This window comes from Pseudovibrio denitrificans JCM 12308 (assembly GCF_001310815.1).
Lineage (GTDB): Bacteria > Pseudomonadota > Alphaproteobacteria > Rhizobiales > Stappiaceae > Pseudovibrio > Pseudovibrio denitrificans.
This window is the reverse complement of record NZ_BAZK01000004.1, coordinates 286,648-342,982: the sequence shown is the minus strand read 5'-3', so window position 1 is coordinate 342,982 and position 56,335 is coordinate 286,648. Positions and strand designations below refer to the sequence as shown.

The 56,335-nt window shown below is 52.6% G+C and carries 51 protein-coding genes and 6 pseudogenes (2 of these 57 running past the window's edge); 29 read left to right on the top strand and 28 right to left on the bottom strand.

Annotation, left to right across the window (positions count from 1 at the left end; translation table 11 throughout):
- Window positions 1-776 carry the 5' portion of a peptidoglycan-binding domain-containing protein gene (locus JCM12308_RS06990; protein ID WP_054783259.1) on the bottom strand. It extends 103 nt beyond the left edge of the window, so only the first 776 of its 879 coding nucleotides appear in the window; its start codon is at window positions 774-776; the stop codon falls past the left edge of the window.
- A gap of 527 nt (window positions 777-1,303) precedes the next feature.
- Between JCM12308_RS06990 and JCM12308_RS06985 the strand changes: the two genes are divergently transcribed.
- Both JCM12308_RS06985 and JCM12308_RS06980 read left to right on the top strand, forming a co-directional pair.
- The gene (locus tag JCM12308_RS06985) at window positions 1,304-1,888 is read left to right on the top strand and encodes a DUF5330 domain-containing protein (RefSeq protein ID WP_054783258.1); all 585 of its coding nucleotides are present in this window, start codon (window positions 1,304-1,306) and stop codon (window positions 1,886-1,888) included.
- Window positions 1,889-2,034: 146 nt separating this feature from the next.
- Window positions 2,035-2,466 carry a SufE family protein gene (locus JCM12308_RS06980; RefSeq protein ID WP_014285099.1) on the top strand — a complete coding sequence of 144 codons (432 nt, stop codon included), beginning with the start codon at window positions 2,035-2,037 and terminating at the stop codon, window positions 2,464-2,466.
- Here the strand turns inward: JCM12308_RS06980 and JCM12308_RS06975 are convergent.
- The 10 genes and pseudogenes from JCM12308_RS06975 to JCM12308_RS06930 all read right to left on the bottom strand — a co-directional run bounded on the left by JCM12308_RS06975 (window position 2,429) and on the right by JCM12308_RS06930 (window position 10,847).
- The gene (locus JCM12308_RS06975) at window positions 2,429-3,163 is read right to left on the bottom strand and encodes a DUF6456 domain-containing protein (RefSeq protein ID WP_054783257.1); all 735 of its coding nucleotides are present in this window, start codon (window positions 3,161-3,163) and stop codon (window positions 2,429-2,431) included. The genes JCM12308_RS06980 and JCM12308_RS06975 overlap by 38 nt on opposite strands.
- Window positions 3,147-3,590 carry a helix-turn-helix domain-containing protein gene (locus JCM12308_RS06970; protein ID WP_083416538.1) on the bottom strand — a complete coding sequence of 148 codons (444 nt, stop codon included), beginning with the start codon at window positions 3,588-3,590 and terminating at the stop codon, window positions 3,147-3,149. The genes JCM12308_RS06975 and JCM12308_RS06970 overlap by 17 nt, the downstream gene beginning before the upstream one ends.
- Before the next feature lie 456 nt (window positions 3,591-4,046).
- Window positions 4,047-4,469, bottom strand: a complete 423-nt coding sequence (locus JCM12308_RS06965) for a Ros/MucR family transcriptional regulator (RefSeq protein WP_054783255.1) — start codon at window positions 4,467-4,469, stop codon at window positions 4,047-4,049.
- A gap of 463 nt (window positions 4,470-4,932) precedes the next feature.
- Window positions 4,933-5,295 (bottom strand): monovalent cation/H(+) antiporter subunit G, encoded by a 363-nt coding sequence (mnhG, locus tag JCM12308_RS06960; protein WP_014285097.1) that lies wholly within the window; start codon window positions 5,293-5,295, stop codon window positions 4,933-4,935.
- Window positions 5,292-5,645 carry a cation:proton antiporter gene (locus JCM12308_RS06955; protein ID WP_008549505.1) on the bottom strand — a complete coding sequence of 118 codons (354 nt, stop codon included), beginning with the start codon at window positions 5,643-5,645 and terminating at the stop codon, window positions 5,292-5,294. The genes mnhG and JCM12308_RS06955 overlap by 4 nt, the downstream gene beginning before the upstream one ends.
- Window positions 5,642-6,100: a Na+/H+ antiporter subunit E gene (locus JCM12308_RS06950; protein WP_008549539.1), complete on the bottom strand. Its 459-nt coding sequence runs from the start codon at window positions 6,098-6,100 to the stop codon at window positions 5,642-5,644. The genes JCM12308_RS06955 and JCM12308_RS06950 overlap by 4 nt, the downstream gene beginning before the upstream one ends.
- Window positions 6,101-6,117: 17 nt before the next feature.
- A pseudogene (locus JCM12308_RS32985) lies at window positions 6,118-7,702 on the bottom strand (Na+/H+ antiporter subunit D).
- 4 nt (window positions 7,703-7,706) lie between these two features.
- Window positions 7,707-8,084: a Na+/H+ antiporter subunit C gene (locus tag JCM12308_RS06940; protein ID WP_008549842.1), complete on the bottom strand. Its 378-nt coding sequence runs from the start codon at window positions 8,082-8,084 to the stop codon at window positions 7,707-7,709.
- Complete coding sequence (locus JCM12308_RS06935; protein WP_008549641.1) at window positions 8,084-8,500, bottom strand: Na+/H+ antiporter subunit B; 417 nt, start codon at window positions 8,498-8,500, stop codon at window positions 8,084-8,086. The genes JCM12308_RS06940 and JCM12308_RS06935 overlap by 1 nt, the downstream gene beginning before the upstream one ends.
- Window positions 8,500-10,847, bottom strand: a pseudogene (locus JCM12308_RS06930) (putative monovalent cation/H+ antiporter subunit A). Before JCM12308_RS06930 ends, JCM12308_RS06935 begins: the two are co-directional and overlap by 1 nt.
- A 258-nt stretch (window positions 10,848-11,105) precedes the next feature.
- Here JCM12308_RS06930 and msrB point away from each other — a divergent pair.
- From msrB to JCM12308_RS06910, 4 genes are all read left to right on the top strand, one after another.
- On the top strand, window positions 11,106-11,513 hold the full coding sequence (msrB, locus tag JCM12308_RS06925) for a peptide-methionine (R)-S-oxide reductase MsrB (RefSeq protein ID WP_014285092.1): 408 nt from the start codon (window positions 11,106-11,108) through the stop codon (window positions 11,511-11,513).
- Window positions 11,514-11,810: 297 nt separating this feature from the next.
- The gene (locus JCM12308_RS06920; RefSeq protein ID WP_054783254.1) at window positions 11,811-13,904 is read left to right on the top strand and encodes a S9 family peptidase; all 2,094 of its coding nucleotides are present in this window, start codon (window positions 11,811-11,813) and stop codon (window positions 13,902-13,904) included.
- 171 nt (window positions 13,905-14,075) lie between these two features.
- Entirely contained in the window at window positions 14,076-14,492 is a 417-nt protein-coding gene (locus JCM12308_RS29240) for a hypothetical protein (RefSeq protein ID WP_208978326.1), read from the top strand.
- Between the two features lie 47 nt (window positions 14,493-14,539).
- Window positions 14,540-14,923, top strand: a complete 384-nt coding sequence (locus JCM12308_RS06910) for a hypothetical protein (protein WP_054783253.1) — start codon at window positions 14,540-14,542, stop codon at window positions 14,921-14,923.
- 1 nt (window position 14,924) lies between these two features.
- On the opposite strand, the gene JCM12308_RS06905 is transcribed toward JCM12308_RS06910, so the two are convergent.
- From JCM12308_RS06905 to JCM12308_RS06885, 5 genes are all read right to left on the bottom strand, one after another.
- Window positions 14,925-15,983 (bottom strand): ferredoxin--NADP reductase, encoded by a 1,059-nt coding sequence (locus JCM12308_RS06905; RefSeq protein ID WP_054783252.1) that lies wholly within the window; start codon window positions 15,981-15,983, stop codon window positions 14,925-14,927.
- Window positions 15,980-17,140 (bottom strand): aromatic ring-hydroxylating oxygenase subunit alpha, encoded by a 1,161-nt coding sequence (locus JCM12308_RS06900; protein ID WP_083416540.1) that lies wholly within the window; start codon window positions 17,138-17,140, stop codon window positions 15,980-15,982. Before JCM12308_RS06900 ends, JCM12308_RS06905 begins: the two co-directional genes overlap by 4 nt.
- Complete coding sequence (locus tag JCM12308_RS06895; protein WP_054783250.1) at window positions 17,127-17,432, bottom strand: hypothetical protein; 306 nt, start codon at window positions 17,430-17,432, stop codon at window positions 17,127-17,129. The genes JCM12308_RS06900 and JCM12308_RS06895 overlap by 14 nt, the downstream gene beginning before the upstream one ends.
- Entirely contained in the window at window positions 17,407-18,015 is a 609-nt protein-coding gene (locus JCM12308_RS06890; RefSeq protein ID WP_054783249.1) for a TetR/AcrR family transcriptional regulator, read from the bottom strand. The genes JCM12308_RS06895 and JCM12308_RS06890 overlap by 26 nt, the downstream gene beginning before the upstream one ends.
- Before the next feature lie 141 nt (window positions 18,016-18,156).
- Window positions 18,157-18,756: a superoxide dismutase gene (locus JCM12308_RS06885; protein ID WP_008549597.1), complete on the bottom strand. Its 600-nt coding sequence runs from the start codon at window positions 18,754-18,756 to the stop codon at window positions 18,157-18,159.
- A 236-nt stretch (window positions 18,757-18,992) separates the two neighbouring features.
- Between JCM12308_RS06885 and JCM12308_RS32150 the strand changes: the two genes are divergently transcribed.
- Window positions 18,993-19,280: a YbfB/YjiJ family MFS transporter gene (locus JCM12308_RS32150; protein WP_208978325.1), complete on the top strand. Its 288-nt coding sequence runs from the start codon at window positions 18,993-18,995 to the stop codon at window positions 19,278-19,280.
- Window positions 19,268-20,206, top strand: coding sequence for a YbfB/YjiJ family MFS transporter (locus tag JCM12308_RS06880; protein WP_208978324.1), 939 nt, complete (start codon window positions 19,268-19,270; stop codon window positions 20,204-20,206). The genes JCM12308_RS32150 and JCM12308_RS06880 overlap by 13 nt, the downstream gene beginning before the upstream one ends.
- Window positions 20,207-20,254: 48 nt before the next feature.
- Here JCM12308_RS06880 and JCM12308_RS06875 read toward each other — a convergent pair.
- Window positions 20,255-21,123: pseudogene (locus JCM12308_RS06875) on the bottom strand (branched-chain amino acid aminotransferase).
- 565 nt (window positions 21,124-21,688) lie between these two features.
- On the opposite strand from JCM12308_RS06875, the pseudogene JCM12308_RS06865 reads away from it, so the two are divergent.
- Both JCM12308_RS06865 and JCM12308_RS06860 read left to right on the top strand, forming a co-directional pair.
- A pseudogene (locus tag JCM12308_RS06865) lies at window positions 21,689-22,350 on the top strand (haloacid dehalogenase type II).
- Between the two features lie 189 nt (window positions 22,351-22,539).
- The gene (locus tag JCM12308_RS06860) at window positions 22,540-23,445 is read left to right on the top strand and encodes a DMT family transporter (protein WP_054783247.1); all 906 of its coding nucleotides are present in this window, start codon (window positions 22,540-22,542) and stop codon (window positions 23,443-23,445) included.
- 32 nt (window positions 23,446-23,477) lie between these two features.
- Here the strand turns inward: JCM12308_RS06860 and JCM12308_RS06855 are convergent, their stop codons facing one another.
- Together JCM12308_RS06855 and JCM12308_RS06850 are read right to left on the bottom strand one after the other, a co-directional pair.
- Window positions 23,478-24,059 carry an LOG family protein gene (locus JCM12308_RS06855; protein WP_054783246.1) on the bottom strand — a complete coding sequence of 194 codons (582 nt, stop codon included), beginning with the start codon at window positions 24,057-24,059 and terminating at the stop codon, window positions 23,478-23,480.
- Window positions 24,060-24,156: 97 nt separating this feature from the next.
- Window positions 24,157-25,545 carry a dipeptidase gene (locus JCM12308_RS06850; RefSeq protein ID WP_054783245.1) on the bottom strand — a complete coding sequence of 463 codons (1,389 nt, stop codon included), beginning with the start codon at window positions 25,543-25,545 and terminating at the stop codon, window positions 24,157-24,159.
- A 454-nt stretch (window positions 25,546-25,999) separates the two neighbouring features.
- Here JCM12308_RS06850 and JCM12308_RS29230 point away from each other — a divergent pair, with 454 nt between their 5' ends.
- Together JCM12308_RS29230 and JCM12308_RS29225 are read left to right on the top strand one after the other, a co-directional pair.
- Complete coding sequence (locus JCM12308_RS29230; protein WP_208978323.1) at window positions 26,000-26,170, top strand: hypothetical protein; 171 nt, start codon at window positions 26,000-26,002, stop codon at window positions 26,168-26,170.
- A complete protein-coding gene (locus JCM12308_RS29225; RefSeq protein WP_208978322.1) occupies window positions 26,167-26,313 on the top strand; it encodes a hypothetical protein in 147 nt (48 codons plus the stop codon). Before JCM12308_RS29230 ends, JCM12308_RS29225 begins: the two co-directional genes overlap by 4 nt.
- 122 nt (window positions 26,314-26,435) lie before the next feature.
- Here the strand turns inward: JCM12308_RS29225 and JCM12308_RS31350 are convergent, their stop codons facing one another.
- Window positions 26,436-27,137 (bottom strand): LuxR C-terminal-related transcriptional regulator, encoded by a 702-nt coding sequence (locus JCM12308_RS31350; RefSeq protein WP_008549561.1) that lies wholly within the window; start codon window positions 27,135-27,137, stop codon window positions 26,436-26,438.
- A gap of 749 nt (window positions 27,138-27,886) precedes the next feature.
- Between JCM12308_RS31350 and JCM12308_RS29215 the strand changes: the two genes are divergently transcribed.
- From JCM12308_RS29215 to JCM12308_RS06810, 7 genes are all read left to right on the top strand, one after another.
- Window positions 27,887-28,216, top strand: a complete 330-nt coding sequence (locus JCM12308_RS29215; protein WP_208978321.1) for a hypothetical protein — start codon at window positions 27,887-27,889, stop codon at window positions 28,214-28,216.
- Window positions 28,135-29,880, top strand: coding sequence for a methylmalonyl-CoA mutase family protein (locus JCM12308_RS06835; RefSeq protein ID WP_208978320.1), 1,746 nt, complete (start codon window positions 28,135-28,137; stop codon window positions 29,878-29,880). The genes JCM12308_RS29215 and JCM12308_RS06835 overlap by 82 nt, the downstream gene beginning before the upstream one ends.
- Entirely contained in the window at window positions 29,880-32,045 is a 2,166-nt protein-coding gene (gene scpA / locus JCM12308_RS06830; protein ID WP_054783244.1) for a methylmalonyl-CoA mutase, read from the top strand. Before JCM12308_RS06835 ends, scpA begins: the two co-directional genes overlap by 1 nt.
- 272 nt (window positions 32,046-32,317) lie before the next feature.
- Window positions 32,318-33,169 (top strand): SDR family NAD(P)-dependent oxidoreductase, encoded by an 852-nt coding sequence (locus tag JCM12308_RS06825; RefSeq protein ID WP_054783243.1) that lies wholly within the window; start codon window positions 32,318-32,320, stop codon window positions 33,167-33,169.
- 184 nt (window positions 33,170-33,353) lie between these two features.
- Complete coding sequence (locus JCM12308_RS06820; protein WP_008549564.1) at window positions 33,354-33,674, top strand: heavy metal-binding domain-containing protein; 321 nt, start codon at window positions 33,354-33,356, stop codon at window positions 33,672-33,674.
- Between the two features lie 176 nt (window positions 33,675-33,850).
- Window positions 33,851-34,849 carry a methylmalonyl Co-A mutase-associated GTPase MeaB gene (gene meaB / locus JCM12308_RS06815; RefSeq protein ID WP_054783242.1) on the top strand — a complete coding sequence of 333 codons (999 nt, stop codon included), beginning with the start codon at window positions 33,851-33,853 and terminating at the stop codon, window positions 34,847-34,849.
- Between the two features lie 19 nt (window positions 34,850-34,868).
- Window positions 34,869-36,239: a TIGR03808 family TAT-translocated repetitive protein gene (locus tag JCM12308_RS06810; protein ID WP_054783241.1), complete on the top strand. Its 1,371-nt coding sequence runs from the start codon at window positions 34,869-34,871 to the stop codon at window positions 36,237-36,239.
- Between the two features lie 38 nt (window positions 36,240-36,277).
- Here JCM12308_RS06810 and JCM12308_RS06805 read toward each other — a convergent pair whose 3' ends face one another.
- The 3 genes from JCM12308_RS06805 to JCM12308_RS06795 form a co-directional block, all read right to left on the bottom strand.
- The gene (locus tag JCM12308_RS06805; RefSeq protein WP_054783240.1) at window positions 36,278-37,300 is read right to left on the bottom strand and encodes an asparaginase; all 1,023 of its coding nucleotides are present in this window, start codon (window positions 37,298-37,300) and stop codon (window positions 36,278-36,280) included.
- 198 nt (window positions 37,301-37,498) lie between these two features.
- Window positions 37,499-38,671, bottom strand: coding sequence for an aminotransferase (locus JCM12308_RS06800; RefSeq protein WP_054783239.1), 1,173 nt, complete (start codon window positions 38,669-38,671; stop codon window positions 37,499-37,501).
- 856 nt (window positions 38,672-39,527) lie between these two features.
- On the bottom strand, window positions 39,528-40,364 hold the full coding sequence (locus JCM12308_RS06795; RefSeq protein WP_083416546.1) for a nucleotidyltransferase domain-containing protein: 837 nt from the start codon (window positions 40,362-40,364) through the stop codon (window positions 39,528-39,530).
- Window positions 40,365-40,734: 370 nt separating this feature from the next.
- Here JCM12308_RS06795 and JCM12308_RS06785 point away from each other — a divergent pair, with 370 nt between their 5' ends.
- The gene (locus tag JCM12308_RS06785) at window positions 40,735-42,321 is read left to right on the top strand and encodes a SulP family inorganic anion transporter (protein ID WP_054783236.1); all 1,587 of its coding nucleotides are present in this window, start codon (window positions 40,735-40,737) and stop codon (window positions 42,319-42,321) included.
- A 76-nt stretch (window positions 42,322-42,397) separates the two neighbouring features.
- Here the strand turns inward: JCM12308_RS06785 and JCM12308_RS06780 are convergent, their stop codons facing one another.
- Window positions 42,398-43,396, bottom strand: a complete 999-nt coding sequence (locus JCM12308_RS06780; RefSeq protein WP_054783235.1) for an EF-hand domain-containing protein — start codon at window positions 43,394-43,396, stop codon at window positions 42,398-42,400.
- Between the two features lie 274 nt (window positions 43,397-43,670).
- Here JCM12308_RS06780 and JCM12308_RS06775 point away from each other — a divergent pair, with 274 nt between their 5' ends.
- From JCM12308_RS06775 to JCM12308_RS06760, 4 genes are all read left to right on the top strand, one after another.
- Window positions 43,671-44,399 (top strand): response regulator, encoded by a 729-nt coding sequence (locus JCM12308_RS06775; protein WP_054783234.1) that lies wholly within the window; start codon window positions 43,671-43,673, stop codon window positions 44,397-44,399.
- Window positions 44,396-45,856, top strand: coding sequence for an ATP-binding protein (locus JCM12308_RS06770; RefSeq protein ID WP_054783233.1), 1,461 nt, complete (start codon window positions 44,396-44,398; stop codon window positions 45,854-45,856). Before JCM12308_RS06775 ends, JCM12308_RS06770 begins: the two co-directional genes overlap by 4 nt.
- 123 nt (window positions 45,857-45,979) lie before the next feature.
- Entirely contained in the window at window positions 45,980-46,648 is a 669-nt protein-coding gene (locus JCM12308_RS06765) for a DUF1906 domain-containing protein (protein ID WP_054783232.1), read from the top strand.
- Between the two features lie 132 nt (window positions 46,649-46,780).
- Window positions 46,781-47,389, top strand: coding sequence for a DUF1906 domain-containing protein (locus JCM12308_RS06760; RefSeq protein WP_208978319.1), 609 nt, complete (start codon window positions 46,781-46,783; stop codon window positions 47,387-47,389).
- A gap of 114 nt (window positions 47,390-47,503) precedes the next feature.
- Here JCM12308_RS06760 and JCM12308_RS06755 read toward each other — a convergent pair.
- A pseudogene (locus JCM12308_RS06755) lies at window positions 47,504-49,685 on the bottom strand (malate synthase G).
- A 74-nt stretch (window positions 49,686-49,759) separates the two neighbouring features.
- Between JCM12308_RS06755 and JCM12308_RS28245 the strand changes: the two are divergent.
- From JCM12308_RS28245 to JCM12308_RS06745, 3 genes are all read left to right on the top strand, one after another.
- On the top strand, window positions 49,760-49,909 hold the full coding sequence (locus tag JCM12308_RS28245) for a hypothetical protein (protein ID WP_164845276.1): 150 nt from the start codon (window positions 49,760-49,762) through the stop codon (window positions 49,907-49,909).
- 157 nt (window positions 49,910-50,066) lie between these two features.
- Complete coding sequence (locus JCM12308_RS06750) at window positions 50,067-50,957, top strand: DMT family transporter (protein WP_054783231.1); 891 nt, start codon at window positions 50,067-50,069, stop codon at window positions 50,955-50,957.
- 241 nt (window positions 50,958-51,198) lie between these two features.
- Complete coding sequence (locus tag JCM12308_RS06745) at window positions 51,199-52,062, top strand: hypothetical protein (protein ID WP_208978318.1); 864 nt, start codon at window positions 51,199-51,201, stop codon at window positions 52,060-52,062.
- A gap of 7 nt (window positions 52,063-52,069) precedes the next feature.
- On the opposite strand, the pseudogene JCM12308_RS06740 reads toward JCM12308_RS06745, so the two are convergent.
- Window positions 52,070-53,535 (bottom strand): annotated as a pseudogene (locus JCM12308_RS06740) (helicase HerA domain-containing protein).
- Between the two features lie 377 nt (window positions 53,536-53,912).
- On the opposite strand from JCM12308_RS06740, the gene trhA reads away from it, so the two are divergent.
- Window positions 53,913-54,557: a PAQR family membrane homeostasis protein TrhA gene (trhA, locus tag JCM12308_RS06735; protein ID WP_014285057.1), complete on the top strand. Its 645-nt coding sequence runs from the start codon at window positions 53,913-53,915 to the stop codon at window positions 54,555-54,557.
- Between the two features lie 51 nt (window positions 54,558-54,608).
- Here the strand turns inward: trhA and JCM12308_RS06730 are convergent, their stop codons facing one another.
- Window positions 54,609-54,923, bottom strand: a complete 315-nt coding sequence (locus JCM12308_RS06730; RefSeq protein WP_054783230.1) for a cupin domain-containing protein — start codon at window positions 54,921-54,923, stop codon at window positions 54,609-54,611.
- A 198-nt stretch (window positions 54,924-55,121) separates the two neighbouring features.
- Between JCM12308_RS06730 and JCM12308_RS06725 the strand changes: the two genes are divergently transcribed.
- Entirely contained in the window at window positions 55,122-56,189 is a 1,068-nt protein-coding gene (locus JCM12308_RS06725; protein WP_054783229.1) for a dipeptidase, read from the top strand.
- A 40-nt stretch (window positions 56,190-56,229) separates the two neighbouring features.
- On the opposite strand, the gene JCM12308_RS06720 is transcribed toward JCM12308_RS06725, so the two are convergent.
- Window positions 56,230-56,335 carry the end of an Lrp/AsnC family transcriptional regulator gene (locus JCM12308_RS06720; RefSeq protein ID WP_083416549.1) on the bottom strand. Its footprint extends 389 nt past the window's final position, so the window shows 106 of its 495 coding nt (coding positions 390-495); its start codon lies beyond the right edge, outside the window — the gene reads right to left on this strand; the stop codon is at window positions 56,230-56,232.

Here is a 56,335-nt window from a genome sequence, read left to right as displayed (position 1 = left end):
GAAGACGTTTGTCCACCAGGAATACCGTCAATCGTGAGCGGACCGTATCCCAGATCAGCCAGAGTTTGCTGAAGCTTTTTGATGCGCTCTGTCATCACATCGGTCTGGCCAGACACCTGAGTCAGATTAGAGCCACCTTGCGTTAGGGCCTGAATCTGCTCAGGACTTGCGCGCGGAATAGGGATTTCGGCACCTTCAGCAGCGGACGCATTGGGGGACGGAGTGAAGGCATCAAAGTCCATGGTCAAGCGCGCAAGCAGAGCTTCGGTCACCTGACCGGTTTCGCTCATGGCGCGTTGTCTTTGGTAGGCACGCACAGCGCGTTCTGTCGCCGGACCGAACTGACCATCCAGACTGCCGGGATATACGCCGAGACGGCGGAGTTCTTTTTGAACTTCAGCCACAAGCTCCTGTTGCTTCAACCTCTGCGTCGCTCTGACGAGCTCTGAACTGTCCAACTGACTTTCGGAGACGCGCGTTGCAACGATTGGAGATGGGTGCTTGGTGTCTTGCAGGAATGCAGCATTGACCGCAATGAGTGATGCCATACCAACAAACGCCATCAGGACGAGTGTCGATAGCTTGCTCATGCCCGCCGACTTTTTGGAGGCAGCATTTGCGACAGCAGCATGGTCAACTTCGCCATTCTCGTAAAAAATGCCGTCTTCATCGTAGTGCACGTGCATCTGGTACTCACCATCTGGCTGAGCTTGTGCAGCACCCGCAGGAACCGCAGCTTTTCTCGCTTTTTTGCCGTTTGGCTTTCGCCCCACCATTAAGCACTACCTCTTTCAACGCTTTTTTGTGTTACCCGAGTTGTCAGCAACTACCAATTCTAGCTGGTGTATTCCTGAGGAGTTAGAGATATCGCCCTCCTCTTTACAAGTCCACTTTGAATAGGTCGCTGCCCACCGAGAACCATCATAAAACCTTGAGTTAAATTAGGCTGAGTTTCGGTTTTCCAGTCCTTCTGTTCCTATCAAGTTTTGCTTAAAGAAACGCTTATTAGCCGCGCAAGTTGAACTTCAAATGACACATCCCGCTGTCTTTGCGTGAACTGAGCTGCCCCAGCGGGAAATTTTATTTACTGCCTGTTAATTATATCTCAGCTTCCCCGAAGTCTGTGTAGACGAGAAATACGCATAAAACTCAGCAAGTTCTCAATTTAAATAAAATTTGATTCAATTTTATCGAGAACAATATATGTTATATTTGAGAGTAAACCCTATGGTTTCAATAAGTTAAGCGACTATGTAAAAGTTGCCGGCCTTTTCGGCGTGATTGAAACCTTTGGGCGAAGCCAATGTTCTTTTTGCTTAGAACTACATTTTGGATTGGACTTGTTCTCCTCCTGCTCCCTATCGGGACCGGAAGTTACGAGGATGCGCCTTCCATCGGGATCGTTCAGGTCTACCTAGCTGCGCAGTCTACTGTGCAGGATCTGGGTGGCTTTTGTGACCGCAACCCAAACGCCTGTGAGATGGGAAGTTCAGTCATCACCCTTGTTGGATTGAAAGCCAAGGAGGCAGCACGGCTGACCTATAACTATCTCAGCGACAGTGACGCTGAAGGCCTTCAGCCAACCCAGTATGCAGCCCTGCCTTCCGCTCAGGACGCCATTGAAGCGCTTCCGTTTGATGAAGTTGCTGCAGGTCAGCTTCTACCAAGCCTGAACAGTGCTGCAGATGAACCTGTCCACTCTGGTGCACTCACCTCTGAGGATCTTGATATCCCCTGGCAGCTGAGCCATGGACAGGCAGGCAATGCAACGCCTCAGTTAAGTGCTGAAGAGCAGAGTTTGTTTGCAGGTAGTCAGCCAACTTATGCGACACCTGCACATGCGGTGCCGCTACCGAGGCCTAATCCGCTTTATTATGGTCGGAATTAGAGGTTTCTGCCATTTTCTTGAGAAAATTGAGGCCCATACTCTGGTTTGGAGTGTGGGCTGTTTTATATTTTGAATCTAATCGTATTGCCCAAGAGAGACTGGCGCGGTAGAAACGCCTGCAAAACCCTGAGCGAAAGAATAGTACTATGACCACTGCGATTGCTGAGATTCTAGAAGGCTTTGAATTCCTCGAAGACTGGGAAGACCGCTATCGCTATGTCATCGAGCTTGGCCGTGAACTTGAGCCATTGAGCGATGATGAACGCAGTGAGGAAAACCGCGTTCATGGTTGTGTCTCTCAGGTGTGGCTTTCCAAGCGCATTCAGGAAGACGGAGATAACGGCCCGATCCTGTTTTACAAAGGCGATAGCGATGCGCATATCGTTCGTGGTTTGGTTGCCATCGTTCTTGCGCAATACTCCGGTGTACCTGCAAAAGAGATCCTTGAGACCGACATTGAGAATGTCTTCAGCAAGATCGGCCTCAAAGAGCATCTTACACCACAGCGCTCGAATGGACTGAGCTCCATGGTTCAGCGTATCAAGGATGATGCGTCTGCTGCACTTGCTCTGAACTAAGAGCTGTCCAACTTACAATTTGTGAGGTTTCAGGACCGACCGCGCGTTGGCGTGAGGAGCCATAGTGCTTAGATAGTCGATCCAGTGCTAATCCCAGTACCACCTTTGCTGTGCGCTGTGGCCATTGCCGTTCGCTTTCGACGTGCTTGAGGGCTTTGAGAAAACAACAAACATCCATGAGAATGCCTGACAGCTCTGGCCCTACCGCAGCCAGTGCTTTCTGGACACGTTCTCTGGCGTCATAAACACTGTCGCTGACGTCATCGACTTTGCAGGCTGATTTGGGCGCTCGTTCGCTTCGCCAATTGGACTTAACTGTTCCCCAGTACTGAGCATAAGTGAAATCTTCTCTCAGCCGCTCACCAGCCTCATATTGCAGTTCTGTGATGTAGGCCCTCCCCGCTTTGTCCCTTCGGCTTTTAAGCCAGGCGAGAGGGCTATCAGCACATACTGCTTGCACAGGAGCAGGTTGCGTCTCGAGCCCACCATTGCTGAGAGTCTTTTTGAGCCATTGCTTCCCGTGTTTGGTTAGCCTTGGCCCGTCTTCGTGATTGATTACAAGTTTCAGGGCGATTGCATGATTTAGCGTTTTTCTGGCAACGGCCGCCTTTAGTGAGCTTCTATTTGGCCCAGAGAGTCGTCTGCATAGGTTGATCAGCTCTTTCTCAGGGATTTCAGTTTCAGGCTGTGAAGACATCAGACGGGCCTCCAGCGTTTATGGCCGGGTGCATGCGAGCACTGGCAACAGATGCAGAGAGCTGCCCTTCAATTTCAGAGAGAACCGCGTCGAATCTGGGATCTTCGCGCAAAACCTCAACAACCTTGCAGGCGTGGGCTGCTGTTGTTCTGTCCCGGCCAAAGGCTGCTGCCGCCTGAGACAACGTCATGCCCATACAGACATGGAGGATATACATGGAGACTTGCCGAGCTCTTGCTGCTTTTGCATAACCACGAGATGCGGAATGGAGTTCTTCGGGCTTTAATCCAAATGCGAGCGCGACGCGTCCTGTTGCCATCCAGTCCACCGCTGACAAAGGTTTGTTCAGCAGGGCGGAATGAACCGGAGATCCCAAACGCGGACTTCTGGACATTTCGTCTTTCTCCCCCTCAGAAATTCTTGGCATTTAATTACTCCAATGAACTGATTGGTTATCGTCAAAGAACAATTGATTGTTGCCCTAGCGATACTCGGGGGGGATAAGATTGAGATTGAGCGCCCTCAAAACATAAATTTTTCTAAACAACTGGTAAAATCAGGTGGGTTCAGCGCACTGCCTGGACACAGCAACCGTGCTGCCTAAAACCTTATCAAATTATATTTTTGAATTAACTCTTGAGACTTGCAGGTATTTTGAAATCACAACTGTGGCAAGCGCAGTAAAATTAGAACTTAAACTCTAGTGTTCGATGAGCCAAATTTACCTTTACGGAAAGCAGCGTTCACCAACCTAGGGCGATATACACAATGCGCCCACCCTTAGGGGAATTCATCGATAACGGGGGGATAAAAAATGAAGGAAGGGGAATAAAAAAAACCAGCCCCGAATGAGGCTGGTTTTCGTTCAGGATATATCCCGAAATTACTTAGCGCGTTTACGCTGCTGGCCGAGACCCATTTTCTTAGCAAGCTCAGAACGAGCTGCTGCGTAATGAGGAGCAACCATTGGGTAGTCGGAAGGAAGACCCCATTTCTCACGATATTCCTCAGGAGTCATATCGTAGTGAGTGCGCAAGTGGCGCTTCAGGGACTTAAACTTCTTACCATCTTCAAGGCAGATGATGTAGTCGTTCGTGACAGACTTCTTAACCGGCACAGCTGGCTTCAGTGGCTCTGGCTCAGGCTCAGGCTCAGAAAGATCACCGCTGGTTTTCTGCAGAGCGACGTAAACGTCGTTGATCAGCACAGGCAAATCAGCGGAGGCCACAGTGTTATTACCAACATAGGCTGACACGATATCAGCAGTCAGTTCCATCAAATTGTTATCTGCAGGGATCTCGCTCATCTCAAACCTGTCATCTTGTGGATCTAAATTTCATACGTGTGCTTGTTTACTACTGAACCAATACTTCGACCCGAAGATCAAAGATAAGATCCATACTTACCACAGCCGAAACTCGACTCTAAACAAGCAAAAACCATAGGGGGCTATTATAGAGACAGGAAATAAGGATAACAAGTTAAATCCGGTCAAAAAAATCAGATTTACTATGGTTTTTTGTGCATTGTGATTTAGAAGGACCTTACAGACTTCTAACAAACTTGAGAAATTATAGAAGTGAGCTAGATAAACTGCGGGCTCTAATGTACAGACAAAAGAATGTGACTGTACTGTGTAATCGGCTCTTAGAAAGGCGAAGCAGTTGAAACTTCAACTCCTAGTTTTTCGCCTTCCTATCGGTCATTGTCGATTATATTGTATCTTTGCTCAGCACTAAAACGCAAAAAGCTTGGCTGAGGCTGACACATTATTGCGGAGCATCTGGCTCTGCTGTCTTCTTCGTCACACTCAGCTCATCAATTGTGGTCTCTTTACACGGCTTATAGCCAACCACATAAGCTGCCCGCGCGATGAGGTGTGCAGACACTGGCGCTGTGAGCAGGAAGAAACAGACGGTTGCCACGGCACGCATGAAGTCATCCCATTGCTGAGAGTATAACCCCAGCGCCAGAACCATCAGACCTGAGCCAAGCGTACCTGCCTTAGACGCTGCGTGCATGCGTGTATAGACATCCGGCAAGCGGTTTATGCCAAGGGCCGCACCTGCTGCAAAGATTGCACCAATGATCAACATGATCCCTGTCAGGATGGAGATAACTGCTGACATCATTCCTGCTCCTCCAGCCTTTCAGAATCTTTGATCTCTTGCATGATGATGAAGTCCTTGGCTTGTCCGCGGTTCAGAATGAAGCGCGCGAAAGCGACAGTTGCCAGGAAGCCAACAAGGCCAAGAGCCAGTGAAATGTCGATGTAAAGCGTGTAAGTGGATCCTACGCCCACGGTCGCAATCAGGCCGATTGCAACGACAACCAGCAGATCCAGTCCCACGATACGATCAGGCAGCGTCGGCCCTTTGATAATGCGATACACGATCAGCAGAAACGTCAGGCCCAATATAAAGAGCGCGATGCTCACACAGGCGTACAGAAAGTCTGCTGCAAAAGCTTCAAATCCGCTCATCGAAACGCCTCCAGAATCTGACGTTCAAAACCATTCTTAATGCCATCAATCGTTTCTTCCGGGTCCGGCACATTCAGGCAATGTACAAACAGGACTTTACGATCCTCTGAGACATCAACCGAGAGTGTACCCGGGGTCAGTGTGACCATGTTTGCCAGCAGAGTAATCTCAAAATCCTCTGTAACTGACAGCGGTACAGCGATGATGCCCGGATGTAGTTTTATCTTCGGGCGGATGACGATCATCAGGACACGCCAGGAAGACAGCACCAGTTCCTTAAAGAAACTGCCAGCAAGAATGACAACCTTACCACCGCGCTGGAAATAATCCCGAAATGCGATCTGCTCCCGGATTAGGAACAGGGCGATGCTAGAGAGCACAAAACCGAAGATCAGGTTGAGTGGTGTAAATGAGCCTGTGACGGCACCCCATGCTGCAGCGAGCAGCAGGTTCATCAGAAAGACCCTGTTGTTCATCGGGAACCTCCAAATACGGAACCGATATAGCTGTCGGATCAATCAGCGTTTTTGCTCCATAGTCTGCTACAGACATCATGCTTTCCGGAAGTATTCCAATCAAAACAATAAGTGTCGTTAGGAGGATCAGCGGTAGCCAGATACTCCATGAGATCTCAGAGGCTTCTGCACTGCCTGCGATTGGAAGAGCCTGAATACCGTCTACGGTATGCTCGTTCCCTCCCCGCCAGAAAGCGAAGATCCAGAGGCGACCAACTGCGATTGTTGTGAGCAGGCCGGACACCAGAATACCGGCAGCGACCCAACCACGATCAGCTTCCAGAGCACCTGCTACGAGCAGCAGTTTCGCCCAGAAGCCTGAGAACGGCGGCAGGCCAGCAACAGCCAGCAGTAGGATCAAGCCAATGACGGCTCCTAGCGGCGTGCGGACGTATAGACCTCCGATTTCGCGCAGGGAGAACGTACCACTCATCTGGAACATAAATGCGACCAGAAGATATAGCGCCGTCATGATCAGTACGGAGTGCATGGAATAGAAGATCGCACCAGATACAGCGACTTCGTTGCCAACTGCGATACCAGCCAGCATAGCGCCGATACCCGCAATCACGAGGTATGCCATCAAGCGGCGGATATCTGTTTGAGCCAGTGCACCAAGAGAGCCTGTCAGCATGGTAGCGATTGCGACCAGACCAATCAGGGTAGCAAGCCAATCACGGCCTTCCGGCATCAGGAGCACCATCACTCTGAGCAATGCGTAAACACCAACTTTTGTGAGAAGGCCAGCGAAGATCGCTGCCACGACCAGACGCGGTGTGTGGTACGACGCAGGAAGCCAGAAGTTGACCGGGAACGCCGCTGCCTTCATTGCGAATGCAAGGAAGTAGAGAGCGGCAAGGCCCAAAACAGGTCCTGAGCCATCAAAGGCCTTCAGCTTGCCAGCTATGTCTGCCATGTTCAACGTGCCGACCAGGCGTATAGCAAGCCAGTTGAGGCAAGGAACAATGTGGTGGCGATCAGGTTCAGGACGGCATACTTAACAGCACCATCGATCTGGACCTTTTCATTGCCAAGGATCTGCATACCGAAGGATGAGATCAGCAACACCTCGAACCAGACGTAGAGATTGAAGATATCACCTGTCAGGAATGAGCCGGTCACACCACACAGAAGCATCATCAAAAATGGATAGAAACCGTATCGGCGTTCACTCTCAGCAATGGAGTTCATCGCAAAGACGGCAACACACAGCGTTGCGATAGACGCTGTCAGAGCAAGCAGAGCTCCGAGAGGATCAGCCGTAAACGCGATACCGAATGGCGGCAACCAGCTGCCCATGACCATGGTGACAACACCATTGTTGAGGACGTGAGTTAGCAAGCCAATATTCGAGAGAATAACCAGCGAAATGATCGAAATCGCGATCCATGGCTGGGTCTGAGGTTTCTTGCGGAAGATGATAGAAATCGCACCGCCAGCCATGGTCAGCAGGACTGGCGCCACCAGAAGCCAATCTGCAAGCGGCACTGCCTCGGTCACCATCGCCGCTGTAATATCAACTGTAGTTTTCGTTGCAGCCATCTACTTAATACCCCAGCGGCGGTTCATTGTGTTCTTTTGGTTCCGCGACGCGCATTTCCAGCAGATCATCTGTTCCCAGTTCCTGATAGGCCCGATACCCGAGGACCAGAAAGAACGCGAGGAAAGAGAAGGAAATCACGATCGCAGTGAGCACCAATGCCTGAGGCAATGGGTTCGCCGTTGCTTCTACGGGGAGATAGCTATGGACCGGGATGATTGGAGGCACATCTCGTGTCAGTCGACCTGCCGTGAAAATCAGCAGGTTCACTGCGTTACCGAGAATAGCGATGCCCAACAGGATTCTGACCAACTTGCGAGAGAGCAGCAGATAGATTGAGCCTGCGAAGAGTACGCCTACAAGTACAGCAAAAAGCGTTTCCATTAGTCTGCCCTTTCTTCCAGAGAAAGAGCGATAGAGGAGATCGCTCCTACAACAACCAGATACACACCAATATCAAAGAACAGCGGTGTCGACAGATCGATCACCGTACCCAGGAATGGCAGTGCCAACCACTGGCTGGTCATGGCTGGCTGACCGAAGAAAATGCTCGGCAGCACAGACAGGACTGCCAGAAACAGGCCGGATGCCGCAATGGACATTGGATGGAACTTCATGGCGCGGCGCACGGCCGATACACCGCAAGCGATGCCGTAAATGGCGAAAGCGGAGACTGCAATGAGGCCACCGATGAAACCACCGCCAGGCTCGTTATGGCCCCGCAACAGCACAAAGACGGAGAACAACAGCATCAGTGCTGAAAGGTACGGAGCGACCGTTCTGAATATAAGCGTATTCATTAGCGATTTTTCTCCGTATTCGAGTTTCCATTTGATTTAGGACGAACTCTGATAAGTGCAAGCACCGCGAGGCCAGTTACCATCACAACGGAGATTTCACCGATGGTATCAAAACCACGGAAATCAACGAGGATGACGTTCACGATGTTGCGACCATGCGCGATCGTGCGGCTATACTGGGTGAAGAACTCAGAGAGTGTCGGATCAAACGGCAGCTGAACAATGGACATGAGAAGCATGCTGATGCCAGCACCGCACAACACAGCAATGCTGATGTCAAAGGCCTTGCCACGGGACGAGCGAGCATCCGTAGGCTTGAGGTTCAGTCGTGTCATGACCAGTGCGAGGATGACTACCGACAGTGTTTCAACCATGAACTGGGTGAAGGACAGGTCCGGCGCGCCAAACAGCAGATAGATCAACGCAACCGCAAATCCCTGAATACCAAGCAAGACGATTGCGGTTACCCGATAGCGTGCGGTCAGCACAGCATAGACACCGATGACGGCTATGGCTGCGATGAACCACTCATAAACGTGCAGACTTCCCAAGCCTTCCAGCTTTGGCCAGTTACCTGTGAGGATCATTGGCACAAACAGCATCAACGCGATCACGGTGAACGTGGCCCGCATGTAGGTGACCATGCTGCCGGTCTGAACCATTTGTGTCAGCGTCGTCGCAAAGCGGATGATCGCTTCCAGAACCTGATCAAAGCCTTTATCTGGTCCCCAACCGATGGTGCGCAGAACATCAGCAACGATGACACGGAGACGATCCATGTACATGAAGATGATGATGCCCAGACCGATGGTTGCTACAGACAGGTACAGCGCTGGAGACAGGTAGGTTGGGAACAAGTGCAGTTCTTTATCAAACGGCTGGCCAAGGATTGCTGAGGTCATCGGAGACAAGAGCTGATGGCCCACAGAAGCCACGAAGGCACCGGCTACCAAGCCCAAGACAGCAAGTGTGATTGAACCGGCAATCAGCAGAACTGTCCCTTCATGAGCGACTTTTGGCGTTTTCAGTTTGGCACCGAAGAACGGTTTGATGGCAACAGTTGCGGCCAATGCAAACATCATGCGTTGCCCAGCACAGCGAAGGCTGTCCATAGTCCGCCATTGGTGGTGTACCAGGTGCCGTCGTAAAGGACTTCCTTAGCAACAAAGCCGATAAGTGGAGGCAGACCAGCCATAGAAAGAGCCGAAAGGACTGCCGCTGTTCCTGTGATCGGCATCGCAGAGAACAGTCCCCCTACTCTGTGCAGATCTCGTGTGCCCGCTTCATGGTCCACTGTACCAACGACCATGAAGAGCGAACCTTTGAAAAGAGAATGCGCAAACAGATAGAGAACCGCACCCTGAATAGCGATCTGATCAGACGTGCCAGTCAGCATTACTAGAAGACCAAGAGACGCAACGGTGGTGTAAGCCAGAACAAGTTTTAGGTCTGTCTGGCGAATACCGAGGATGGTACCCACCAGCAATGTAATGCCGCCAAAGATTGGCAGAACCGTCATCCAAAGCTCGGTTCCTCCCAGAACCGGATGCATGCGCATAAGCAGGTAAACGCCAGCTTTCACCATGGTCGCGGAGTGCAAGTACGCGGAAACAGGTGTTGGCGCTTCCATTGCGTTTGGAAGCCAGAAATGGAACGGGAACTGCGCGGACTTCGTAAATGCACCAAGTACGACCAGAATAAAGATCGCGGTGTAATATGGGCTCTCACGCAGCACATCACCTGAGTTGAGCAGCTCACTCATCTCGAAGCTGCCGCCTTGATAGCCTGCAAGAATAAGACCTGCCATCAGGGCGAGTCCACCGCCGCCAGTCACAACAAGCGCCTGCACAGCAGAGCGGCGCGAAGCACGGCGCAGATGGTCAAAGCCAATCAGCAGGAACGACGTGATGGATGTCAGCTCCCAATAGACGAACAGCGTGATAACGTTATCAGCCACGACAACGCCAAGCATAGCGCCCATAAACAGGAACAAGTAGGACAGGAACTGCCCAAGATTTTCATGCCCTTTCAGGTAGCCACCCGCATATAACGTAATGAATGTGCCGATACCTGAAATCAGAAGCGCGAAAACGACAGACAGGCCATCCAGATAAATCGAAAAGTTTACGTTAAAGGTGGGAACCCATTCCAAGCTTGCCTTGTAGGTTTGCCCTTCAGCAAGACCCGGCACGAATGAGAGAAACTGTAAGAAAGCCAATGCAGGGATAATAGCCAGAAGCCATGATGCATTGTGTTTCAGAGTCTTTGCCAGAATGGGACTAAGCGCAGCGGCAACAAACGGGCCTAATAACGCCCAGAACGTTGCCTCGACACCGAATAAAGGCATGTAGCACTCCGTGAATTATTTTCGTGGTTGAACCTATAAGACCGAGTCGAATTTGCCAAACACGCTCCCCCGACCACTCCAAAGACATAATCTGCCCACCCATGCGGGGCAAGTTCATCACATTCTAGTTTTGTCAGGTTTCAATAAACTCTAACCTCACCTATTTGTAACTTGCCTTTTAGACATCTGCTGTTTGTTTATGTCTTGGTAAACTTAACATGGCCCTACCATTGAGCCCGTTGAATAAGGATTTCTATCATGTTTAACAAAAAATCACCTAAGGACATGACCGAGGCGGAATGGCGGGAAAAACTGACCCCGGAACAGTTTCGAATCCTACGTGAAAAAGGTACAGAACGCGCATTTACCGGTCCTTATTGGAATACCTTTGAGACCGGCACCTACAGCTGCTCTGCATGTGGATCTAAGTTATTCAAATCAGACACGAAATTTGATGCGGGCTGCGGCTGGCCAAGCTTCTTCGAAGCGGTCGCTCCAGACGTTGTAACCGAGCATAAAGACACGACCCTGGGCATGGTGCGTACGGAGATCTGCTGCGCAAGTTGTGGAGGACATCTCGGACACGTTTTCCCAGATGGCCCGCCACCAACAGGACTTCGCTACTGTATGAATGGTACTTCGATGACCTTCACACCTGACGAGTAGTTTTGATAAAATCTAAGATAGGTGTTGTCGCGGAGCGAAAGAGCGACGTTTTGAAGCTGTGGAAGAACAACTGAATTTACACTGAAACAATATTATCAGCTCCACATCGATAGACATATGAGCATGAAAATAATCGGTGTAAAAAGCTTTACCTTCAAATTTATACCTTCGATACGGCACATATCTTCTGATGGATAAGTTTTAATCGGGAACTGGCTTTATGTCAGTTCTCACTTAAAATGCAGAGCCAACAGAGCTTAGATCTCAAAATCATTTGCGAAAACTCAGTCAGGTATAATGAATAAACCAGTTCCACCACGCGCCCAGATGCGCACTCACGAAACCAGCCATCACGGTTTTACCCGCAACGAGCCTTATGCCTGGCTGCGCGCAGACAACTGGCAAGAGGTTATGCGCGATCCTGAGGTACTTGATCCAGAGATCCGCGAGTATCTGGAAGCCGAGAACGCTTACACCACAAGCGAAATGGCAGATACTGAAGAGCTTCAAAAAGCTCTGTTTGCAGAAATGAAGGGGCGCATCAAGGAAGACGACAGCTCGGTTCCTTCCCCTGATGGTGAGTATGCCTATGCCACCAAGTTTGTTGAAGGCGGTCAGCATCCCAAGTTCGTCCGCAGCAAGCGTGATGGCGGCGACCCTATTGTGCTGGTTGATGGTGACCTTGAGGCAGACGGAAAAGCCTACTTCAAGTTTGGCGGCGCGTCCCATAGCGACGACCACAAATACCTTGCCTGGGCTTATGACGACAAAGGCTCTGAGTACTACACACTCAAGATCCGCGATACCGCGACTGGTGAAGATCTGGAAGACACCATTCCGGATACCGGTGCCGGGGGCGTCTGGTCCAAAGACGGCCAGTATCTGTTTTATGTTGAGGTAGATGCAAACCATCGCCCCTCCAAACTCTTCCGCCACAAACTGGGTACACCACGCTCCGAGGATGCGCTGGTTTATGAAGAGAAGGACACGAGCTTCTTCGTTGGGCTTGGCCGAACACAGTCTGGGCGCTTCATCTGCATTGGTTCAGGAGATCATGAGACCACCGAGGTCTGGCTGATCCCTGCTGATGATCCATTGGTAAAACCTACACTGGTGGCTGAGCGTGAGACCGGTGTTGAGTACTCCGTTGAAGACAATGGTGATCGCCTGTTGATCCTCACCAATGCTGGCGATGCGGAAGATTTCAAGATTGTGAGCGTGCCTCTCGTGGCGCAGTTGGCGATGCCTGGCAAATCACATTGGGTGGATCTAATCGCTCATAAGCCGGGCCGTCTGATCCTGTCTCATGACGTTTACAAGGACTACATGGTCTGGCTGGAACGTGTTGACGGCTTGCCGCGCATTGTGGTGCATCGCTTCATCGACGGCATTTCTCATGTGATCGAGTTTGATGAGGAAGCTTACAGCCTTGGTATGGCAAGCGGTTTTGAGTACGACACCAGCACCATTCGCTTTACCTACTCTTCTATGACCACACCAAGCGAGGTTTATGATTATGACCTTGCAACACGTGATCGTATTCTGCGCAAACGCCAGGAAGTGCCTTCCGGTCATGATGCATCCGAGTACATCACCCGCCGTCTGATGGCTCCGTCTCATGATGGAACGCTGGTTCCGGTGTCCCTGCTTTACAAGCGATCTACAGTTCTGGATGGTAGCGCACCTTGCCTGCTTTATGGGTACGGCTCCTACGGCATATCCATTCCAGCCAGCTTCTCTACCAATGCACTATCTCTGGTAGATCGCGGCTTTGTTTATGCCATCGCTCACATCCGGGGTGGCAAGGACAAGGGCTATGCCTGGTACAAGAATGGTCGCCGTGAGTTCAAAAAGAACACCTTCTATGATTTCATCGCATCAGCCAAGTTCCTTGCCAGTGAAGGCTTCACATCACATGATCGGATCGTTGCTCATGGTGGCTCTGCTGGCGGTATGCTGATGGGGGCCTGTGCGAACATGGCACCTGAAGCGTTTGCTGCGATGATCGCGGAAGTGCCATTTGTAGACGTGCTCACGACCATGCTGGACGATACTTTGCCATTGACGCCGATTGAATGGCCGGAATGGGGTGACCCTATTCGCGACAAGAGTGCCTATGGCTATATCGCATCCTACTCACCAATCGACAACGTGGAGGCCAAAGACTACCCAGCCATCTTCGCGCTTGGCGGCCTGACTGACCCTCGCGTGACCTATTGGGAACCAGCCAAGTGGATCGCGACTTTGCGCGAGAAGAAGACCAACGACAGCCTCACCATGCTACGCACCAACATGGATGCCGGCCACGGCGGTGCTTCCGGTCGCTTTGATCGCCTGAAGGAGGTCGCACTGGTTTATGCCTTTGCCCTGAAGCAGACCGGCAAAGCTTAAGAGAAGCAAGTTTTTCAGCAAAAAAGGCGCCTCACTCCGGGGCGCCTTTTTCTATTCAATTACGCTGCAAGTTTACCTTAACCTTGTTCTCAGTTCGAAAAGCTCTGTTAGGAATGCCGGAACCAAGAAAGAGCTAGAATTTGTAGGTCTAATGAGGAGTGAAAGCTCCTCTTGGCGCTCAATGTTAAAGACATAAACAACAATAAAAGTCTGGAACATCCTGTGCGTGCCGTTCTTGTCGTTCTACTCTTATTCGCCTTCCTACCTGGGCAAACATCCGCTCAGGTCAACAACAAGCTGTATCCTTTCAATCATCTGATCCCGAATGATCTGCGGTCGGCGCCGCGGATATATGGGTCGCAGTATGATTGTCGGATACGGGTGAAGGAGGATGGGGCTGAGAATGTTTACCAGGCGTTTGTGACAGGGTACTTCAGCGATCCGAGCCGGAACATTTCCAGCGTGGCGTGTTTCAGGACCATGGAGAAGTGTCAGGCTTATCTGAATTTTATGCGTGGCTATTTGGAGCTAACGCGCAGTGCCAGTTGCCAGCATGGTTATTACAAAGGACTTTTCGGCTGGTTTTAAAACAACATTGACAGAAGAGGCCGTTAAGGCCCGAAAGCGTTGAGTAAATGAAGACGATTGCCCCCTTCGCCTGCTTTGCTGCGGCGTCCCTCTTTCTTGTGAGCTGCAGCCAACCACCCAGCACCAACTATCTGGAACGCCAGCTTATTCCTCGCACTGGACCTATCATGCCGCGCGTGAGAGGCACGCAATATGATTGCTCCATAGCCACTGCTGAGCATGGCGCTGCCAATGTTTGGCAGGCAAATGTAGGTGGGCGTGTTTTGAGTGACAACCAGCCTTACAACGTTTCGACAGAGGCTTGCTTCACAACTCAAAGCGAGTGCGAAGCTTTCCTCTACCTGATGAACGGGGTTCTGGATCAAATCATCACCTCTCGTTGCCAGATGGGCTACGAGAAAAGCTTCTTTGACAAGCTCTTCGGTTCCTGATCTATCTGAAACTGACGGATAACTCCGGCGTTGTCGCATATGACTGACAGGTCAGGATTGCACCTTTGGCGACCTCAGCGTCTTCCAATGCCATTCTGGCCTGCATATGTACGGCCCCACTCTTGATCTGTGCCTTACATGCGCCGCAGATGCCGGACTGGCAGGAGTATGGTGGTTCCAGACCTGCTGCGCGAACTGCGTTCATTATGGACTGGCCTTCCGCGACTTCCAATTCAATGGCCTCTCCGTAGTAGTCGAGCTTGAGCAGTGCCGGAACGCTGGTAACCTCTGTTTGAGCTCCTGTATCACCACCAAAACTCTCCGCATGGATGCGATCAGCCGGGACATCACAGTTCTGGAGAGCACCACGGACGTCATTGTTCATGGAGTCCGGACCGCAAATGAAATACTGTGCGTCCTGAGCTATCGGGCGGCATTCAGAAAGGTACTCCAGAATGACGTCCTTAGAGATCCGGCCTGATTTCCATGGTGAGAACATGGACCACATGGACGGCTTTGAGAGAATATGCCTAACTTCAAGCTGAGATGGGTAGCGTTCAGCCAACTGCTCCAGATGCTCCTTAAAGATGATGCCGTCAGCGGACCGGTTTGCGTAGAGCACGTATAGTTTTGAACGAGGTTCATCTTCCAAAGCAGCTTCAATCATTGCCATCGCAGGTGTGATACCGCTGCCTCCAGCAAAGAAGTAGAGCGTGCGCTGATGATCTGAACGCGGCACAAGCGTAAAGCCTCCAAACGGTGGCATCACATTGAGCTGATGACCAGCCTTTACTGCAGAGCATAGGTACTTAGAGACGATACCATCTGGATTTGGCTTCACTGTAATTTGCAGTGACCTGCCATTGCCTTGTGCTGCGGAGATCGTGAAAGGACGACGCAGTTTCTCACCGTTTGCTTCCAGCTCGATGGTGATGTGCTGACCAGGTCGCCAATGAAATTCATCTATCAGCTCAGTCGGCACATCAAACCTGATGGTTTTCGCCTGTTTGGTTTCTGAGATGACCTCAGAAACTCTGAGTGGATAGACAACATTTCTCACTGATCGCTCTCCATCCACTTGGCGACCACGGACTGATGGTCTCTCACCGGTTTCTCGCCGTGCTTAGAGGACGGGCCATGTTCAAAGTATGGGCTTTGCAATGATTTTTGCTGTTGTTCGCAAGCGTAGATATCTTCCAGCATGAAGTCCCCGGAGGACATTGGGTCTACATTCGGATCACCGTTGTACTTTGTGCCCAGATGTTTATCCCAGAACGATGCTGAGGCCATGGCCGCCTTCGTGAAGGCCCAAGTTGACTCATTTGCGACGCGCGTGCGGATCTCGACAATGGATCTGTCTGGAGCTACTGGTGTGATATGGAAGGTGGACCAAGAGTTCTCGGATTCACCCAGACCAATCCCGGGAAACAGCATTGGCACCCAAGCGCCCATCCTGTCTTTCGGGATACCCGGGATGAGTGGCATCGGGGTTACCTTTTCCACCTCAGCTGCATAGAAGTCAGCCAGTGGCTCCCAGAAAGCAAAGTGTGGACCGATGAACTCACATTCGATCTTGGAATGATCGTACATATTGAGCGTGTGAGAATGAAGGTGAGCCAGATGATAGCCGTCGATATAATTCTCGACGATGATCTTCCAGTTGGCCTTGATCTCGTGCTTTGAGTAGCCCTCCTCAGTCTCGATTAGTCCTGCAGGATCATAAGGCGCGAGGTATGGCTCCACGTCACCAAACCAGTTGACGATGGACGGTGCGTTTTCATCTGGATGGACCCAGAGCATGCCGCGCCAGATATCGACCGAAGCTTTCTTTAGGCCGTTGCAAGATAGATCTATTCCGGGGAACTCTTTTTCCTGCTCCGGCACAGAGATCAGATTACCTTCAAGGTCGTATGTCCAGTCGTGGTAAGGACAGGTGATCGCCTTTTGCGTTTTACCTTCTGCTCTCAGAAGCTGCGTGCCTCTGTGGCGGCAGATGTTGTGAAACGCACGCAGGCGATGGTCTCTGCCCATCACGATGAAGATGTTGTTCAGGCCTGCCTGAACTGAAATGTATTGACCGGGCTCGGTGATATCTTCCTGAAACCCAGCAAGTGCCCAGGTTTTAGAGAAGATCAGTGCTTGCTCGCGGTCAAACCATTCCTGAGAGGTGTATGCCTCCTTCGGGAGGACTGGCATACCGTTGCTATGAGTAGACATGGGGAACGCCTCCTAGCATCATTATTAGATCTGCGAAGATGAGGTAGAGCGATAGCGTCGCCCACAGGATGATGATGATCCAGAACAGGAACGGATGGTCATCACGTGCGAGGGTCTCGACAACATAGACGGAGTTGGTCCGCCACGCTCTAAACGTCCAGAGAAGGAAAAGCGCACCCCAGACCCATTGCCACCCGTAGTAAAGTGAGGCGGCAATCAGGATCAGAGCGAAAATGGTTCGCCACTTGCTGTAGCTGATTATTGTTCTAAGTAGCTCTTTGAGTACTTGCATTCGTTTCCAAGGACCTCAGAAGCAGCAATGCTGCATTTTTTGCATATCGCCTCCACTCATGTGGCGGCTTTAACGGGGCCAAGGAATCAACGTTGAAGTAGATCGCCACGATACCATGGGCAACGGTTTCGGCGGCTTCGGTTTCCACTTCAGGAAAGTCTCGTTTAATTGCCTCGACTATAACTGCTGTAAAGTCGCCCACCCATTTCAGGAGAGCCTCTGACTCCGCCGGAAACCTGTCCGCGGCTGCCACGATGGATTGGAACATCATCATCTCAGCTGGATCAGAATAGCCATGATCATCAAACAGATGATCAACAGCGGCATAGGAGCCATGTTTTTCAGGCAGTGCTTTGGCGAACATGGTTGTCACTTCGGCAAAGCCTGCAAGAACATGGGTTACAACAGCGTTTATTATCTCTTCCCGATTACCCGCATGGTGGCGGATAAGCGGTCGTTTCAGTCCTGTTTCTTCAGCAATGCGTTCCAACGTCACGCCTTCCAAACCATATTGAGCAACGCATTTTGCTGCTGCTTGTACGATCTCATTAAGTCTGGCGGATTGAACACTTGGACGCGGCATGGGTATGTGCTTTCACTCAACGGACGTGAATAGAGATAGGCAACGATCAATAAACTGTCAATGGTGACAATTTAAAAATACGAAGCAGTCGAAACAAAAAAGGCGGCACGAGGCCGCCTTAATTATAATCTGTCTTTGGGATTAAACAGCTGCAGAGTACAGCTCTTCCACGTATTCCCAATTGATCAGGTTATCAACGAATGCTTCCAGGTACTTAGGACGCGCGTTGCGGTAATCGATGTAGTAAGAGTGTTCCCATACGTCGCAGCCAAGGATTGGGGTTGCGCCGTGTACGATTGGGTTTTCGCCGTTAGGGGTTTTCATCACTACGAGCTTGCCGTCTTTAACTGCAAGCCATGCCCAACCGGAGCCGAACTGGGTTACACCAGCGTTGATGAAGTCAGCGCGGAACTTGTCGAAACCACCGAGATCTTCGTCAACTTTCTTTGCCAGAACGCCTGGGAGAGAAGAACCGCCACCATTAGGTTTCATCCACTTCCAGAAGTGAAGGTGGTTAAGGTGCTGACCAGCGTTGTTGAACAGGCCAGCGTTGGTGCCGTAGCTTTCTTTAACGATCTCTTCGAGGCTTTTACCTTCAAGACCTGAACCTTCGAGCAACTTGTTGCCGTTAGTTACATAAGCCATATGGTGTTTGTCGTGGTGGAACTCGAGAGTTTCAGCAGACATGTAAGGGGCCAGAGCGTCGTATGCGTATGGCAGGTCTTCAAGAGCAAAAGACATGGTATACCTCCATGGGAAAGGAAACTTTAGGCGCAGTGCTTTTCAGTTTTACAACCAACCAGCGCTGCAACTCATGGTGCAAAATAGTGATGTTTTTGCGTATGAGCAACGGGTGAAGAGCATAATTTGCAAATATTTTTCTTGTTTTTTTGTAAGTGGAACTTCTAAGTTGAGAATTGCAGGAGCTTTTTCGCCTTATAAACGGCTGTTTTCTGCGGGTTATAAGGAATCAATTTGTGACAGATACCTCCGAAAAACTCATGAAAGCATCCACCAGTCCTGAAAAAGACCAGTTTGCGTTCCTTTCAGCGGTGGGCGGCTGCCTTGCTATGGCGGCCGTTATGGGCATTGGACGATTTGTCTATACGCCGGTGCTCCCGTTTATGTTGCAGGACGGCACTTTGAATGAGGTGAATGCTGGGTTCGTAGCGTCCTCCAATTATCTCGGTTACTTGCTTGGCGCCTTGATGGCTGCACGCGCTCCCCTGCCGGTGGCCCCTATCGAATCTTCATGGTGGCGTTGATCACCAGCACTGTTGTCACGTTCCTCATGGCATTCAGCCTTGGTGTTTATTGGTTTGTTGTGATCCGCTTTCTGGCGGGTTTGGCAAGTGCCTATGCATTTGTTCTGGTCGCGAACATTGTCATGCAACGTCTTGCAGAAAAGCACAGTCTGCATCTCTTCCCGATCCATTTCACCGGCGTCGGGATTGGCATTGCAGGCTCTTCGCTCATGATTGAGTGGCTTGGGGCGAGCTTAGAGACATCCTCACAGCTTTGGATTGCCAGTGGGGTTTTAAGTCTGGTTCTTTCGCTCTGCATTCCCTTTCTGCTGCCGCCTCGCAAGGAGATGCCGCCGCAAGCTTCGATGCAGTCTGCTCAAACTAAAACCAAAACCAAGCCGTTAAACTTGAGCGCTTGGCGGCTGATCTTTGCTTATGGCTGTTTTGGTTTCGGATATGTCATCACAGCAACATTCCTCGGTGCTTTGGCCAGCCTTACGCCAGAGCTTGCTCCCATGAAATCACTTGGTTGGCTGCTGGTTGGTCTGGCGGTGATCCCATCCGTCTTCTTTTGGGAAAAGCTGGGTGTGCGCATCGGCTATGGCAGAGCGATCGCGGTTGCGTGTATGCTGGAGGCCGTTGGAGTGGCTCTCAGTGTGTTGATGCCTACGATCGCTGGTCTTTCCGCTGCTGCAATTCTGCTGGGAGGGACCTTTGTCGGGATTACATCCATTGGATTGGTCGAGGCGCGCCGGATTGCCAGTTCTAACCCACGCCAGATTGTTGGCTTGATGACAGCTGCTTTCGGTCTTGGGCAGATGTTCGGGCCAAGTTTCGCAGGCTATCTATACGAGCTCAACGGCGATTTCATGCTCGCCTCTCTCGTTGCAGCAGGTGTTCTTATCCTCGCAGCGCTGCTGACCATCAAACGATTTACACCCGCATAAAAAAGGGAGGCGATTGCCTCCCTTCAAAACGTTCTCTTTGGCTCTGCTTTAAGCTGGCACTTTAGCGTGTGCGAACTCCCAATAAAGCTCTCTTGCTTTGGCAGCTACCGGACCATGATCCATGGTGCGATCATCCAGTTTATGGACTGGAACGACCTTACCGTAGTTGCCGGTTGAGAAGATCTCGTCCGCCTCATAGAAGTCTTTATAAGTCAGCGTGGTTTCATGGACATTGTAGCCCGCACTGCTGAGCAGCTTGATGATACGCTGACGTGTGATGCCATTCAGGAAGGTGCCATTCCAATAAGGAGTGAGCACTTCACCATCCTTGACCATGAAAATGTTCGCAGAGGTCAGCTCAGCAACATTGCCGAGGGCATCCAGCATGATCGCGTTGTCAAAGCCGCGAGATTTTGCTTCACGGGATGCACGAGCGTTGTTTGGATAGAGACAGCCTGCTTTTGCATTAACTGGCATGGACTCCATTGTTGGCCGACGGAATGGAGACAATGTCAGACTGTTAGACGCTCCTTTTGGTGGCATTGGTGCTCGAACAGGCACATGCAAAAACGGGTAGACTCTGGGTCGCCATCAATGATGCCCGGACCGTCATTTTCAGCCCAGTACATCGGGCGGATGTAAACGGCTTCATCCGCTTCAAATTTCTTCATGCCCTCTGTCGCGAGCTCAACCATCTCTTCAAAGCGCATGGTTGGCTTCATACCGAGGTTTACAGCAGAGCGGTTCAAGCGGGCGCAGTGCAAATCAAGGTCAGGCATGACGCCTTCAAAACCACGGGCTCCATCAAATACGTTTGAGCCCAACCAAAAAGAATGTGTACGTGGGCCGATCAGTGGCGGATTACCCTCGTACCATTTGCCTTCAACCCATGTACGAGTCTTCGACATTTCGGCCATAATAAATCTCTCCTCAAAAGTCGCTTATGAGCCAAACAGGCCCCGCCCTATTATCTTTTGTCAGTCGACCTGAGAATTCAAATGGGGTCAACCATACTCTCGACAAAGAAGACAAAGCACCAGAGTGCAGACATCATGCCCAATACGGAAGTCCTAAGAGTTATCGTGGGCGGCAAAATTAAGCTTGAAACGCAACTAAATGTCACAGCAACCAGATATCAGGCAAGAATACGCAATTACATTGCGAGCCGGGACGAGCTTGTATTTTGCGGGCGTGAGGCCTCTTCATTGTTCTTTTGCACAGTTTTAACGCATTAACGTTTCAAGGACTTTTGAGATTGCCGCAACCTTCTGCAGAGCTGGCTAAAGATTCTGGAATTGTTTTGTGCGCGAACATGGGTTTTGAGAGTGAAATATTGTTTTCAGGAGACAATTGTTAAATTTATGCACCCAAAGCATAGGGAACACGTATTTCCCATGCCTTGACGAAACCTCATCACATCGCTTTCTTAGGGGTATTGGAATTTGCCAATCTTGACGCTTGGTGTGGAGCCGGAGAGCAGAGATGAGCCACTCAGTTTATGTTTTTGACGCCTATGGAACCCTTTTTGACGTGCATGCTGCCGCCAGAAAGCATATGGGTGCCGTGGGTCCTGAGGGCAAAAAACTCTCATCCATCTGGCGTGAGAAGCAACTGGAGTATTCCTGGGTCCGTTCTCTGATGGGGCAGTATGTGGATTTCTGGGAGCTTACCATTCAGGCACTGGATACCGCATTTGCGCTGGTTCCTGAAGCAACAAGGGAGCTCGCGATGAGCTGCTCGCCGCCTACTGGGAGTTAGACTGCTACCCGGAAGTTCCGCAGTTGCTGAAAGATCTGCGTGAGCGTGGCTCCAAGCTGGCAATCCTTTCCAACGCACCGATGAAGATGATGGACGGTGCGCTTAAGAATGCAGGCATCACGGATTGTTTTGACGAGGTTTTCTCTGTTGATCCGGTACAGACCTACAAGCCACATCCTGACGTTTATGATCTGGTGACAACACATTTCCGCTTGTATCCGGAAGCGATTTCCTTCCAGTCCAGCAACCGGTGGGATATTGCCGGTGCCACCAAGTATGGCATGCGTACAGTCTGGATCAATCGCTCACAGATGCCTGATGAGTATGCTGACCTTTCTCCGTCTGCAGTTCTGAAAGATCTGAGCGGGCTTCCTGCTCTGGGGTAAACCTTGAGTGCAACTGACTTCAGGCTGGCATACTCAAGCATGCAGTGCGGTTTTCTGTGGCCATCTGAACTCAAACACTGTTGGTCTGGCAAATAAACTTGCTCTTAGCTGCCTCAGGTTTCATATTTGTGGCGGCTTTAAGGCCAGCAGTTTTGAAAGAGCAGAAGCAGTCGACGTTACTTACACTTCATGTTTCATGGATTTAAAAGTGAAGGCACTGGCCACAGAATTGTGAGCCTGATTGCTTTGGGTCTGGGCGCGGTTTGCTTTGGCAGCATTCCCTATTTTGCCAAGATCGGCTTTTCTGCTGGTATTTCTCCCGGCTCTGCTGTTCTTCTGCGTTATATCCTGCCTGCTGTATTACTGGCCCCCTATCTGCCTCAAGCACTTAAATCCGGCCCGAGCAGCCGGCAATATGTGCTGTTTGGGATGATCATGGGACTGGGAGCATGGAGCTACTTTTATGCTCTGAGCGTTCTGCCGATTTATCTCGCAGCCAGCCTGTTCTTCTCCTACCCTGCTCTGCTCGTGATCTTGCGGGCTATTGGAGGAGCAAAACTGCGTGGCAGCGACAAGCTGACACTCGGATTGGTATTTGGCGCTCTGCTGATCATCATTGCTTCGACACCTTTGCCTGACGTGGATTTTGTTGCAGTAGCAATCGGTTTGGTTGGGCCGCTGTGTTATGGCGGCTTGCAACTGGTTAGTCGCAAAACTCCGAGTTATCTGCCATCCCTTTCCATCGCCGCCTGCATTTTTGCCGGGGCTGTTGTGACAGCTGTTCCATTTGCACTGGTGGAGTTGAAGCTTTGGCAGAGCGTGAGCACTGCTCCAAGCACATTGCCGATATTGGGATTGGCATTGATTGCGGGTTTGTTGCCGCAGCTCTTGCTTGCCTATGGAAGCTCAGATCGTTCTGGTCGCAAAACGGCCTACACTACTGGCTTTATTGAGTTTGGCCTCGCCATTTTGACTGGATACCTGCTGTTTTCAGAGCCACTGGGCCTAGGGCAAGCTGTCGGCTTTGCGTTCTTGCTGGGTGCTCTTTATCTGACCAACGAACCTTCACGCTTGCCAAGATATTTGCAGGACTAAGGCTCGAAGATCAGCCTGCAATCATTGTGCTTTTAGGTCTCTGCGCGGGTGATCCACTTGTGACCAATTGGAGCCTGATAGTTTTCAATCTGATCCAGAAGCTGCGTTGGATTATCACCGACCAGAAGCATGTCGCGGTGGGTCTTCTTCATGAATGCTTCTTCCTCCATGAAATCCAGGAATGCCAGCATACGCCCATAAAAACCGTTTGCGTTGTAAAGACCGCACGGTTTGTTGTGGTAACCCAGCTGCCCCCATGTCCAGACCTCGAAGAGTTCTTCCATGGTGCCAATGCCGCCCGGCAGCGCGACGAACGCATCTGACAGATCTGCCATCATGGCTTTGCGTTCATGCATGGAGCCGACGATGTGAAGGTCTGTCAAGGATCTGTGCGCAAGTTCTTTCGCGGCCAGAGCTTCTGGCAGAACGCCAACCACTTCTCCGCCCGCTTCCAGCGCTGCGTTTGCAACAACGCCCATTAAGCCAACTTCCGCACCACCATAGACCAAACGGTTGCCACGCTTAGCGATTTCGGTACCGAGCAGGCGTGCTGCTGCTTCATATTCCGGGCGTTTCCCGATTGATGATCCGCAAAATACGCAGATAGATGCCATTTCAATTCTCCAGTCGGCCGAGCCCAAAACACATATTCAATTATGAGGTATGAGCCCCGAACAAAGGATGTCCGGGGCTAAAATGGTCAAAAGCAGATTACTTGGCCAGCTCTTCCAGAACGCGTGCCCAGGATCGGATGCCTTTGTGGAAGCTCTTGAGTTCATACTTCTCATTTGGTGAGTGGATCTGATCTTCGTCCAGACCAAAGCCGATGAGCAGGCTATCCATGTCCAAAGTGCGCTTGAAGCTGCCCACGATTGGGATGGAACCACCACAGCCAACCAGTGCTGCTGGCTTGTCCCATTCAGCTGACAGAGCCGCACGGCCCTTTGCCAGAGCAGGTGCATCAAAATCCATACGCAGGGCGCGATCGCCACCATGTGGGTGCAGTTCAAGCTCGAAGTCTGCTGGTGTTTTGGACTTCAGATAAGAGCGGAATGCTTCTCTGATTTTCTCAGGATCCTGATCACCAACAAGACGGAAGGATACTTTTGCATGGGCTTCAGCCGGGATAACGGTTTTGAAGCCAGCGCCAGTGTAACCACCCCAAAGGCCATTTACTTCGCAGGTTGGTCGCGCCCAGATCTGTTCCAGACCGGAGCGATCTTTTTCGCCGCCCAGGTCCTTCAGACCGATACCACCGAGGAACTCCTCGGTTGAGAAACCGAGGTTCTGCCACATCTCTTTGACGTCTTCTGGTAGTTCCGGAACATCATCATAAAAGCCTGGCAGTGTGATGCTGCCGTTCTCATCGCGAAGGCCAGCAACCATGTCAGACAGCACATGAAGCGGGTTGCGCGCAGCACCGCCGTACATGCCGGAGTGCAAGTCTTTGCTTGGGCCTTTAAGGGTGATTTCTTCGCCAACCAGACCACGCAGCATAACGGAGATTGCTGGTGTGTCCTTGTCCCACATGGAGGTGTCACACACGAGGGCGAGATCTTTGGACAGCTCTTCTTTGTTCGCATCCAAGAATGGCTGCAAAGATGGGGAGCCGCTCTCTTCCTCGCCTTCCAGCAGAACAGAGATGTTGATAGGCACATCGCCGGTTTCTTCAACCCAGGCACGAACAGCTTCCACAAAGGTCATCAGCTGGCCTTTATCATCATTTGCACCACGGGCAACAATCATTTTGGAGCCGTCTTTGCGGGTCACAATCTGCGGATCAAACGGATCAGCGTTCCAAAGCTCAATCGGATCAACCGGCTGCACATCATAATGGCCATAGAACAAAACGTGTGGTCCCGGCTTGCCATCTGCTACGCGGTGACCGACGACCATTGGATGGCCGGTGGTGTCTCTGACCTCAGAAGGAATGCCAATTGCAGTCAGCTCACGTGCCATCCACTCAGCTGCTTCGCGGCAGTCCCCCTTATATTCAGGATCGGTGGAAATGCTCTTGATGCGCAGGAGTTCAAACAACCGATCGAGACTTTGATCCAAATTTTGATCAATACGATCAAGGACTTTGTCGAGATTCGACATGATTCATTCCTTTGTAGTGCAGGCTCGTGTTTATCACCTGTAGGATGGGATAGTACGCAGGTCACTGCGTAGATATGAGGCTGTAAGAAGCTCTAACATAGTTTCCAAAGTCAAAGCTATGGCTTTGCCCTGGTAACCACTTGTAATTCGGCAGACTGTTTAAACAGGTCGGTTAAACTCTTTTAAGGTGCGTGGGCGATACTTTGAAGAACAAAGGCACGCAAGAGGCCAAGCAACGCAGAATCTTTTTGGAAACATACGGGATTAGGCCCGGATTTCGAACTTATGAAATCACCCAATGCTAACGAGCCTGTTCCGTTGTCCCTAACATTGGACCCAATCGTCACTATATTAGATTTATTGGGGGACTGGAGATCACGATGCATATACTTGTTGATCGCATTACCGAAAAAACCGGGTTGGATCCCGAAAAGGTAGAACCTGCTGTAGGATCATGCTGAACTTCATTGCAAAGAACAGCACCAGAGAAGAAGTCGAGACCCTACTGGAGGCCTTTCCAGCTGCGGAAGGTTTTCTCGCCATCGACGAAGCGACCGAAAACAAGGGCCTTTTTGGCGGTCTGGCTAGCAAGATGAACGCCAGCGTTGGTGTGCTTGCTGCTTGAACGAAATGACCACCCTTGGGCTCACTGTTGAGGATATTCAAAAAGTCGCGAAAGAGACTGTTGAGTATACTCGCGAAAAAGCCGGACCGGAGTTCACGGATGAAATCGTTGCTCGTGTGCCGGGGCTTGCTGAAATCACCTAGCAAGATGGTAACCGATACTATTCCGTCAGGGTTTTAAGCGCTCCAAATCTGAGTGTCTGATACACCAAGAAGCAGGCCCATCGGGAATGAGCCTGCTTTTCTCATGTCTTCGATAAGCTTTGTCAGATTTTGATCTGACCGTACCGCAACGCTTCAACCACCGTATGGGTTTTGTTGGATGCGTTGAGCTTGGCGCTTGCGTTCTGCAAGTGCGCATGGACTGTTCTTTGAGAAATCTCCAGAAGCTCAGCGATTTCGTGCGCAGTCTTGCCCAGCGCTGTCAGTTCCAGAACACGGCGCTCACGGGCTGATAAATCGCCCGGTCTTTGATCTGAAATTACACCCAGTTCGAACAGACGGCGGAAAGCTGCGGAGCAGACGATTTCCAATGATGCCAGATCGTAAGGTTCAGCAGCAATCTGATGCCCAGCGCCGACCACCATTGCCTGGAATGGATGAAGCGCATCTACCGGGATCACCATGACCCGAGCGCCCTCGCCTATTGCGGCAAAAAGCTCAGAATTGCCTGTGTCTGTGCCGGAAACTGACCAGACAACCGGACGGTTGCCGGACAGGCCGAGCATAAGAGCACTATCACCAGCGCTCAGGGTTGTCCGCTCAACACCGCCATTTCTCTCATCCGGCCAACGGAACCTATGAACCAAACTGTCAATTGTTCGGTTTGGCATAGGAAGACCTGTGATGAGGATATGGGATGCACCCAATCGTCTTAGATAGGACTCCACAATGTCCAGAACGGGTTTCGCTGCCCGTGCTTCTGAAATCGCTTTTACCTTTGCTTCGATATCTGAAGTATCGTTCATTTGCCCTGCCTTCCCGTTTCTATCCGCGCAGCACTCGCTCTTGTGTCGCCGGATTGAAGACGCACTTGCCCACCTGACATACCGGAGGCATGCCAACTCACTTTCGCAAACCCATTGTTTGCGCAGGTAAATTCGAAAACTCTCAGTCTTGAATGGCGGCTCAGCGCAGGACGGCGACTTTACGGAGTTTGGCCTTGGCCTGTTCTCTCGTATTGAGTAGTTGTTCGCACGCCTGTTAAACGCTGTCTTTGTTCGTCACGGGCAATTCTTTGAATTGCCTCGCGCTGACAAGATGTCACCATCTCATGTATGCTTGTATTACTCTCAGACCACTTGTTCTTACAGCAATCTCGGCAATACCGTCATTCTCATTTTCGGAGGTAGATCAACTAACCTCTAAGTATTCAGAGCACCTGTAAATAGTGCCCCCACTGTTGCCCCATAAAACTCACTACTCCAACAGTTTTACCTAGGAGCTAATTGGCAGTAATTCCGAAAAATCTATAGTAAGAGTACGAAACTACTGCTTAGCTCTCGGCAATAGTAACAGCGTTACATGCCCTAGGGTCAATTGCGACAAGTTTAGGATAAATTAAGCTAATGCGAAATCTATCCAGCCTTTGTCACATCAGTAGTTCTGCAATTTACGCAGTGTTTGGGCCAGTTGTTTTCCAATCTCGTCCTAACGCATAGCTTGAAACCATCAAAGGTTCCTTCGTATAAAGTTACCAGAAGGACATGGGATGGACATGCAAAACATTGATTTTCCAAGCGATTTCCTAGAAGCAACACAAAGTGACTGGGAAGCATCTGCTCTGCGTGCCCTTAAAGGCGCCGCTCTGGATGCACTAAACACACCAATTGCAGGTGGCCTTGAGAACAAGCCGTTATACCAAGGACGCACCGACAGCGCTCCATTGCAATTGAGGGAGAGCTCTCGCCCTTGGAAGATCATTCAACGCAGTGATCATCCCGTCATTTCCGAGGCCAACGCCAGATGCTGGAAGACCTGGAAGGTGGGGCTGACGGCATCGAGCTGGTTCTGCCTGCTTCTCCGCGTATTCTTGGCGGTGGACTGAGCGTTCAGCGTATTGATGACATGCTGAAACTGCTTGATGATGTAAAGCCTGATCTCATCGATTTCCGCCTTGAATGTGGCTATGAAGGCAGCGCGACCCTTGCTTTGCTGGTTGAAACCTGCAAGCGGCTGGGCGTTCCTTCTGATCAACTGACTGTTCAAGGTGTCTCTGATCCTCTCAGTGTGTTTGTCAGCTCCGGTCGGGTACGCAACTCCTTTGAACGCCTTGAGCAGCGCGCTCAAGACCTTGCGGGATACGCTCGCAACAACGGCATTCAGGGCAGCTTGCTGCGTGGTGATGGCCGTTGCTATCACGATACGGGTGCCAACAGCGTTCAGGAGCTGGGCCTGACCCTTTCCAGCCTGCTTTACTATATGCGCATACTGGAAAAGGGCGGCATTCCTGCCGAAGATCTGCCCAAACACGTATCTGCCTGCCTGAGTGCGAGCGCGGATCAGTTTGGTACTATCGTTAAAGCGCGTGCGATGCGCCAGTTGTGGGCCCGCCTACTGGATGCTGCTCAGATGCCATCCCAAAAGCTGCATCTTCATATGGAGACCAGCTGGCGCATGATGAGCAAACGTGATCCATGGGTGAACATGCTGCGCACCACAGTGGCTGCGTTTGCTGCCGGCATTGGCGGCGCTGACAGTGTGAGCGTGCTTCCATTCACCAGCGCTCTTGGTCTGCCAAATGCTTTTGCGCGCCGCATTGCCCGCAACACTCAGCTTATTCTGGTAGAAGAAAGCAATCTGGCGCAGGTGAGTGACCCAGCTGCCGGTAGTGGTCTTGTTGAAGAGCGTACAGAAGAGCTGGCCAATGCGGCTTGGGGTTACTTCCAGAAGATTGAGAAAGAAGGCGGTGTTCTTGAGGCTCTGCAATCTGGTTTGATCTATGCTGATGTTACCGCAGCGCGTGCAGAAGAGGATAAGTTGGTTGCCACTGGACGCCACCCTCTGACGGGTACAAGTGCCTTCCCCAATCTGGGAGAGGCAGATGTGGAAGTTCTGAAGGCAGATACGGATCAGATCGGTGAGATAGCGACCCGTAAAGACCTTCCGGAACCAAGCCCCGATGGACAGTTGATTGAAGCTGTTGCCAAAGCGCTGAGTGATGGTGCCGGATTGGTCGATATTCAGGCAAGCCGTAAGCAGCTGGGTGATAATGATTGTCACGCCCTGAAGCTGACACGACTGGCGACACCGTTTGAAAGCCTCCGGGACAAGGCAGAGGCCTTCAAGGAAACTCAGGGGAACTCACCAAAGGTGTTCCTGGCAACGTTGGGCCCTGTGGCTCAACATACTACCCGTTCAACATTCACCAGCAACTTTTATGCGGCTGGCGGGTTCGTCAGCGGAGGTGGAAAGCACTTTGAGAGCCTTGATGATCTGATCTCCTGTTTCCGCATCAGTGATGCGAAGATTGCGTGTATCTGTTCCTCTGACAAAGTTTACGAAGAACAGGCTGTTGCTGTTTTGAAAGAGCTTAAAGCAGCAGGCGCCAAGCGTGTGACGCTGGCGGGTCGTCCGAAGGAACTGATGACGGAGCTGACCGAGAATGGCCTTGATGGGACCATATACCAAGGCTGTGATATGCTTGCTGAACTGAAGACATGTTTTGAAGTGGTTGGCGTTTCGCTGGCTGATGAAGTGGAGGCAATTTGATGAGCTTGTTTCCTGACTACACCCAGATTGATTACAAAGACAGCGCGGCCACCGCTTCCACTGACACGCAAGCGACTTGGGACACGCCGGAAGGCATTGCGGTTAAGCCAGCTTATGGCCCGCAGGATCTTGATGGTCTGACACATCTGAACACCTGGCCGGGATTGCCGCCTTTCATGCGTGGGCCTTATCCAACCATGTATGTTCAGCAGCCATGGACCGTGCGCCAATATGCTGGTTTCTCCACTGCTGAAGATTCCAACGCTTTCTATCGTCGCAATCTGGCCGCTGGTCAGAAGGGTCTTTCCATCGCGTTCGATCTGGCAACCCACCGTGGGTACGACAGTGATCACCCACGTGTTGCCGGCGATGTGGGCATGGCCGGTGTTGCCATCGACTCCATTTATGACATGCGCACGCTGTTCTCCGGCATTCCGTTGGATAAGATGAGCGTGTCCATGACCATGAACGGTGCTGTGCTGCCAGTGATGGCGCTCTACATCGTAGCAGCGGAAGAGCAAGGTGTTTCTTCGGAGAAGCTTTCCGGAACCATTCAGAATGACATTCTGAAAGAGTTCATGGTTCGCAACACTTACATTTACCCGCCTGCCCCTTCCATGCGGATCATCTCGGACATCTTCGACTACACCTCGAAGAACATGCCGAAGTTCAATTCCATCTCCATTTCCGGCTACCACATGCAGGAAGCGGGTGCGACCGCAGATCTGGAGCTGGCATTCACGATTGCTGATGGCATCGAGTACGCTCGTGCAGGTGTGGCTGCTGGCCTTGATATTGATGCGTTTGCTCCTCGCCTTTCCTTCTTCTGGGCCATTGGCATGAACTTCTTCATGGAAGTTGCCAAGCTGCGTGCGGCACGCCTGATCTGGGCGAAGCTGATGCAGGAGAACTTCCAGCCGAAGAACCCGAAGAGCCTGTCGCTGCGCACGCACTCGCAGACTTCTGGCTGGTCCCTGACTGCGCAGGATGTGTTCAACAATGTCATCCGCACCACTGTTGAAGCAATGGCGGCTACGCAGGGGCACACTCAGTCTCTGCATACCAACGCGCTGGATGAAGCACTGGCGCTGCCGACAGACTTCTCTGCCCGCATTGCCCGTAACACCCAGCTGTTCCTGCAGCAGGAAAGTGGGACGACAAAAACCATCGATCCATGGGGCGGTTCCTACTACGTTGAGCGCCTGACTGCGGATCTGGCAGCGAAGGCGCTGAAGCATATCGAAGAAATCGAAAGCCTTGGCGGTATGGCGAAGGCCATTGAAAAAGGTATTCCGAAGCTTCGTATTGAAGAAGCAGCTGCAAAAACGCAGGCACGCATCGATAGCGGACACCAGACCGTCGTGGGCGTGAACAAGTTCCGTCCTGACCGTGAAGATGAGCTTGAAGTGCTCAAGGTGGACAACGAAGAAGTTCGCGCCAAGCAGATCGAGAAGCTGAAACGCTTGCGCGAAGAACGCAATGAAGACGAGACACAGGCAGCATTGAAAGCGCTTGAAGATGCCGCTCGTTCTGGTGAAGGCAACTTGCTGGACCTTTGCGTGAAAGCGGCTCGAGTGAAGGCTTCTGTTGGCGAAATGTCTTTGGCTATGGAAAATGCGTTTGGTCGCCATAAGGCAGAAATCAAGTCCATTGCTGGCGTTTATAAGCGCGAGGTTGGTGAAATGTCTGAGAGCATCTCCAAAATTGAGCAGCTGGTTGACGCGTTTGAAGAAAACGATGGTCGCCGCCCGCGTATTCTTGTTGCCAAGATGGGACAGGATGGGCACGACCGCGGCCAGAAGGTTATCGCCTCTGCCTTCGCTGATCTTGGCTTTGACGTGGACATCGGGCCGTTGTTTGCAACGCCTGAGGAAGCTGCTCGTCAGGCGGTTGAAAACGACGTGCACATCGTTGGCGTTTCTTCCCTTGCTGCGGGTCACCTGACCCTTGTGCCTGCGCTTAAAAAGGCGCTGGCAGATGAAGGCCGTGAGGACATCATGATCGTAGTGGGCGGTGTTGTGCCTCCGCAGGATTATGATGAGCTTTATGCGTCCGGCGCGTCTGCGATCTTCCCTCCGGGGACAGTGATTTCGGAAGCTGCTGAAGGATTGATCCACGAGCTGAACGAAAAGCTGGGCTACGAGCCACAGCAGGCTGCTGAATAAACATCTCAGCAGATCATGATTGATTTTAGCGAAGGCGGGACGATTGTTCTCGCCTTCGCTTTTTTATGTCCGCGTTACTCGATAGGAGGATGGGCAAGTCCGGTTTGCCGCTCCCTCTCCCATCATTCGCTATAGGTGGCTGGCTTTAACCGGCGAGCAGATGTCTGCGACCCGAGCTGCAATGAACCCTTAATGTTTCAAGCTCATATAGGTGAGGTGAAAGGAACAGATCTCCTTCAGTATTAGAACTCCCAGTCATCAGGCGAATAACAATGTTTAAAGAAGCTCTTGAACTCGGTGGTTTGGCAGTCGTTACAGGTGCAGCAAGTGGGGTGGGCAAAGTTGCCGCCCTTCGATTTGCTCAGCGCGGGCTTGGCGTGGTTCTGGCAGATCTTCCCGGAGCACGACTTGACGCGGCAGTTGATGAGGTTCGTTCTGCTGCGTCTGAGGGTGCGACTGTGATTGGCGTTCCGACGGATGTTTCTAATGAGAGCCAAGTGAACGCTTTGGCGGACAAAGCCTTTGCGGCTGGTGATGTCGCCGTTCTCATGAACAATGCCGGGATTGAGATACCTTCATCAAGCTGGGGTGAGATGGAGAACTGGAAGAAACTCCTCTCCGTGAACTTGTTTGGTGTGATTTATGGCGTTCATGCTTTTCTGCCGCGCATGGTGGAAGCAAATCGTCCGGCTGTTGTGATCAACACCGGCTCAAAGCAAGGGATCACAACACCTCCCGGTAATCCAGCATACAACACGACCAAGGCCGGGGTGAAAGTCATCAGTGAACAGCTCAGCCATGAGCTGCGAGAGGCGAATGCCCCGATCTCAGTTCACTTGTTTGTGCCAGGCTTTACTCACACAGGCATCAACATGGCCCAGTATCCGGAAAAGCCAGCAGATGCATGGACAAGTGAGCAGACGGTTGATTACTTCCTTGAGCGTATGGCTGAGGGCGACTTCTACATTCTGTGCCCGGATAACGCCGTAGATTCAAAAACCGATAACCTCCGGGTCTCCTGGGCAGCCGGTGATATCATCGGAAACCGCCCTGCTCTCTCCCGCTGGCATCCAGACTATGCAGAGCAGTTTACCAGCTACCAGAAAGCGGGGAAGATCTCTTAAGCGTCGTGTTTGATCTGGAGAAACAAGCATTGCAAACACTGGTATTTTCCTAATCCATTCCTACATGAGTTAAGCGCCCATAAATTACATGGGCTCGGGCACTTCGATCAGAGCTTGTGGCTGCAGATCGGGATTTTTGGCGTGTGTTCTGCGCAAGGGTGGAGCGCACATTTGAGGATGAAATATGCTTACTACGACCACGAACACCATCGAGGGCAAAGAGATTTCCGACTACAAGGGCATTGTTCACGGTGAAGCAATCCTGGGTGCAAACGTTTTTAAAGATCTGTTCGCCGGTATTCGCGATATTGTCGGTGGTCGTTCCGGCGCCTATGAGGATGAGCTGAAGAAAGCCCGTCAGATTGCATTGCATGAGATGACCGAGGAAGCGGCCCGTTATGGTGCAAACGCTGTGATCGGTATCGACATTGATTATGAGACTGTTGGCAGCAATGGTTCCATGTTGATGGTGACTGCGACCGGTACTGCTGTTACCTATCGCTAACACGTTTTTCTCTGCGTCTTCTTTTTTCGAAAACCGGAAACACCTTTTCGGGAACACGCACTAAAGTGTGAGCAGGGTTCAGCCCTGCCCCACAACTTCTCCAAGTCGCTGACTTGCAAAGGGGCGCCATCTGTTCAAGGTTGGCAGAAGAGATTCTTCTGACCGGACTTATTTGAATGAATGCACGCCTCGCCTCTTCCAGAGACAACATTGATGATCTTGCCGAGCGGCTGCTGAATGGGCAGCGCGCCGCACTGGCACGCGGCATTACGCTTGTTGAATCCAAGAAGCCTGCCCATCGGGAGCAAGCTGAGGCCCTGCTGACCAAAGTGATGGGGGCCACGGGAAATGCATTCCGCATCGGCGTGACCGGCGTTCCGGGCGTTGGTAAGTCCACCACCATCGATACGTTTGGCTCCAACCTGACAGCCGCAGGGCACAAGGTGGCCGTGCTGGCGGTTGATCCTTCCTCCACGCGTACTGGCGGCTCCATTTTGGGTGACAAGACCCGCATGGCGCAGTTGGCTGTTGATCGCAATGCATACATCCGTCCTTCTCCTTCTGCCGGCACGCTGGGTGGTGTTGCTGCCAAAACCCGTGAAAGCATGCTTTTGTGTGAGGCTGCCGGGTTTGATGTGATCCTCGTTGAAACTGTGGGCATCGGGCAATCTGAGACGACCGTTGCACAGATGGTTGATTTCTTCCTCGTTCTGATGTTGCCGGGTGCTGGCGATGAGCTGCAGGGCATCAAGAAAGGCGTGCTGGAGATTGCGGACCTGATTGCCGTGAACAAGGCTGAAGGTGATGGGCTGATACGGGCACGTTCAGCAGCATCCGAGTATCGGGCTGCACTGAATATTCTTGCACCACGCTCCAAGTACTGGTCGCCCCCTGTTCTGACCATCTCCGGGCTTGCCAATGAGGGGCTGGAGGATCTTTGGGGCCAGCTGGGTATCTTCAAAGAGCGGATGCAGGCCAGTGGCGACTGGGAGAGTAAGCGCGCAGAACAGCAACTGGCGTGGATGTGGGGTCTGCTCAATGAAAAGCTACAGACTGCTCTGAAGGCGAACCCGGAGATCAAAGCAGCACTGCCGGATGTTGAGGGCGCGGTGAAATCTGGCAATCTGCCAGCCACTGCTGCGGCGAGTAAGTTGGCGAGCCTGTTCGGGATCTGATCAAACACTGGGGGATGTGATGGCAGAAGATCAAGAGAAGCTCTCAAGACGTGCCTTGCTTGGTGCTGGTGTTGTGGCAGGAGCCGGAACGCTGGTTGCGGCACACGAGGCGCAGGCTGTTGCTCCCTTAAAACCGATCATTGTTGAGTTCCCCGCTCCTTCTTTTCAGCGCGATGTATCAGAAGAGCTGCAAGCGGTGATAACTGATGCTGCTGCGTCAGGGCATATCCTTCAGTTGGGTGCTGGTGACTATCAGGTCTCCGGGCTTTCGCTGCCCAGTGGTTTGAACCTACGCGGTGTATCCGGTCACACGCGCCTGGTGTTCAGTGGGCGTGGCTTGCTGCTGCAAGGTGTGCAGGCAGATGACGTTACTCTCAAAGACCTCATTTTTGATGGTGGTGATCAGCCGCTTTCTGACGAGGCTTCCGCTCTGTTGTGGTTCTCTCAGTGCGCTCGGCTCAGCCTGACGTCCTGTGAGATAACCAAGAGCAGCAAGTCGGGTGTAGTACTGGAGCAATGCTCTGGGTCCATCATCGGGAACCATATTCATAGGCACAGCGATGTTGCTCTTCTCAGCTACAATGCTAGCGCACTGCGCATTGAGGGGAACATCGTTTCGGATTGCGGCAATGGTGGCATACTGGTGCATCGGTGGTCCGAGGGACATGATGGGTCACTCATATCGGGCAACCAAGTTTCCAACATCCGTGCCAATGGCGGAGGGACCGGGCAGAACGGCAACGGCATCAATGTGTTCCGGGCGGATAATGTCACCATCTCCGGCAACAAGGTGAGCGACTGCAAATTCTCCGCGATCCGCGCCAATGCTGCCTCTAATGTCCAGATCCTTGGCAACACCTGTCACCGCTCAGGCGAAGTGGCCTTGTTTGTGGAATTCGGCTTCCAGGGGGCTATTGTCAGCAGTAACCTGATTGAGACAGCCGCCAACGGGATTTCGATCACCAACTTCCGAGAGGGCGGGCGTCTGGCCGTGTGTTCCAACAATGTGTTGCGGGCCATCACAGGTACGGGACCCTATGAGAAGGACAATCCGACCTTCGGTGTTGGCATTGCTGTTGAGGCGGATACCAGTGTGACCGGCAACGTGGTGGAGGATGCACGGATTATTGGTATCAATCTGGGCTGGGGGCCGTATATGCGCAACCTGATTGCAGCTCAGAACACTGTTCGGTCAGCTCCTGTTGGCATTGCCGTCAGTCTTGCAGCGGATGATCAAAGTGCTCTCATTTCCCAGAATATCATAGCGGATTGCCCCGTGAATATCGCAGGCTTCAAATGGGATGAGCAGGCCAGCGGTGATCTGGCGCTTTCTGCGGAGGATCTGCCACGCTCCATTCGCGTGACAGACAATCTTGTAAGCCCCACTTAGGGAGCTGGCAGGAAGAGGCCTCCCTGCCCTTACCAAAATCAAATGGTGTTCAGCAGACGCTTGAAGTCTGCGACTGGGCGAACTTCACCAACGAGGATATCGCGGCGGTTCTTCAACTGCTGATGTTCCCAGGTGCGCAGGCCTTTTTCTTCTTCCTCAGAGAGGCCCAGCAGTGATCTGATGGTGGCTGCCATCATGACTTCCGCACCACGTACAGAACCGTCTTCACACTTCAGGGTCACACCAAAGCCGAGTTCCGGCAGGGCTGCACAGAAGACACCCTCTGCGCCCACTTTCACGAAGACGCGGCCTTTAAAGATGTCCATGATCTCAGTACAAAAGCGGTTCTTACCGGCGACCATGTAAGGTTCGTTGACGCAAGCCTCATACAGCACTTCCGCTGCATTGGCGCGGACTGGGTCAAGGCCTACACCGGTTGCGAAACGGGCAAAGGCCAGAGCGGTCTTCTGCTGATCCATGGCGTAGGTCGGTATGGAGCAACCGTCCGTTCCGCAGACATCCTGGGCCAGAACACCACCGCTCATCTGCTCCAGCACATTGCGGATTTCCGCCTGGACCGGGTGATCGAAATCGATGTAGTTCTCGGTTGGGATGCCAAGGGTTTTGGCCATTGCCAAAAAGCCAGCATGCTTGCCAGAGCAGTTGTTGTGCAGCTGGCATGGGCTGTCGTCGGTTTTAACGATCTCGACACAATCATCCATGTGCTTTGGCCATTGCGGGCCGCACATGAGGTCTTGCTCAGTCAGGCCAGCCTTGAACAGCATCATGCGGGCGGACTTGGCGTGGACGTCCTCACCGTTGTGGGAGGCACAGGCCAGAGCCAGTTCGGCATCGTCAAAATTCAGCGCTTCTGCAGCACCGGATTCCACCATTGGGATTGCCTGAAGGGCTTTGATGGCGGAGCGCGCAAAGATGCCCTGCTCAACATCACCTGCACCAAACGCCAGTTTGCCATCAGCATCAACGATGGCGATTGAGCCACGGTGGCGGCTCTCGACAGTGTTGCCTCGCGTCACTTCGACGAGTACGGGATTATCCATTCACTCAAACTTCCAAGGATTGGCTCTCAGGCCCTATGATTGATCGCGGCAGCGGGCTGTTGTCCTTGCGTGGCAGGTCCGCTCCGGCTCTTTATGTCTGCATACTCTATTTTTCAGGGCAGAGCTACATTTGTGATTTTGCCCTTGTTGCGCAGGCCGTTAACCGAGCATTCGCTGGCGTTGTCCGGTTCCGAGGCGTCAGGAGACGACCATTTCGCCCATCCATGCCTGTAGGCGACCCAGTGCTTCGTTCAGCACTTCATCTTTTTTGCAGAAGCAGAAGCGGACGAAAGTTTGCGGACCTTTTGTGCCGTAGAAAGCGGAGATCGGAACGGCGGCGACACCGGCTTCCTCAACCATCTTCTGACAGAACTCGACGTCGTTGCCTTTGAAACCAAGCGGCGCAAAATCGCAGGTGACGAAGTAAGTGCCTTCACATGGGAGAACGCGGAAGCCCATGTCTTCCAGTGGTCCAGAGATCAGATCACGTTTGGCTTTCAGCTCGCTTTCAAGAGAGGCGTAGTAGTCGTCATCCTTGTTCAACCCATAGGCTACTGCTTTTTGCAGGTTCGGCGGGGTGGTGAAGGTGACGAACTGGTGGGCTTTGGCGATTGGTTCCAGCAGGTTTGGAGCGGCGGTGATGTAGCCGACTTTCCAGCCTGTCAGAGAAAACGTTTTGCCTGCAGAGCCAATGCGAATGCAGCGATCACGCATTCCCGGAAGAGTCATAAGCGGTTTGTGCTTCTCATCAGAAAACACGATGTGTTCATAAACTTCATCGCAAATGGCGTAGCAGTCGAACTCAAGGCACAGGTCTGCGATCAATTGCAGCTCGTCTTTGCTGAAGACCTTGGCGCTTGGGTTCATTGGGTTGTTGAGCAGGATGGCTTTGGTCTTGCTGGAGAAGGCTTTGCGCAGCTCGCCTTCGCGCAGTTCCCAACTTGGCGGGATGACTTCGACAAAAACCGGTGTAGCGCCTGCCCGTTTAACCAGTGAGAGATAGCAGTCGTAGAGCGGCTCAATGAGGATGACTTCGTCGCCCGGCTCAACCAATGCGAAGATACTGTCGGCCAGCGCTTCGGTGGCGCCGGAGGTGACAAGCACTTCAGTCTGCCAGTCCACATCCAGATCGTAAAAGCGCTTGTTGTTGTCGGCGACGGCCTGTCTCAGGGCTGGTACGCCCAGCATAGGCGGGTACTGGTTTGGGCCTTCCAGAAGCGTATCCGCTGCAACCTGCCGAACATCCTGAGGGCCATCGACGTCAGGAAACCCCTGGCCAAGATTGATGGCCTTATGCTCCATTGCCAGACGGGACATACGCTCAAAGACGGTCGTTTCCAGTCCCGTAAATATGGAGTTTGTTGGTTTCATCAGGTCTCTCCCTCACATGCTGCGGATCGCACCACGCCAAGCTAACGGCCCGGCTGCATCCTGCAAAGTCTGCAATAGATGCATTTCCTGCGTATTTCCACATAAAGGCACCAGCAATTCAGCTGAAATAGATGAACTGGCTGAACCCATTAGGCTGGTGGGAGTGAGAAAACACCAATAGCACCACATGGCATCCCATGCAGTGGTGGAGTTAGAGTTCCCGGTAATCGGGGTGAGCAAGGCGGCAGGCAATGCCTGCGCTACTTGTTAGATATGTTTCTTCGGCATTGGCTACACGCCTTGCCCGGGCTTTCTTTTGATGAACAACGTCGCCTCTTTTGCCTATAAGGCACGATAGCCGGTTTCCCGGAAAGACAGTGGCTTATCCGGTCAGGTTTCCCTGCCCAAACAGTTCCTCCGTCTCTGACAGATACAGTCGCAAAAGCAAGTCTCCTTGCCGGTACTCGTATATCCGTCACCGCGTGATACCCTATAATCCTGGGCCCTTCCCCTCAAACCATGCGGCCACGTTTGAAGTTCGGTTCACCGGACCACCGAAAGCTGCGTTACCTCTCCCGATAGCCCCGCCCAGCCTACGACAAACTGACGGTCGCTCCGCCAGCAGCCCGTTACGTAGGCATGGGTTTAGTATGGGCATGGTTTCAAGCGAGGGGGATAAGTTTTTTGAAGTAACCCGCCTCACCCACTGGTGTCATCCCGGCCTCCGAGCCGGGATCCATACCCCCCTAGCCTCGCTACTTGACTAAGGCCTCAGCCAATCACTGATACCGGGGTTATGGGTCCCGGGTCTGCGCTGCGCTTCGCCCGGGATGACGGCGGTAGAGCTTTGCGATAATCAAATCTCTACACGAACACGATCTGACTGCTTTATGATCTCACGGAAGAATTCTTCCGCACGAGCAGTTGTCATTGGAACATGGCGTGGTTTGTCAGTGCTTTGCGCCCAATCGAATGTATTCAGCATTAGAGCCTTCAGCTGCGCGATGTTAGGCAAGGCTTCCAAATGCTGCTTTTCCTTAAGCTGTGTCTTGGCTCTGATAAGATCTTCCATTTCCGCTAAGACCTCTGAGGAGACAGAGAGTCCAGCAGCGAGCTCTTGCACGTTCATCGGAGGTGTCCGGTCTGGGTTCTGCTTAAACCAGAGAAGTGCGAGAGCCGGGCGCAGAGAATAGAAAAAGCGCTTTAAGTTCATCCGTTGTTCGGTCGCATTTGCTTTTTCCCAATAACGAACGCCGAGGTTTAGATAATGATGGATGCAAGGTGTCTGACTTGCTGCATCTTCCGCAAGTCCTCGCAGAGGATCTGCCAGTTGCTCACGCCAAATATACTTGATTGGGCTGTGTAACCATTCCAACAAAACAGGATTGGACCTCAGCATCAGGTTTAAAGCTTTACGGACTTCCCAACCACTGATGTCCAGTTCATCATCGATCGGCAACTCGATTACATCCCTGCCGGTCTCCAATGAAAGGTACCAATCCAGTTTATGCATGTAGACAAAACGAACGTCGTAATCACTATCTGGCGATGGGAAGCCCCATGCGCGGCTACCACTTTCGATCGCGAATAAGATGGTAACGTCGTGCTTTGACTCTATGAGATGGAGCTGCTCCGTAATTCTGGCGCGCATGCTCTCTGAAATGCTTGGCTTGAATGGCGTTAAAGTAGTCATCTTAAATTTCCTTGCAATAGCAGAGACATATCACACTTTCAGCGGAACGGAAGAGACACATTTCCCTGAGGGCCTGCTTCCCAGACAGAAGCTCTATTTGTATCTTAACGCGACACTTTGGAAGTTAACCAAATGTCTGCCCAGCTACCTCGCGCATAGCTATTATGTGTGGGGGGACTGGTGTTTTTGGCGGGTTTCGCTTATAAGCGCGTCAAAAGGGAGACAAAAGCCGCTCAAATTTTAGCGGTGTCCTAGCTTGTAAGCTCTTGTCCTTGACCGAAAACACTTGGTTTCACACGGACTTCACAGTGCGTGCCTAGGATTCGCCCCGTATTCAAAAAAGTACCGATAACCCCATTGGAGGTGCTCCTTGCATTCGTCCACGGAGGCGCTCGCGCCCGCAAAGCCCGGCTTTTCAGCCAATACTGTCAAAGTAGAACTGCTTTCTGGTCTTACCGTTGCTCTTGCTCTGGTACCGGAAGCGGTTGCATTCGCATTTGTTGCAAAGGTTGAGCCGCTTGTTGGTCTCTATGCAGCGTTTATTGTTGGCATCATCACCGCTGTGTTTGGTGGCCGTCCGGGCATGATTTCCGGTGCGACCGGCGCACTTGCTGTTGTGATGGTTTCTCTTGTTGTGCAGCACGGTGTTGAGTACCTGTTTGCCGCTGTTGTGCTGATGGGCATTCTGCAGGTTTTCTTTGGCATTATGCGCTGGGGTAAGTTTATTCGCATGGTGCCGCATCCGGTGATGCTGGGCTTTGTGAACGGTCTGGCGATCGTGATTTTCCTTGCCCAGATGGGTCAGTTCCAGACTGTTGATGCGGCAACCGGCGCAACCAGCTGGCTGGCTGGCATGGATATGGCGCTGATGCTTGGTCTTGTGGTTCTGACCATGGCAGTGATCTGGTTCCTGCCAAAGATCACCAACGTCATTCCTGCACCTCTGGCTGGTATTCTGGTGGTTTCTGCCATCGTGATTGGCCTTGGTCTGAACGTTCAGACCGTGGGTGATCTGGCTCCTATCGCCGGTGGCCTGCCTGAGTTTCATATTCCAATGGTTCCGCTGACCATGGAAACGTTCATGATCATCTTGCCCTACTCCGTTATTCTGGCAGCGATTGGTCTGATTGAGAGCCTTCTGACGCTGAACCTTGTTGCTGACATGACCGGCACACGTGGTGGTGCTTCCAAAGAGTGTGTGGCACAGGGTGCTGCAAACGTTGTAACCGGCTTCTTCGGCGGCATGGGTGGCTGTGCGATGATCGGTCAGTCCATGATCAACGTGAAGTCCGGTGGCCGTACCCGTCTTGCAGGTATTGCTGCTGCGCTGTTCTTGCTGAGTTTCATTCTGTTTGCTGCTCCACTGATTGAGCAGATCCCACTGGCTGCGCTGGTCGGTGTGATGTTTATGGTGGTGATCGGTACCTTTGCGTGGAACACCTTCAAGATCCTGCACAAGATCCCACGGACCGACGCTATCGTAATTGCGCTGGTGACCGGCGTGACCGTGTACTCTGACCTTGCTGTGGCTGTTGTGGTTGGTGTGATTGTTTCTGCGCTGGCGTATGCGTGGAATGCCTCCAAGCGTATTGATGCGCAGACCACTACCAACTCCGATGGCTGGAAGATCTACAAGCTGGAAGGTCCGCTGTTCTTCGGTTCTGCGGCTGGCTTCCAGGAGATCTTTGATCCTCAGTCTGATCCGGATGACGTGATTGTCGACTTCATCAACTCCCGCGTGGTGGACCATTCTGGTCTGGCAGCGATTGATGCGCTGGCGACCCGTTATGAGCAGGCTGGCAAGACGCTGCATCTGCGTCACTTGTCTCCAGACTGTAAGGATCTACTGCACAAAGCTGGCAGCATGGTTGAAGTCGCTGTTCTGGAAGATCCGCATTACGGTGTTGCAGTAGACTATGATTCTGAGATGCAAGAAACCAAACCAGCAACCAGTTGATTTGCCTGATACATATTGAAACAGAAAAGGCGGAGCTGTTGGCTCCGCCTTTTTTATTGGTCAACTGCGGGTGGACTTAACCGCGCTGACCATGACCGTGACCGTAGCCACCTTTGCGGTCCTTCTGACCTTTGCGCCAATCCTTCTTCATCTTTTTGAAGTCAGCTGATGTGATGACGCCGTCGTTGTTGCGGTCCATGCGTTTCATCATGTTTGCTGTTGGTGCGAAGAACTCTTCCTGAGTGACTTTCAGATCACCATCAGCATCCAGACGCTGGAAGGAGCGGACGTACATTGGTTCTTTGAACTCGGCGGCAATTGTTCTGAAGCCAGCCAGATCAACCGGACCATTTGCGAAGAGCTTGTCAGCCAGTTTGCCCAGTTCTTCAGATGAGATCTTGCCGTTCTTGTCCAGATCCACCTTGGCGAACATTGCGCGCATCATTTCGCCGCGCATGCCTTTGCCGCCGTGCTTGCCGAAGCCCATCATGCCCTGCTCGCGTGGGCCATCACCCCAACCGCCTTTGCCTTGCATGCCGTCGCCCTGCTTGCCATCACGTGGGCCTTTCTGCCAGCCATCTTTGCCTGGTTTGCCGTCACGAGGGCCATCGCCCCAGCCGCCTTTACCGCCTTTGCCGTCCTGCATCTTGGCCATACGGTCGCCCATGCGCTTTTTCATCTTGTCCATGCGCGCGGTCATGCGTTCAGCCTGCGCGAGGAACTCTTCGCGGGTGACCTGACCATCGCCATTGACGTCAAAGCGCTGGAAGATGCGGACGGAGCGGTCTATGCTCCGCTCAGCTGCGCGATCTGCTGCGAAGACTTTCCATTCTTCCAGAGTGATCACGCCGTCGCCAGCAGTGTCTGCTTTTGCAAAGTCTGCTTTGCGCTTGGTTTCAATTTCTGCAGCTGTGACAGAGCCGTCTTTGTTTGCATCAAAATTTGTAAAGAACTGGGAAGACATATTCTTGCCTAAGCCACCGCCGAAACCCGGAGCAGCCATGGCAGGAGACAGAGCGGTACCAGCAATGATTGCAGCTACAGAACCAGCCAAAATAGTTTTAAAATTCATCATGTCGTGTTCTCCTAATCATCAAAGCCTAAAACGAGGGGAAGGTTTGTGTGAGTGTGCTTCGATGAACACAACGTAGGAGGCATCTGTCGCAAAACTACACCAGAAAACACGTTGTTTTGTCACAGGATTTACCAGAGTATCGGGTTGTGACAGTTTGATACATTTTTGAGTGCCGAGCCACTTTCGCTGGCTTTGGGATTGCGGCATAAGTTAGGCATCCCATAGTCTATTGTTTCTCACCGCGCATGAGAGGCGGGGCACAAAGCGAGGACGCATGTCTCACAGTACAGCACATATTCTTATCGTCGACGATCATCGTGATATCCGGGAGAGTCTTGCCCGCTATCTGACGAAGAATAATATGCGTACCACTGTGGCTGAAAGCGCCGCTGCCGCCCGTAAGGTTCTGAAGAACTCCTCCATTGATCTGGTGGTGCTGGACATCATGATGCCAGGTGAAGACGGGCTTTCCCTGTGCCGCCATCTGGTGGAGACCAATCAGGCCCCGGTTATTCTGCTAACCGCCATGGCTGAGGACACCGACCGCGTTGTGGGCCTTGAGATTGGGGCTGATGATTATGTGACCAAGCCTTTCAACCCGCGTGAGCTGCTGGCCCGTATCCGCGCTGTTTTGCGCCGTGCAAGCAGTGTGCCGCGGGAACGTGATCCGATTGAGACTGAAAAGCTGGCGTTCAACGGCTGGATGCTGGACACAGCACGCCGTGAGCTCATCGACCCGGAACAGGTTGCTGTGCCCCTGTCTTCCGGTGAATTCCAGTTGTTGCTGGCGTTTTTGAAGCGGCCGCGGGTGGTTCTTTCCCGCGAGCAACTGCTGGACCTGACCTCAGGCCGTTCTCTGGGCGTGTTTGACCGGTCCATCGACAATCAGGTTTCTCGCTTGCGTCGCAAGATCGAGATTGATCCTAAAAGTCCGGAATTGATCAAAACTGTCTGGGGGGGCGGTTACACCTTTACGGGTGAAGTCAAAGAAGTCACCGCATGAAGTTTTTGAAATACCTTATCCCTCGTCGCCTTGCGCCTCAGCTGATCCTGCTGTTGCTGGCTGCGCTGATCTTTTCGCAGGTTGTCAGCTTTGTGCTGCTTGGCCGGGAGCGTCAGTTTGCGCTGGCCAATCTGGCCCGTGACAATGCCCTGTGGCGGACGGCCAATGTGGTCAAGTTGCTGGAGGCGACCCCTCCCCGTTTGCAGAAGCAGATTTTGCGTACCGTTTCCAACACACGGACCCGCTTCAGCATTGGTGATACGCCTGTTGTGGCGGACACCGGCGGTGATGAGCGTATGGAAGAGTTGCTTGCCAACTACCTGAAACGCCGGCTGGATCATGACAGGCAGACCCGCGTTGCGGTGGTCTACAACGACCGTGCGCCGCCGGACTTCAAGGATAAGTTTCGTGATAACGGGCGCCCTCCTCCACCGGAAGGACGGGAGCGATCACCGCATGGCAGTATGCAGGCGATGCATGACCGGCGGGATGACTTCTTCAAGAAGTATCGCTGGTTCTCGCTCAAGGGCGTGCAGCTGTTTGCCGCTATTGAGCTGATGAACGGCAAATGGCTGAATATCGAGAGCAACTTCCGTCTGCCAAAGGCCTCCATTGTGCCGATCATGCTGCCAATCTTTATCATGGCAGCGCTGACCATTCTGATCGTCTGGGTCTCTGTCTATCGCCTGACAAAACCGCTCAGGACGCTGGAAACCGCGGCCAATGATTTGGGGCGTGGGGCAGATGCCAAACCGCTGAAAGAGGCTGGCCCTGCAGAGGTGCGGGCTGTGACCCGGTCCTTCAACCAGATGCAGGAGCGACTGACGCGCTTCATCTCTGACCGCACTCGTATGCTGGCGGCGATCAGTCATGACTTGCGTACACCGATCACCTCTTTGCGGATCCGTGCTGAGTTCATTGAGGATGATGAAGACCGCGAGCGCATGATCGCCACGCTGGATGAAATGCAGGCGATGGTGGAAGAAACGCTCGCCTTTACCCGCGAGGATTCCAAGCAGGAAGAACTGCGCTCTGTTGATCTGGGTGGTTTGCTGGAAAGCATCGCCAATGATCAGGAAGACATGGGCAACCGCGTGAATGTAGAAGCGCAAAGCCGTGTGGTTCTGAAGTGTCGTCCGGTTGCTCTGAAGCGTGCATTCCAGAACCTGATCGGCAATGCGATCCGGTATGGTGAGGAAGCAGAGGTGAGCTTCCGCGTTGATGAAGCTCATGCTGAGATCCGGATCTCTGACAAGGGGCCGGGCATTCCGCAAAACCGACTGGAAGATGTGTTTGAGCCATTCGTGCGCCTTGAAGAATCCCGCAATGAGGAAACCGGCGGTATCGGTCTTGGCCTTGCGATCACCCGTAGCATTATCCACGCTCAGGGCGGTACCATTCGCCTTGAAAACGGCGAAGAGAAAGGTCTCGTCGCCATCGTGAGACTGCCGCTTTAAGGCTCTGCCCCCCAATACATTGTAAGTGAGATTAAAGCTTCTGTTACTCTAGCAGAATGCTTTGTCTCACATGTCTGCTGGCTGCTTCGTCACTGCTCTGCATAACAACAAGAAGCAGAGCACATGACAGATCAAATGTCCCCTAAACTCTTAATGCCAGCACTTGATACAGCCTCAAATGCCGGTACTTCCGCCGCAACACTGGCACAAGACGGATACAAAGCCGTTGGGCGTTATTACTCCAAGTACAGCTGGAAACAACTGACCAAAACAGAAGCCTCGGAGCTCTTCGCCGCAGGTATGAACATTTTTGTGGTCTATGAAGACAGCAATGATGCTCCTACTTACTTCTCAGCTGACATTGGAACCCAGCAAGCGCTACGGGCGCTTTATCAGGCAGATGCTGTCATCCGTCAGCCCCGGCAAACCGGCATCTATTTTGCCGTCGATTATGATGCCTCAAGTTATGACTACACCCATTACATCAGGCCTTATCTGAGAGCGATCAACGCGGTGTTTGCCTCTTTTGGTTACCCGTATCATGTCGGTGTTTATGGCAATGGGATCGTTTGCTCCTCTGCCAAAGATGATGGCCTTGCGAAGCTGACATGGCTTTCTCAATCAACCGGTTACTATGGCTATCAGGAATACAAAGAGTCTGGAGACTGGAACATCCTGCAAGGTCCATATGTGACAATTGCCGGCACTCAGTACGATCAGGACACGCTTAATCTGAACCAAGGCTGCTATGGTGGCTTTGGAAGTTTTACAACTCCCTCCTGCTCCAAATGAGGCGTAACCAATCCTCTGCCCATCCTTCCATGCGCAGCGTATCACTTCGCTAACCATTGGAACTGATGGGCTCTCACGGCCTTTCTCTCACGTTCGTCAACACTCTGCATAACAATAAGAAGCAGAGAAGCCATGACTGACGAAAAAGGCATCAAGACCGAACCTGCCGTTGATACAGCTGCAACCGTGGAAGTGCTGGCGAGTGCAATCGCCAAGAAAGGGTATAAGGCCGTTGGGCGTTACTACTCATTTTCCAAATGGAAGCAACTGAAACCAACTGAGGCCCAGCAGCTGATTGCTGCGGGCCTTTCTATCATCACCATATACGAGGACAGCAACGACAAGCCCTCATCCTTCACCGGAGCGACGGGCTCACAGCAGGCACATCAGGCGCTGCATCTTGCGCAGGAGGTGATCAGGCAGCCGAAAGGCTCCGGCATCTACTTTGCCGTCGATTACGATGCCTCTTATTACGACTATGTCCACTACATCAAACCCTATTTTCAGGCGATCCAATCCGTCTTTAAGGAGGCAGGTGATCCCTACCGAATAGGCGTTTATGGAAACGGATTGGTCAGCGAACATGCGCTGAGAGATGGTCTTGTTGAGCTGACGTGGCTCAGCCAGTCCAAAGGCTTTCGGATTATGAGGCGTTTCGCAAGAGCAGGAAGTGGAACATCCTGCAGGGTAATAGTGTCAAAATCTCTGGCACTGAATTTGACAGTGACACGATCAATCTGAGCAATGGAGACTTTGGCGGCTTCACAAACCTCACGCCTAAGGCTGATAGCTAATCTCTGCCAATATAGGGAAGAAGCCTGCGCAGCCTCACAGAACTGCGCAGGTGGTGTTTTATCAGGCTGATGCGCCAAACTTTGCCTTGGCTTCAAGACGGCGTTTGTGCAGCACTGGTTCGGTATAACCGCTTGGCTGGATGCGGCCTTTGAAGACCAGATCACACGCAGCTTGGAAGGCGACAGAGTTGTCGAAATCAGGTGCCATGTTGTGGTAGGCCGGATCACCTGCATTCTGCTCATCCACCACAGCCGCCATGCGCTTCATGATTTCTAGCACCTGCTCTTCAGAGCAGACGTTGTGGTGTAGCCAGTTGGCGATGTGCTGCGAGGAGATACGGCAGGTTGCACGGTCTTCCATCAAAGCCACATTATGGATGTCCGGCACTTTGGAGCAGCCGACACCGTGCTCTACCCAGCGCACAACGTATCCAAGGATGCCTTGTGCGTTGTTCTCGACTTCCGCCTGAATGTCTTCCGGTGTCCAGTTTGGATTGGTGGCAACCGGAATGGACAGGATATCGTCCAGCTTTGCAGGTTCGCGGGTCGACAGCTCTTCCTGAACGGCTGGCACACAGACCTGATGGTAGTGCATGGCATGCAGTGTTGCCGCGGTTGGAGATGGCACCCATGCGGTGTTCGCACCGGCTTTTGGATGGCCGATCTTCTGCTCCAGCATGATGTGCATCAGGTCCGGCATGGCCCACATGCCTTTGCCGATTTGCGCATGCTCGCGCAGACCACAGGCAAGGCCGGTGTCTACATTGTGGTTCTCATAGGCACCGATCCATGTGGCCTGTTTCATGTCCGCCTTGCGGATCATTGGGCCAGCTTCCATGGAAGTGTGGATCTCATCACCGGTGCGATCAAGGAAGCCGGTGTTGATGAAGCATACACGGGACTTGGCAGCGCGGATGCACTCCTTGAGGTTGACCGTGGTGCGGCGCTCCTCATCCATGATGCCCATTTTCAAGGTGTTGCGTGGCAGTTCCAAAACATGTTCCACGCGGCCAAACAGTTCATCTGCGAAAGCAACTTCTTCCGGGCCGTGCATCTTTGGCTTCACGATGTAAACAGAGCCGGTGACGGAGTTCATGTTGCGCGCAGTTGCGCTTTCACGCAGACCGATATCGTGGATCGCGCAGAGGGACGTCATCATAGCGTCCATGATGCCTTCAAAGACCTCGTTGCCATCCTCATCAAGGATCGCTGGGTTGGTCATAAGATGACCGACGTTCCGCACCAGCATGAGGGAGCGGCCCTTCAGCGCCAGCGCATCGCCCTGTGCATCGGTGTAGTGGCGGTCGCCATTCAAGGCACGGGTGAAGGTTTTGCCGCCTTTGCTAACTTCTTCTTTCAGGTCGCCATTCATCAGGCCCAGCCAGTTGCGGTAGGCCAGCGCTTTATCTTCACCGTCAACCGCTGCAACAGAGTCTTCGCAGTCCATGATGGTGGAGATGGCGGATTCCAGAATGATATCGCTGATGCCCGCTTTGTCAGCAGCACCGATCGGGCTGGAGCGGTCAAACAGTACATCAAAGTGCAGGCCGTTTTTCTGCAGCAGGATGGACTTTGGCTCGTCCTTGTCACCAGCATAGCCAACAAACCCGAGAGTCCTGCAGGCCTGCCATGTCGCCGTTTTCCAGCGTCAGTGCCAGTGAGCCACCCATAATGGCGAACTCGGTGACATCAGCCCAGCTGCCTTCATCCAGTGGCAGAGCCTCATCCAGCTTCTTGCGGGCGTAGGCAATGACTTCTGCGCCGCGCGCTTCGTCATATCCGCCTGCCTGAGGGGTGGAGCCCATGGCGTCGGTGCCGTAGAGCGCATCATATAGGGAACCCCAGCGCGCATTGGCAGCATTGAGGGCGTAGCGCGCGTTCATGACAGGCACAACGAGCTGAGGACCAGCGATCTCTGCGATTTCTGGGTCAACGTTGGCTGTATCAACGTCGAAGCTTTCACCTTCCGGCAGCAGGTAGCCAAGTTCTTTGAGGAAGGATTTGTAGGTTTCCAGATCAATCGTGCCTGGATTGGCTTTGTGCCAATCATCAATCTTTGTCTGGGTGTCTTCACGGATCTGGAGCAGTTCGCGGTTACGTGGTGTCAGATCCTTGATGATCTGCGCGAAGCCTTCCCAGAACTGGTCGGATGCCACTCCGGTGCCCGGAAGAGCCTCCTTCTCTACGAAATTGTAGAGTTCCGGTGAAACCTGAAGTGATGCAACGCTTACTCTTTGCGACATGGGTCCCCCTCGTTTTGTCATTTTTAGCAGGATATGCCGTCACTTCCTGCCGCTGAGTTTTCCAGACCAGACCCTTGCAAATTCAATCTCAAGTTTCAATGCATCAATTCGTTACCGCGCTGCTCAAAACACAGGTGATTGATTGGGTTGGTCGAGTACTCTTTAGTAAGGCTTTGATTTTGGCGGTATTTCGGCAGGCTTTGCAAGCGGCGATGGAAGGCTAGTACATACTTGATGAAACCTCTACAGCCCTTGCGGAAAATAGCCTTGCATTTATTTGGGGCAAGGTGAAGTCTGTTTGCACCTTTCCTGCGGGTACTCCCACCCGCCTTTTGACAGTGAGTTTACATGCCTATCCTTAGTTCCCTGTACAGCAGACCGATGCTGCTTCTGGTGTTGACCACGCTCATGTGGAGCGGCAACGCAGTGGCGGGTCAGCTTGCTGTGGGACACGTGTCACCCATGGTGATCGTGTTTTTGAGATGGGCGATTGTGGCCGGGCTGATGAGCATGATTGCATGGCGTGATCTTGTGGCTTCATGGGTGCAGATCCGCCCTCACCTGATCAGCATTGCCCTTATGGCTGCCTTCGGCTTTTCCGGCTTTAACGGCCTATTCTATCTGGCAGCTCACAACACCACCGCAGTGAACATGGGCATTTTGCAGGGCTCCATTCCGATGATCGTTGTGGTGGGGGCTTACTTCCTATTCGGATCCAAAGTGACGCTGATCCAGTTCATCGGCATTTTGCTGACCTTGCTGGGTGTTTTTGTTGTGGCCAGTCAGGGCAGCCTTGAGGTTCTGTTGAACCTGCACATCAATCCGGGTGACGCACTGATGCTAGTGGCTGCTGTGTTTTACGCTGGCTATACACTTGCGCTGCGCAACAGGCCCAAGGTGCCTGCGCTCGCCTTTTTTGCGGTGATGGCCTTTGTTGCGGCTTTGGTTTCCGTACCGATGCTGGCGATTGAGTACAGTCAGGAGACGCTGGCATGGCCAACATTCCAGGGCTGGCTGGTTATTCTTTACATCTCCTTCTGCCCATCCTTCCTCGCACAGATTTTCTATATGCGCGGAGTAGAGCTCATCGGACCGAACCGGGCTGGCGTGTTCGTCAATCTAGTGCCTGTGTTTGCCTCTGTGATGGCAATTATTCTGCTGGGCGAAGTGTTTGCATTCTACCACGGTGCAGCTCTGGCGCTGGTGCTGGGTGGCATCTGGATTGCGGAGAAGTTCGCCTGGGAGAAGCGGTTCACAAAAGCCAAAGCCTGATCTTCCATAAGAGGATCGTTACGACATAACAGGTGCATTACTCACAGACTGCAAAGTCTACTGTTTTAGTAGACTTTGTTTTTGTGCTAAGTAACGCAAAAGTGTTGTTGTGTCGTGTTCAGCCACCTGTCAGCCAGACATGCACGCCTCGTAACTATAAGTTCCATCGCGCTCTTTGCCTAAATCCGATCATTACGGTGTCTCAAAAGCGCAATTGTACATCCAGAGGTTTGCGTTGGCTGTGTCTACCGGTCTTCCACCTACAGATATTCCCGCCTCAGAACATGCGGGCATTCCTGCACGCTTTGCTGGGCTGATTGGTGCGGCCCATCCTGATGGGGGCGAGCTGGTTTCTGCGCGGGCAATCACTGCGCCTACTGAGCATGTGGTGGCGGCGGAACTGCGTGAGTTTTCCGGCTTTGACAGCAACTTTGCTCTGGTTGCCAAGCACATGATTGACTTCATCAAGGAAGATCGCGGTGCACCAACCACCAAGATTGCCGCCAGTCTTGCATTGAAGACCATGTGTCAGATACTACTCAACCGGATTTCAGTGACCTACCTGCTGACAGGGCGAGCTCCACGCATTGATGAGCTGCGGTTTGTGCTGCATGGCAAAGGGCCGTGGGTTGAGGTGTTCTTTGATCCGCGCCTTTCAGAAGAAGATTTTGAGCTGAACCCGGATCAGGGGCCGGCGGAGTTGTTTGCGCTTTCCATCTGCCTTGAGGAGATCATTCAGGTCTTCCACCGCGAGCTGGGACGGCGGAAGGTGGCGCCATCGGTATTTTACTCCACCGTTGCCATCTCGATCACGTCACCGTTTCTGGTGCTGCGGCGCCATGGTGCCAAGCCCACTGAGGTGGCCAGCATCATGCGAGCTTATCTCGCGAGCCTTGGGAAGAAGATCAATGGAGGGATTGTCTGGCGACAACGCGAGCATGAGGGACGAATTGAGTATGCACCGCGCCGCAAAGCCTGCTGCCTGAAGTATGTTCTGCCCTCCAAACCGCATTTGTGCTCCACGTGCTCGCGCAGCACGGAGACCACCTTCTTTGATGAGGTCGAAGGCCCGGTGGGCGGCCATTCCTTGCCGGATGGCCGCTGAACAAAGCTTACTTGGTTGCGGTTTGCTTGCCGATGTCTGGCAGTGTCACGATACGGTTTCCACGCAGATCACTTGCGCAGATGATGAAGCCTTGCTCTTCCATATGGGTGAGCAGCCAGCGAGCGCGGCCCGGTGAGCGGGTGCCGTAGGCTTTTGCGATCTCTAGATCTTCCGGGCATGGCTCGTCTGCAAACGCGGCTTTTGCCAGCAGCAGATACACGCCGCGCATTTCTTCAGGAAGCTGTCCGGCGATGACCTCTGCCTGCTGCCAGTCGCCCTCTTCCACTTCCTTCTTGTCCACGCCAGCGCGGGCAACAGAGAGAAGCTTGCGGAACTTGGCGAGGTCCTGAGACTTCAGGCGTTCAATACGACAGCGGACCTGGAAATCCTGATAGAGCTGGGAAACCGGCGCGAAGGCCGCTTCCGGATCTTCGAGGATCTTGGCGATGATTTCCTGATACTGCTGGTTCTTTTCTTCCAGATTGAAGAGATCTTCCGGCTCGGCTTCAACCACTTCCCTGTGCTGCGCCTGCATATTGCTGGCAGCGGTTTGGGAGAGCTGCAGCATCACATCCTTTGCGGAAGGCGCAGCCACGCGGTTGTTGTGCAGCACCGGATCATTGTCAGACGCGGTGAAGATCAGTTCAGCCGCGGTTTCAACGGGCTGGTTCGGCATTGGCATCAGCTTGGGAGACCCACCGCGGCTGCCGGTGACAACTTCGCCAATCACCACTTTCTGCGGGCGGCGGGTCATGGCAGGGCCGAGGGAAATGAACTGACCACGTTCCAGATTTCGGAACTGTTCTGCCTGACGGCGGTCCATACCCAACAGGTCCGATGCACGGGCCATGTCGATATCGAGGAAGGTACGCCCCATCAGGAAGTTGGAAGCTTCTGCTGCCACGTTCTTGGCGAGCTTCGCCAGACGCTGGGTTGCGATGATGCCAGCCAGACCACGCTTACGGCCACGACACATGAGGTTGGTCATGGCCATCAAAGACAGGCGGCGCGCTTCTTCACCAAAGTCACCCGAGGCGGCAGGTGCGAAGAGCTGCGCTTCGTCCACCACGACGAGAACAGGATACCAGTACTGGCGATCGGAATCGAACAGGCCGTTCATGAAAGCGGCGGCAGCTTTGAGCTGTTTGTCCGGCTCCAGATGTTCCAGATTGAGCACTACAGAGATGCGGTGCTGGCGCACGCGGGCGGCGATCATGGTGAGTTCGCGATCATTCATGGTCGCTTCAATCACCACATGCCCGAACTCATCAGCCAGCGATACGAAGTCCCCTTCCGGTCGATCACAACCTGCTGAACCCAAGGCGCGCTCTGTTCCATAAGGCGACGCAGCAAGTGCGATTTACCCGAGCCGGAGTTCCCCTGGACGAGCAGTCGCGTGGCAAGCAATTCTTCAAGATCGACAACACTGGAGGTACCATGGGGGGTGACACCCATTTCGATGCTGACCGTCATTCAAAATCTCTTGTTGTGCCGTTTCAAGGCAGTGATTAACCGTGGTTCCGGCAATATCGGAGTGCTGGGAGGCGCACCAAAATCCATGATTCTTGCGGAAATAGCAAAGCCCGCAGCAGCGTTCTTTTGCTTTCCCACAAGTGGTCGGTGCGGCCATCAGACCAGCGCAATATTGGCAGTAAAGTCCTGAGAGCCAATGCCACATCTGAAGGATGGAGCAATTGGATATGCCCGATTTCCAAGGGGCAACCCACCCTGCTTCGTCAAATGCCCATATATTGACCAGTTTGCACAGTAGTTTCAGTTGAGTTGAGATGCTAAGGGCGGCATTATGTAGTTCAACATAGTTCGGGTGCATTCGGGGGGACAGCCTGCGCATGAGAATAGAGACCTACGCGGAAAAAGTGGCTGATGGCGTGATCCATGTTTTGGGAATTGCCTTTGGCGCAGCTGCTACCACTGCCTTTGTGATGGTTTTGTGGGCGGCTGACGACTATGCCCGCCAGATCAGTATTTACGTTTACACAGCCACACTGTTGGCCATGCTGATCTGTTCTGCGACCTACAACATCCTTGAAAAAGACAACAAGCTGGGCCTGCTACGGCGCTTGGACCACTCCGCGATTTACTTCCTGATTGCAGGTACTTACACGCCGCTGTGCCTGATGGTGCTGGGCGGCTGGCTTGGCATTTCCATGCTGATTGGCATTTGGGTCTGCGCTATTGCGGGAGCGGCCATTAAGATCCTGCATATGCGGCAGTTGGATAAGCTTGCGGTGCCGATCTATCTGGCGATGGGCTGGGTTGGCTTCTTTGCTGTCGTGCCGATTTACAACGAGCTTTCCGTGGCTGGCTTTACGCTGCTGGTGACTGGCGGTGGTCTCTACACTGTTGGGACGCTGTTTTACATCTGGAAGAACCTGCCGTTCCAGAACGCCATCTGGCATGGTTTCGTGCTTTCTGCTGCGGCCTGCCACTTTGCCATGATCATGGTGGATGTGGCGCTACCTGGATTGGCTTAACACCCAGTGATCCTTTGCGGGAGGGGCCATGCCCCTTCCCTATCTGCTGGTTCAGACACTTCCCTCCGTCTCCACCACCAGCACACGCGCTTCGCCCTGCGGATGAGCGACATGTTCTGTGCCGATAGCGGCAAAAAAGATATCTCCCGGCTGCATCATTGCAGAGAGCTCTTCTCCCTCCTGCCGGTACTTCATCTCAACTGTGCCATCCAGAACCACGAAGACTTCTTCGCCGTCATTGATGTGCCATTTGTATGGTTTATCGGTCCAATGCAGGCGCGTAGTAATGCCGTTCATGTTGGCGATGAGCTGTGCACCCCACGCCTTGTCTGCCGTAAAGTCAGAGCCTCTGATAATTGTCGCCATTGCGCCTTCCCCTCTCAACACCACTCAGAAAGTTGGAGTGATCCTATTGATTTTAAGGGTTTAATATTTAACAGTGTAGTTTCAAATTCCGCCAATGTGACCTAGCTTTCTGCCAGAAGCCCTGGGTTTGCGTAGATCCCAGCCGTGTTTCAGCATTGGCATTTTTCATAGTGATATTTCTATTTCCCGGAGTTCTTCATGACAGATACTGCCCCGAACCTTGTTCCGGTCTTTGACGGCCACAACGATACGCTCCTCTCACTGGAGCGTCGGTCTCAGACACCGAAGGAACGCAGTTTCTTTGAGGAGGCCAGCTACGATCACATTGACCTTCCACGTGCCCGCAAAGGTGGGTTTGCTGGCGGTTTGTTTGCTATGTTCACTCCATCTGTCAGAGCAAAGCCGAAGGAAGGTGAAGAGGTCGACTTCAAGAGCCCTGAGCACTTCAAAACGGTGCCTCAGAAGGAAGCACTGGACTATACACTGAAGCTGCTGGATATCGCCGAAGACCTGGAGGCCAAGGGTGACGGTGCGGTGAAGATCTGCCGGTCTACCGGTGCTATCAAAGAGGCGATGGATGCAGATCAGCTGGCCATGGTGCTTCATGTTGAAGGGGCTGAGTGCATCGATAAGGACTTTGAGGCTCTTGAGCTGCTTTACGAGCGTGGGCTTCGCTCTATTGGTCCTGTTTGGAGCCGTGAGACGATATTCGGTTACGGCGTGCCGATGGAGTTTGAGCATAGCCCAGACATTGGTCCGGGCCTGACTGAAGTTGGCAAGGAGCTGGTGCGCCAGTGTAATCAGCGCGGCATTCAGCTGGACGTTTCTCACCTGAACGAAAAGGGCTTCTGGGATCTGGCAAAGATCACTGACAAGCCTATCGTGGCGAGCCACTCCAACGTGTTCAAGATCTGCCCGATGAGCCGTAACCTGACGGACAAGCAGCTGGATGCAATTGCGGAGTCCAAAGGTCTGGTGGGCATCAACTTTGCTGTGTTCTTCCTGCGCCCTGACGGTCAGCTCAACCCAGATATGCCACTGGATGTGATCCTGCGCCATGCGGACTATCTGATCAACAAGCTGGGTGAAGACGGGGTTGCTCTTGGCTCTGATTATGACGGTTGTCTTGTTGCCAAGGACATCAAAGATGTGGCCGGCCTGCCCAACCTGATCAACGCATTCCGCAAGGCTGACTTCGGTGAGGAGCTTATCGCTAAGATTGCTCACAAAAACTGGATCAGCGTGCTGGAGCGTGCTGGGATTTAAGCGATACTCATAACGGATGGCCTTTCTGACAAGCGTGCGCTTAGATTGGCCATCCGGTGAGCGGTTTTAGCTCTTTCAGCACAAAGTTGCTTTCCATGGCTTTGATGCCCGGCAAGCGCCGCAGAGTGTTCATGGAGAACTCTGCA

Bases quoted from the DNA above. Each gene is read 5' to 3' on its own strand.
- JCM12308_RS06920 (WP_054783254.1), top strand. From the start codon at position 11,811: ATGAATAAACCAGTTCCACCACGCGCCCAGATGCGCACTCACGAAACC.
- JCM12308_RS06775 (WP_054783234.1), top strand. From the start codon at position 43,671: ATGTCTCACAGTACAGCACATATTCTTATCGTCGACGATCATCGTGAT.
- JCM12308_RS06975 (WP_054783257.1), bottom strand. From the start codon at position 3,163: ATGTCTTCACAGCCTGAAACTGAAATCCCTGAGAAAGAGCTGATCAAC.
- mnhG (WP_014285097.1), bottom strand. From the start codon at position 5,295: ATGATGTCAGCAGTTATCTCCATCCTGACAGGGATCATGTTGATCATT.
- JCM12308_RS06820 (WP_008549564.1), top strand. From the start codon at position 33,354: ATGCTTACTACGACCACGAACACCATCGAGGGCAAAGAGATTTCCGAC.
- JCM12308_RS06965 (WP_054783255.1), bottom strand. From the start codon at position 4,469: ATGAGCGAGATCCCTGCAGATAACAATTTGATGGAACTGACTGCTGAT.
- JCM12308_RS06795 (WP_083416546.1), bottom strand. From the start codon at position 40,364: ATGACTACTTTAACGCCATTCAAGCCAAGCATTTCAGAGAGCATGCGC.
- JCM12308_RS06855 (WP_054783246.1), bottom strand. From the start codon at position 24,059: ATGGCATCTATCTGCGTATTTTGCGGATCATCAATCGGGAAACGCCCG.
- JCM12308_RS06760 (WP_208978319.1), top strand. From the start codon at position 46,781: ATGACTGACGAAAAAGGCATCAAGACCGAACCTGCCGTTGATACAGCT.
- JCM12308_RS29230 (WP_208978323.1), top strand. From the start codon at position 26,000: ATGCTGAACTTCATTGCAAAGAACAGCACCAGAGAAGAAGTCGAGACC.
- JCM12308_RS06770 (WP_054783233.1), top strand. From the start codon at position 44,396: ATGAAGTTTTTGAAATACCTTATCCCTCGTCGCCTTGCGCCTCAGCTG.
- JCM12308_RS06805 (WP_054783240.1), bottom strand. From the start codon at position 37,300: ATGGATAATCCCGTACTCGTCGAAGTGACGCGAGGCAACACTGTCGAG.
- JCM12308_RS06935 (WP_008549641.1), bottom strand. From the start codon at position 8,500: ATGAATACGCTTATATTCAGAACGGTCGCTCCGTACCTTTCAGCACTG.
- JCM12308_RS06825 (WP_054783243.1), top strand. From the start codon at position 32,318: ATGTTTAAAGAAGCTCTTGAACTCGGTGGTTTGGCAGTCGTTACAGGT.
- JCM12308_RS06810 (WP_054783241.1), top strand. From the start codon at position 34,869: ATGGCAGAAGATCAAGAGAAGCTCTCAAGACGTGCCTTGCTTGGTGCT.
- JCM12308_RS29215 (WP_208978321.1), top strand. From the start codon at position 27,887: ATGCAAAACATTGATTTTCCAAGCGATTTCCTAGAAGCAACACAAAGT.
- scpA (WP_054783244.1), top strand. From the start codon at position 29,880: ATGAGCTTGTTTCCTGACTACACCCAGATTGATTACAAAGACAGCGCG.
- JCM12308_RS31350 (WP_008549561.1), bottom strand. From the start codon at position 27,137: ATGAACGATACTTCAGATATCGAAGCAAAGGTAAAAGCGATTTCAGAA.
- JCM12308_RS06730 (WP_054783230.1), bottom strand. From the start codon at position 54,923: ATGGCGACAATTATCAGAGGCTCTGACTTTACGGCAGACAAGGCGTGG.
- JCM12308_RS06980 (WP_014285099.1), top strand. From the start codon at position 2,035: ATGACCACTGCGATTGCTGAGATTCTAGAAGGCTTTGAATTCCTCGAA.
- JCM12308_RS06970 (WP_083416538.1), bottom strand. From the start codon at position 3,590: ATGCCAAGAATTTCTGAGGGGGAGAAAGACGAAATGTCCAGAAGTCCG.
- JCM12308_RS06860 (WP_054783247.1), top strand. From the start codon at position 22,540: ATGTTTCATGGATTTAAAAGTGAAGGCACTGGCCACAGAATTGTGAGC.
- JCM12308_RS06750 (WP_054783231.1), top strand. From the start codon at position 50,067: ATGCTGCTTCTGGTGTTGACCACGCTCATGTGGAGCGGCAACGCAGTG.
- JCM12308_RS06765 (WP_054783232.1), top strand. From the start codon at position 45,980: ATGACAGATCAAATGTCCCCTAAACTCTTAATGCCAGCACTTGATACA.
- JCM12308_RS06850 (WP_054783245.1), bottom strand. From the start codon at position 25,545: ATGTCGAATCTCGACAAAGTCCTTGATCGTATTGATCAAAATTTGGAT.
- JCM12308_RS06800 (WP_054783239.1), bottom strand. From the start codon at position 38,671: ATGAAACCAACAAACTCCATATTTACGGGACTGGAAACGACCGTCTTT.
- JCM12308_RS06725 (WP_054783229.1), top strand. From the start codon at position 55,122: ATGACAGATACTGCCCCGAACCTTGTTCCGGTCTTTGACGGCCACAAC.
- JCM12308_RS06780 (WP_054783235.1), bottom strand. From the start codon at position 43,396: ATGATGAATTTTAAAACTATTTTGGCTGGTTCTGTAGCTGCAATCATT.
- JCM12308_RS06885 (WP_008549597.1), bottom strand. From the start codon at position 18,756: ATGTCTTTTGCTCTTGAAGACCTGCCATACGCATACGACGCTCTGGCC.
- JCM12308_RS06985 (WP_054783258.1), top strand. From the start codon at position 1,304: ATGTTCTTTTTGCTTAGAACTACATTTTGGATTGGACTTGTTCTCCTC.
- trhA (WP_014285057.1), top strand. From the start codon at position 53,913: ATGAGAATAGAGACCTACGCGGAAAAAGTGGCTGATGGCGTGATCCAT.
- JCM12308_RS06890 (WP_054783249.1), bottom strand. From the start codon at position 18,015: ATGCCGCGTCCAAGTGTTCAATCCGCCAGACTTAATGAGATCGTACAA.
- JCM12308_RS06910 (WP_054783253.1), top strand. From the start codon at position 14,540: ATGAAGACGATTGCCCCCTTCGCCTGCTTTGCTGCGGCGTCCCTCTTT.
- JCM12308_RS06900 (WP_083416540.1), bottom strand. From the start codon at position 17,140: ATGTCTACTCATAGCAACGGTATGCCAGTCCTCCCGAAGGAGGCATAC.
- JCM12308_RS06940 (WP_008549842.1), bottom strand. From the start codon at position 8,084: ATGGAAACGCTTTTTGCTGTACTTGTAGGCGTACTCTTCGCAGGCTCA.
- JCM12308_RS06880 (WP_208978324.1), top strand. From the start codon at position 19,268: ATGGTGGCGTTGATCACCAGCACTGTTGTCACGTTCCTCATGGCATTC.
- meaB (WP_054783242.1), top strand. From the start codon at position 33,851: ATGAATGCACGCCTCGCCTCTTCCAGAGACAACATTGATGATCTTGCC.
- JCM12308_RS06835 (WP_208978320.1), top strand. From the start codon at position 28,135: ATGCTGGAAGACCTGGAAGGTGGGGCTGACGGCATCGAGCTGGTTCTG.
- msrB (WP_014285092.1), top strand. From the start codon at position 11,106: ATGTTTAACAAAAAATCACCTAAGGACATGACCGAGGCGGAATGGCGG.
- JCM12308_RS06955 (WP_008549505.1), bottom strand. From the start codon at position 5,645: ATGAGCGGATTTGAAGCTTTTGCAGCAGACTTTCTGTACGCCTGTGTG.
- JCM12308_RS06950 (WP_008549539.1), bottom strand. From the start codon at position 6,100: ATGAACCTGCTGCTCGCTGCAGCATGGGGTGCCGTCACAGGCTCATTT.
- JCM12308_RS06895 (WP_054783250.1), bottom strand. From the start codon at position 17,432: ATGCAAGTACTCAAAGAGCTACTTAGAACAATAATCAGCTACAGCAAG.